General features: G+C 23.5%; 64 protein-coding genes and 5 tRNA genes. 33 read left to right on the top strand and 36 right to left on the bottom strand.

Annotated features, from left to right (window positions below):
- Positions 1 to 334 precede the first annotated feature (334 nt).
- Complete coding sequence (locus DDW03_RS00530) at positions 335 to 1,123, top strand: hypothetical protein (RefSeq protein ID WP_228615108.1); 789 nt, start codon at positions 335 to 337, stop codon at positions 1,121 to 1,123.
- A 192-nt stretch (positions 1,124 to 1,315) separates the two neighbouring features.
- Here DDW03_RS00530 and DDW03_RS00525 read toward each other — a convergent pair whose 3' ends face one another.
- From DDW03_RS00525 to DDW03_RS00510, 4 genes are all read right to left on the bottom strand, one after another.
- The gene (locus DDW03_RS00525) at positions 1,316 to 2,167 is read right to left on the bottom strand and encodes a hypothetical protein (RefSeq protein WP_228615107.1); all 852 of its coding nucleotides are present in this window, start codon (positions 2,165 to 2,167) and stop codon (positions 1,316 to 1,318) included.
- A gap of 46 nt (positions 2,168 to 2,213) precedes the next feature.
- Entirely contained in the window at positions 2,214 to 3,236 is a 1,023-nt protein-coding gene (locus tag DDW03_RS00520; RefSeq protein ID WP_228615106.1) for a hypothetical protein, read from the bottom strand.
- A gap of 70 nt (positions 3,237 to 3,306) precedes the next feature.
- A complete protein-coding gene (locus tag DDW03_RS00515; RefSeq protein WP_228615105.1) occupies positions 3,307 to 4,512 on the bottom strand; it encodes an ATP-binding protein in 1,206 nt (401 codons plus the stop codon).
- A gap of 42 nt (positions 4,513 to 4,554) precedes the next feature.
- A complete protein-coding gene (locus tag DDW03_RS00510; RefSeq protein WP_228615104.1) occupies positions 4,555 to 4,698 on the bottom strand; it encodes a hypothetical protein in 144 nt (47 codons plus the stop codon).
- A gap of 235 nt (positions 4,699 to 4,933) precedes the next feature.
- On the opposite strand from DDW03_RS00510, the gene DDW03_RS00505 reads away from it, so the two are divergent.
- The gene (locus tag DDW03_RS00505) at positions 4,934 to 5,566 is read left to right on the top strand and encodes a mechanosensitive ion channel domain-containing protein (RefSeq protein ID WP_228615103.1); all 633 of its coding nucleotides are present in this window, start codon (positions 4,934 to 4,936) and stop codon (positions 5,564 to 5,566) included.
- Between the two features lie 154 nt (positions 5,567 to 5,720).
- Positions 5,721 to 6,152 (top strand): EamA family transporter, encoded by a 432-nt coding sequence (locus DDW03_RS00500; protein WP_228615102.1) that lies wholly within the window; start codon positions 5,721 to 5,723, stop codon positions 6,150 to 6,152.
- 14 nt (positions 6,153 to 6,166) lie between these two features.
- Here DDW03_RS00500 and DDW03_RS00495 read toward each other — a convergent pair whose 3' ends face one another.
- From DDW03_RS00495 to DDW03_RS00480, 4 genes are all read right to left on the bottom strand, one after another.
- Positions 6,167 to 7,174 carry a hypothetical protein gene (locus DDW03_RS00495; protein ID WP_228615101.1) on the bottom strand — a complete coding sequence of 336 codons (1,008 nt, stop codon included), beginning with the start codon at positions 7,172 to 7,174 and terminating at the stop codon, positions 6,167 to 6,169.
- A 20-nt stretch (positions 7,175 to 7,194) separates the two neighbouring features.
- Complete coding sequence (locus DDW03_RS00490) at positions 7,195 to 8,190, bottom strand: hypothetical protein (protein WP_228615100.1); 996 nt, start codon at positions 8,188 to 8,190, stop codon at positions 7,195 to 7,197.
- Positions 8,191 to 8,346: 156 nt separating this feature from the next.
- The gene (locus DDW03_RS00485) at positions 8,347 to 8,988 is read right to left on the bottom strand and encodes a transcriptional regulator (protein ID WP_228615099.1); all 642 of its coding nucleotides are present in this window, start codon (positions 8,986 to 8,988) and stop codon (positions 8,347 to 8,349) included.
- A gap of 102 nt (positions 8,989 to 9,090) precedes the next feature.
- Complete coding sequence (locus tag DDW03_RS00480) at positions 9,091 to 9,459, bottom strand: hypothetical protein (RefSeq protein ID WP_228615098.1); 369 nt, start codon at positions 9,457 to 9,459, stop codon at positions 9,091 to 9,093.
- Positions 9,460 to 9,572: 113 nt separating this feature from the next.
- On the opposite strand from DDW03_RS00480, the gene DDW03_RS00475 reads away from it, so the two are divergent.
- The gene (locus DDW03_RS00475) at positions 9,573 to 10,040 is read left to right on the top strand and encodes a pyrimidine dimer DNA glycosylase/endonuclease V (protein WP_228615097.1); all 468 of its coding nucleotides are present in this window, start codon (positions 9,573 to 9,575) and stop codon (positions 10,038 to 10,040) included.
- 58 nt (positions 10,041 to 10,098) lie between these two features.
- Here the strand turns inward: DDW03_RS00475 and DDW03_RS00470 are convergent, their stop codons facing one another.
- Genes DDW03_RS00470 through DDW03_RS00460 form a run of 3 tightly spaced genes read right to left on the bottom strand, consistent with a single transcriptional unit; the run spans position 10,099 to position 13,738 of the window.
- Positions 10,099 to 11,742 (bottom strand): 2-oxoacid:acceptor oxidoreductase subunit alpha, encoded by a 1,644-nt coding sequence (locus DDW03_RS00470; RefSeq protein ID WP_228615096.1) that lies wholly within the window; start codon positions 11,740 to 11,742, stop codon positions 10,099 to 10,101.
- 60 nt (positions 11,743 to 11,802) lie between these two features.
- Entirely contained in the window at positions 11,803 to 13,101 is a 1,299-nt protein-coding gene (locus DDW03_RS00465) for a tRNA (N(6)-L-threonylcarbamoyladenosine(37)-C(2))-methylthiotransferase (RefSeq protein ID WP_228615095.1), read from the bottom strand.
- Between the two features lie 22 nt (positions 13,102 to 13,123).
- Positions 13,124 to 13,738 (bottom strand): hypothetical protein, encoded by a 615-nt coding sequence (locus tag DDW03_RS00460; RefSeq protein WP_228615094.1) that lies wholly within the window; start codon positions 13,736 to 13,738, stop codon positions 13,124 to 13,126.
- A gap of 33 nt (positions 13,739 to 13,771) precedes the next feature.
- Between DDW03_RS00460 and DDW03_RS00455 the strand changes: the two genes are divergently transcribed.
- From DDW03_RS00455 to DDW03_RS00445, 3 genes are all read left to right on the top strand, one after another.
- Complete coding sequence (locus tag DDW03_RS00455; protein WP_228615093.1) at positions 13,772 to 14,089, top strand: DUF2250 domain-containing protein; 318 nt, start codon at positions 13,772 to 13,774, stop codon at positions 14,087 to 14,089.
- 1 nt (position 14,090) lies between these two features.
- On the top strand, positions 14,091 to 14,708 hold the full coding sequence (locus DDW03_RS00450) for a 2,3-bisphosphoglycerate-dependent phosphoglycerate mutase (protein ID WP_228615092.1): 618 nt from the start codon (positions 14,091 to 14,093) through the stop codon (positions 14,706 to 14,708).
- Between the two features lie 3 nt (positions 14,709 to 14,711).
- Positions 14,712 to 14,785: transfer RNA gene (locus DDW03_RS00445), tRNA-Cys, on the top strand.
- On the opposite strand, the gene serS is transcribed toward DDW03_RS00445, so the two are convergent.
- Positions 14,784 to 16,370 carry a serine--tRNA ligase gene (gene serS / locus DDW03_RS00440; protein ID WP_228615091.1) on the bottom strand — a complete coding sequence of 529 codons (1,587 nt, stop codon included), beginning with the start codon at positions 16,368 to 16,370 and terminating at the stop codon, positions 14,784 to 14,786. The genes DDW03_RS00445 and serS overlap by 2 nt on opposite strands.
- A 120-nt stretch (positions 16,371 to 16,490) precedes the next feature.
- Here serS and DDW03_RS00435 point away from each other — a divergent pair, with 120 nt between their 5' ends.
- The 7 genes from DDW03_RS00435 to DDW03_RS00405 all read left to right on the top strand — a co-directional run bounded on the left by DDW03_RS00435 (position 16,491) and on the right by DDW03_RS00405 (position 22,249).
- Positions 16,491 to 16,751, top strand: a complete 261-nt coding sequence (locus DDW03_RS00435; RefSeq protein ID WP_228615090.1) for an eS26 family ribosomal protein — start codon at positions 16,491 to 16,493, stop codon at positions 16,749 to 16,751.
- Complete coding sequence (gene pheT / locus DDW03_RS00430) at positions 16,751 to 18,409, top strand: phenylalanine--tRNA ligase subunit beta (RefSeq protein WP_228615089.1); 1,659 nt, start codon at positions 16,751 to 16,753, stop codon at positions 18,407 to 18,409. Before DDW03_RS00435 ends, pheT begins: the two co-directional genes overlap by 1 nt.
- Positions 18,399 to 19,799 carry a phenylalanine--tRNA ligase subunit alpha gene (pheS, locus tag DDW03_RS00425; protein WP_228615088.1) on the top strand — a complete coding sequence of 467 codons (1,401 nt, stop codon included), beginning with the start codon at positions 18,399 to 18,401 and terminating at the stop codon, positions 19,797 to 19,799. The genes pheT and pheS overlap by 11 nt, the downstream gene beginning before the upstream one ends.
- 9 nt (positions 19,800 to 19,808) lie before the next feature.
- Complete coding sequence (locus DDW03_RS00420; protein ID WP_228615087.1) at positions 19,809 to 20,555, top strand: nucleotidyltransferase domain-containing protein; 747 nt, start codon at positions 19,809 to 19,811, stop codon at positions 20,553 to 20,555.
- 1 nt (position 20,556) lies between these two features.
- Positions 20,557 to 21,273: a KEOPS complex kinase/ATPase Bud32 gene (locus DDW03_RS00415; RefSeq protein ID WP_228615086.1), complete on the top strand. Its 717-nt coding sequence runs from the start codon at positions 20,557 to 20,559 to the stop codon at positions 21,271 to 21,273.
- Between the two features lie 61 nt (positions 21,274 to 21,334).
- The gene (locus DDW03_RS00410) at positions 21,335 to 21,517 is read left to right on the top strand and encodes a hypothetical protein (RefSeq protein WP_004578316.1); all 183 of its coding nucleotides are present in this window, start codon (positions 21,335 to 21,337) and stop codon (positions 21,515 to 21,517) included.
- Positions 21,518 to 21,526: 9 nt separating this feature from the next.
- Complete coding sequence (locus DDW03_RS00405; RefSeq protein WP_228615085.1) at positions 21,527 to 22,249, top strand: hypothetical protein; 723 nt, start codon at positions 21,527 to 21,529, stop codon at positions 22,247 to 22,249.
- Here DDW03_RS00405 and DDW03_RS00400 read toward each other — a convergent pair.
- Both DDW03_RS00400 and DDW03_RS00395 read right to left on the bottom strand, forming a co-directional pair.
- Positions 22,246 to 24,270, bottom strand: a complete 2,025-nt coding sequence (locus DDW03_RS00400; protein ID WP_228615084.1) for a hypothetical protein — start codon at positions 24,268 to 24,270, stop codon at positions 22,246 to 22,248. The two genes, DDW03_RS00405 and DDW03_RS00400, sit on opposite strands and share 4 nt — an antisense overlap.
- Complete coding sequence (locus tag DDW03_RS00395; protein WP_228615083.1) at positions 24,260 to 26,074, bottom strand: hypothetical protein; 1,815 nt, start codon at positions 26,072 to 26,074, stop codon at positions 24,260 to 24,262. The genes DDW03_RS00400 and DDW03_RS00395 overlap by 11 nt, the downstream gene beginning before the upstream one ends.
- Positions 26,075 to 26,127: 53 nt before the next feature.
- Here DDW03_RS00395 and DDW03_RS00390 point away from each other — a divergent pair, with 53 nt between their 5' ends.
- Positions 26,128 to 27,006 (top strand): hypothetical protein, encoded by an 879-nt coding sequence (locus DDW03_RS00390; RefSeq protein WP_228615082.1) that lies wholly within the window; start codon positions 26,128 to 26,130, stop codon positions 27,004 to 27,006.
- Here the strand turns inward: DDW03_RS00390 and DDW03_RS00385 are convergent.
- On the bottom strand, positions 27,003 to 27,461 hold the full coding sequence (locus DDW03_RS00385; protein WP_004578321.1) for an archease: 459 nt from the start codon (positions 27,459 to 27,461) through the stop codon (positions 27,003 to 27,005). The genes DDW03_RS00390 and DDW03_RS00385 overlap by 4 nt on opposite strands.
- 118 nt (positions 27,462 to 27,579) lie before the next feature.
- Between DDW03_RS00385 and DDW03_RS00380 the strand changes: the two genes are divergently transcribed.
- Genes DDW03_RS00380 through DDW03_RS00370 form a run of 3 tightly spaced genes read left to right on the top strand, consistent with a single transcriptional unit; the run spans position 27,580 to position 29,889 of the window.
- Positions 27,580 to 28,086 (top strand): YbhB/YbcL family Raf kinase inhibitor-like protein, encoded by a 507-nt coding sequence (locus DDW03_RS00380; RefSeq protein WP_228615081.1) that lies wholly within the window; start codon positions 27,580 to 27,582, stop codon positions 28,084 to 28,086.
- 31 nt (positions 28,087 to 28,117) lie between these two features.
- Entirely contained in the window at positions 28,118 to 28,510 is a 393-nt protein-coding gene (locus DDW03_RS00375; RefSeq protein WP_228615080.1) for a 30S ribosomal protein S15, read from the top strand.
- A complete protein-coding gene (locus tag DDW03_RS00370; protein ID WP_228615079.1) occupies positions 28,507 to 29,889 on the top strand; it encodes a DHH family phosphoesterase in 1,383 nt (460 codons plus the stop codon). Before DDW03_RS00375 ends, DDW03_RS00370 begins: the two co-directional genes overlap by 4 nt.
- Here DDW03_RS00370 and DDW03_RS00365 read toward each other — a convergent pair.
- Positions 29,882 to 30,442: an ASCH domain-containing protein gene (locus tag DDW03_RS00365; protein ID WP_228615078.1), complete on the bottom strand. Its 561-nt coding sequence runs from the start codon at positions 30,440 to 30,442 to the stop codon at positions 29,882 to 29,884. The genes DDW03_RS00370 and DDW03_RS00365 overlap by 8 nt on opposite strands.
- Positions 30,442 to 31,053 (bottom strand): hypothetical protein, encoded by a 612-nt coding sequence (locus DDW03_RS00360; RefSeq protein ID WP_228615077.1) that lies wholly within the window; start codon positions 31,051 to 31,053, stop codon positions 30,442 to 30,444. Before DDW03_RS00360 ends, DDW03_RS00365 begins: the two co-directional genes overlap by 1 nt.
- A 68-nt stretch (positions 31,054 to 31,121) precedes the next feature.
- Here DDW03_RS00360 and DDW03_RS00355 point away from each other — a divergent pair, with 68 nt between their 5' ends.
- Positions 31,122 to 31,772 carry a hypothetical protein gene (locus DDW03_RS00355; RefSeq protein WP_228615076.1) on the top strand — a complete coding sequence of 217 codons (651 nt, stop codon included), beginning with the start codon at positions 31,122 to 31,124 and terminating at the stop codon, positions 31,770 to 31,772.
- Here DDW03_RS00355 and DDW03_RS00350 read toward each other — a convergent pair.
- Positions 31,771 to 31,842, bottom strand: a tRNA-Thr gene (locus tag DDW03_RS00350). The two genes, DDW03_RS00355 and DDW03_RS00350, sit on opposite strands and share 2 nt — an antisense overlap.
- A gap of 35 nt (positions 31,843 to 31,877) precedes the next feature.
- Between DDW03_RS00350 and DDW03_RS00345 the strand changes: the two genes are divergently transcribed.
- Complete coding sequence (locus tag DDW03_RS00345) at positions 31,878 to 32,951, top strand: DHHA1 domain-containing protein (RefSeq protein ID WP_228615075.1); 1,074 nt, start codon at positions 31,878 to 31,880, stop codon at positions 32,949 to 32,951.
- A gap of 62 nt (positions 32,952 to 33,013) precedes the next feature.
- Here the strand turns inward: DDW03_RS00345 and rpsK are convergent, their stop codons facing one another.
- On the bottom strand, positions 33,014 to 33,409 hold the full coding sequence (rpsK, locus tag DDW03_RS00340) for a 30S ribosomal protein S11 (RefSeq protein WP_228615074.1): 396 nt from the start codon (positions 33,407 to 33,409) through the stop codon (positions 33,014 to 33,016).
- A gap of 53 nt (positions 33,410 to 33,462) precedes the next feature.
- Here rpsK and DDW03_RS00335 point away from each other — a divergent pair.
- A tRNA-Met gene (locus DDW03_RS00335) sits at positions 33,463 to 33,563 on the top strand.
- A 158-nt stretch (positions 33,564 to 33,721) separates the two neighbouring features.
- Here DDW03_RS00335 and DDW03_RS00330 read toward each other — a convergent pair.
- A complete protein-coding gene (locus DDW03_RS00330) occupies positions 33,722 to 34,393 on the bottom strand; it encodes a metallophosphoesterase family protein (RefSeq protein WP_228615073.1) in 672 nt (223 codons plus the stop codon).
- A gap of 48 nt (positions 34,394 to 34,441) precedes the next feature.
- Here DDW03_RS00330 and DDW03_RS00325 point away from each other — a divergent pair, with 48 nt between their 5' ends.
- The 6 genes from DDW03_RS00325 to DDW03_RS00300 are packed head-to-tail and all read left to right on the top strand — an operon-like array spanning position 34,442 to position 39,034.
- Positions 34,442 to 34,750 carry a hypothetical protein gene (locus DDW03_RS00325; protein ID WP_228615072.1) on the top strand — a complete coding sequence of 103 codons (309 nt, stop codon included), beginning with the start codon at positions 34,442 to 34,444 and terminating at the stop codon, positions 34,748 to 34,750.
- A gap of 23 nt (positions 34,751 to 34,773) precedes the next feature.
- On the top strand, positions 34,774 to 35,076 hold the full coding sequence (locus DDW03_RS00320; RefSeq protein ID WP_228615071.1) for a hypothetical protein: 303 nt from the start codon (positions 34,774 to 34,776) through the stop codon (positions 35,074 to 35,076).
- A complete protein-coding gene (locus tag DDW03_RS00315; protein ID WP_228615070.1) occupies positions 35,077 to 35,712 on the top strand; it encodes an HAD hydrolase-like protein in 636 nt (211 codons plus the stop codon).
- Positions 35,709 to 36,407 carry an ABC transporter ATP-binding protein gene (locus tag DDW03_RS00310; RefSeq protein WP_228615069.1) on the top strand — a complete coding sequence of 233 codons (699 nt, stop codon included), beginning with the start codon at positions 35,709 to 35,711 and terminating at the stop codon, positions 36,405 to 36,407. The genes DDW03_RS00315 and DDW03_RS00310 overlap by 4 nt, the downstream gene beginning before the upstream one ends.
- A 31-nt stretch (positions 36,408 to 36,438) precedes the next feature.
- Positions 36,439 to 37,869, top strand: coding sequence for a COG1361 family protein (locus DDW03_RS00305; RefSeq protein ID WP_228615068.1), 1,431 nt, complete (start codon positions 36,439 to 36,441; stop codon positions 37,867 to 37,869).
- On the top strand, positions 37,856 to 39,034 hold the full coding sequence (locus DDW03_RS00300; protein ID WP_228615067.1) for an ABC transporter permease: 1,179 nt from the start codon (positions 37,856 to 37,858) through the stop codon (positions 39,032 to 39,034). Before DDW03_RS00305 ends, DDW03_RS00300 begins: the two co-directional genes overlap by 14 nt.
- Here DDW03_RS00300 and DDW03_RS00295 read toward each other — a convergent pair whose 3' ends face one another.
- Positions 39,035 to 40,843 carry a helicase C-terminal domain-containing protein gene (locus DDW03_RS00295; protein WP_228615066.1) on the bottom strand — a complete coding sequence of 603 codons (1,809 nt, stop codon included), beginning with the start codon at positions 40,841 to 40,843 and terminating at the stop codon, positions 39,035 to 39,037. It abuts the gene before it with no gap.
- A gap of 69 nt (positions 40,844 to 40,912) precedes the next feature.
- Between DDW03_RS00295 and DDW03_RS00290 the strand changes: the two genes are divergently transcribed.
- Positions 40,913 to 40,986, top strand: a tRNA-Phe gene (locus DDW03_RS00290).
- 132 nt (positions 40,987 to 41,118) lie between these two features.
- Here DDW03_RS00290 and DDW03_RS00285 read toward each other — a convergent pair.
- Together DDW03_RS00285 and DDW03_RS00280 are read right to left on the bottom strand one after the other, a co-directional pair.
- Positions 41,119 to 42,810 (bottom strand): archaellin/type IV pilin N-terminal domain-containing protein, encoded by a 1,692-nt coding sequence (locus DDW03_RS00285; RefSeq protein ID WP_228615065.1) that lies wholly within the window; start codon positions 42,808 to 42,810, stop codon positions 41,119 to 41,121.
- Positions 42,811 to 43,017: 207 nt separating this feature from the next.
- Positions 43,018 to 43,118 (bottom strand) — tRNA-Leu (locus tag DDW03_RS00280).
- A 56-nt stretch (positions 43,119 to 43,174) separates the two neighbouring features.
- Here DDW03_RS00280 and DDW03_RS00275 point away from each other — a divergent pair.
- A complete protein-coding gene (locus tag DDW03_RS00275; protein ID WP_228615064.1) occupies positions 43,175 to 43,594 on the top strand; it encodes a 30S ribosomal protein S8e in 420 nt (139 codons plus the stop codon).
- Between the two features lie 55 nt (positions 43,595 to 43,649).
- Positions 43,650 to 43,868: an LSM domain-containing protein gene (locus tag DDW03_RS00270; protein WP_228615063.1), complete on the top strand. Its 219-nt coding sequence runs from the start codon at positions 43,650 to 43,652 to the stop codon at positions 43,866 to 43,868.
- A 104-nt stretch (positions 43,869 to 43,972) separates the two neighbouring features.
- Here DDW03_RS00270 and DDW03_RS00265 read toward each other — a convergent pair whose 3' ends face one another.
- Genes DDW03_RS00265 through DDW03_RS00240 form a run of 6 tightly spaced genes read right to left on the bottom strand, consistent with a single transcriptional unit; the run spans position 43,973 to position 47,350 of the window.
- Positions 43,973 to 44,224, bottom strand: a complete 252-nt coding sequence (locus DDW03_RS00265) for a PRC-barrel domain-containing protein (RefSeq protein ID WP_228615062.1) — start codon at positions 44,222 to 44,224, stop codon at positions 43,973 to 43,975.
- Between the two features lie 33 nt (positions 44,225 to 44,257).
- On the bottom strand, positions 44,258 to 45,235 hold the full coding sequence (gene radA / locus DDW03_RS00260; RefSeq protein WP_228615061.1) for a DNA repair and recombination protein RadA: 978 nt from the start codon (positions 45,233 to 45,235) through the stop codon (positions 44,258 to 44,260).
- Between the two features lie 30 nt (positions 45,236 to 45,265).
- Positions 45,266 to 45,865 carry a SufD family Fe-S cluster assembly protein gene (locus tag DDW03_RS00255; protein ID WP_228615060.1) on the bottom strand — a complete coding sequence of 200 codons (600 nt, stop codon included), beginning with the start codon at positions 45,863 to 45,865 and terminating at the stop codon, positions 45,266 to 45,268.
- Entirely contained in the window at positions 45,846 to 46,535 is a 690-nt protein-coding gene (locus tag DDW03_RS00250) for an ABC transporter ATP-binding protein (RefSeq protein WP_228615059.1), read from the bottom strand. The genes DDW03_RS00255 and DDW03_RS00250 overlap by 20 nt, the downstream gene beginning before the upstream one ends.
- A 39-nt stretch (positions 46,536 to 46,574) precedes the next feature.
- Positions 46,575 to 47,096, bottom strand: coding sequence for a 50S ribosomal protein L15e (locus tag DDW03_RS00245; protein ID WP_228615058.1), 522 nt, complete (start codon positions 47,094 to 47,096; stop codon positions 46,575 to 46,577).
- Positions 47,093 to 47,350 carry a hypothetical protein gene (locus DDW03_RS00240; RefSeq protein ID WP_228615057.1) on the bottom strand — a complete coding sequence of 86 codons (258 nt, stop codon included), beginning with the start codon at positions 47,348 to 47,350 and terminating at the stop codon, positions 47,093 to 47,095. The genes DDW03_RS00245 and DDW03_RS00240 overlap by 4 nt, the downstream gene beginning before the upstream one ends.
- Positions 47,351 to 47,390: 40 nt before the next feature.
- Between DDW03_RS00240 and DDW03_RS00235 the strand changes: the two genes are divergently transcribed.
- Positions 47,391 to 48,284, top strand: a complete 894-nt coding sequence (locus tag DDW03_RS00235) for an endonuclease V (protein ID WP_228615056.1) — start codon at positions 47,391 to 47,393, stop codon at positions 48,282 to 48,284.
- Here the strand turns inward: DDW03_RS00235 and DDW03_RS00230 are convergent.
- Both DDW03_RS00230 and eif5A read right to left on the bottom strand, forming a co-directional pair.
- A complete protein-coding gene (locus tag DDW03_RS00230) occupies positions 48,268 to 48,621 on the bottom strand; it encodes a hypothetical protein (RefSeq protein ID WP_228615055.1) in 354 nt (117 codons plus the stop codon). The genes DDW03_RS00235 and DDW03_RS00230 overlap by 17 nt on opposite strands.
- Positions 48,621 to 49,022 carry a translation initiation factor IF-5A gene (eif5A, locus tag DDW03_RS00225; protein ID WP_228615054.1) on the bottom strand — a complete coding sequence of 134 codons (402 nt, stop codon included), beginning with the start codon at positions 49,020 to 49,022 and terminating at the stop codon, positions 48,621 to 48,623. The genes DDW03_RS00230 and eif5A overlap by 1 nt, the downstream gene beginning before the upstream one ends.
- A gap of 88 nt (positions 49,023 to 49,110) precedes the next feature.
- On the opposite strand from eif5A, the gene DDW03_RS00220 reads away from it, so the two are divergent.
- Entirely contained in the window at positions 49,111 to 50,346 is a 1,236-nt protein-coding gene (locus tag DDW03_RS00220) for a M16 family metallopeptidase (protein ID WP_228615053.1), read from the top strand.
- Positions 50,327 to 50,983 (top strand): endonuclease III domain-containing protein, encoded by a 657-nt coding sequence (locus DDW03_RS00215; RefSeq protein WP_228615052.1) that lies wholly within the window; start codon positions 50,327 to 50,329, stop codon positions 50,981 to 50,983. Before DDW03_RS00220 ends, DDW03_RS00215 begins: the two co-directional genes overlap by 20 nt.
- On the opposite strand, the gene DDW03_RS00210 is transcribed toward DDW03_RS00215, so the two are convergent.
- The 5 genes from DDW03_RS00210 to DDW03_RS00190 form a co-directional block, all read right to left on the bottom strand.
- A complete protein-coding gene (locus DDW03_RS00210) occupies positions 50,954 to 51,565 on the bottom strand; it encodes a hypothetical protein (RefSeq protein WP_228615051.1) in 612 nt (203 codons plus the stop codon). The two genes, DDW03_RS00215 and DDW03_RS00210, sit on opposite strands and share 30 nt — an antisense overlap.
- A 66-nt stretch (positions 51,566 to 51,631) precedes the next feature.
- Positions 51,632 to 51,874 (bottom strand): histone family protein, encoded by a 243-nt coding sequence (locus tag DDW03_RS00205; protein WP_228615050.1) that lies wholly within the window; start codon positions 51,872 to 51,874, stop codon positions 51,632 to 51,634.
- 196 nt (positions 51,875 to 52,070) lie between these two features.
- Entirely contained in the window at positions 52,071 to 52,817 is a 747-nt protein-coding gene (locus tag DDW03_RS00200; RefSeq protein WP_228615049.1) for a beta clamp domain-containing protein, read from the bottom strand.
- Between the two features lie 46 nt (positions 52,818 to 52,863).
- The gene (locus DDW03_RS00195) at positions 52,864 to 53,076 is read right to left on the bottom strand and encodes a hypothetical protein (protein ID WP_228615048.1); all 213 of its coding nucleotides are present in this window, start codon (positions 53,074 to 53,076) and stop codon (positions 52,864 to 52,866) included.
- Between the two features lie 4 nt (positions 53,077 to 53,080).
- Positions 53,081 to 55,193 (bottom strand): DEAD/DEAH box helicase (locus DDW03_RS00190; protein WP_228615047.1); only part of this gene is annotated, 2,113 nt, incomplete at its 5' end.

The following is a 55,193-nucleotide window of genomic DNA, read 5'->3' as shown; positions in this document are numbered from 1 at the left end:
AAAATTTACTTATCCTATTAGTATGTAGATACTATAAACATAATATTTAAAAATCTTTCAAAAAATATATTCTATATGGGACTAGAAGACTTATTCCGAAGATTAGAAAACGTATTCCGACCCCATCAAAAGGGGGGTAAAGGAATATACTAAAATAGCAGAATACTATCAAGATCTTGCTAGAATATATGGACTTACACCTTTTCAACACGATGATTCCCTTGCGGTTATAGCAGATAAAGAACTAGCACAGGCTGCAGAGAGCAAATGTCCATATCCAATAAGTGGAATAAAAATACATACCCCATTTTCAAAAGAAATAAAGAATCTTTTAATGGACGCTGATTTTCAAAGTATGTTAATAAGTGGAAAAGTGGGTGGAATAAAAATTTTTCTCTTTGATTATCCTAACACAAGACATAAATGGCTAACTATTTATATGCCCGTTAGTTCCCTACCATATTATAAAGAACTTATAAATATTTTTGAAAAAAATGGAATGCCAATAAACCCACAAGTAGATACTTACTTAGATGGAAAATATGAAATAAGTAGAATATACATATATACATATCCAGAACCATATGAAGAAAATCAACAAAGAAAAGGAGTATTCGTCAGATACTCGCCATATTTCACTGCACAGGCATGCATTCCTGATATAGGGAAAATAGTAAATGATATGTTAATGAATATAAAGACAAAAGATCCCAATCAAAATAAAATTTACATTAAAAATATAAGTGATTTTATAGAAAGGACGTATTGGAGCAAAATTCGTGATGATAGATGGAGAGATGCTGAAGATACAGGACATACCCGAATTTTTGCAGTATCTAGAAGTTGGTTATCAGAAAACGAGAGAATTTTAGATTATTTATTACATGACCCATCATCAATTTATACATTTATTACATTAAAAGAAATTGATGATGGGAGGACTATAGTACCTGATCCAAATATAATTTTATCTTATGATTGGAATACTAAACAACTAGAAGCCTATGATTTACTCAATGCTAAGATAGTTAAATATAATTTATCTAATGAAGATACTAGAATTAGTGATCATCCTAAAGAGAGATTGGAGCAGTTTTTAAAAAATGGCACAGCATATCCATAACATTAAAGTAATATTGGACTAAAAAAGCCTATCATTAAAATAATATTTTTTAATTAAAAATATTTATTATAAAAACAGAAATTTTAACTAATACGCTTTGTATTATATTTATTTATTTTAATTGGTTATAAACCATATAGATATTAAATTTCTCTAATTTTTATATTTCTATCATTCATTTATTGAATTTTTTCATGAATTTATATTGTCCATTATATTAGGTAACTTTTCTAATAAGCAACTTAACATATTGGCTTTTATATTGAGCATACTTTTAATATTTATATAATCTTTTAGTAATGTATTAACCATTTTAGTTATTTTTATACCATCCTCTTCAGAGAAATGTTTAAATTTTTCTATCATATCTTTAATATTTAATTTAGGAGATTCTTTGTTTTTATTTAATATATATTCATAAGCATATATAAGATCATTTGCAAAACAGTATCCTAAAGAATAAGGTAAATAGGATGGTGGATTTTTTCTTGTATAAATTTTTTTACATTTTTTTGTATTTCTTTCCATAATTTTATACACTTCAGGATATTTATATAATTCATTTTTATAGAAATATACTAAAAACTCAACAAAAGAAGTTTTCCAGTCACCGCTACCAACTATATGGTGTCCAATTTCATGAATTAATATTGATTCTGCATCAGCTTTTGCTATAGCTTTTTCTATATCATTATCATTTTTATATACTGGCCATAATACTTCGTTACGTGATATTGTAAATAGATTACCAATAGAACTTTCATTCATACTTTTCGAAACTTTATCTGCAAAATTTTTTATATGATTTTTTATAATATAAATTTCCTTTGCTCCTGGATCATACGTTCCGCCAGTATTTTCATTTATTTTATCTTTTCCATATTTCTGTATTAACAATTCTGGAGACTCTAGTATTGTTAATTTTAGTCCTTCAACTTTTATACCATTCTTGTTGAAATATTCTATAGCTTCTTCAAAACTATTTTTTATAATATCAGCCAATTTGTCTTCTGACATTACTATATAATAGTATCTGAAGTTCATAAATTTTTATTATTTCAAAATTTAGTACATTCAAAAATATATTTCATTATCCTTTAGGCTCATAAAGTATAATTTCTCTTATAGCGTGTAATACAGATAAATTTTTAACTTCTTCTACAGCATCTTTTATATTTAGATTTTTATTTCTATCTATAATAATATTCGCATAACATTCTCCCAACTCATAAGGAGCTCCTCCTCTAAGTTCATTAGCAGCTTCTAGCAGACTTTGTGGAAGATTTCCAACAACCATACGATAGCCCAAGACTGCAAATATCGCCACGTATTTTTTACATTCTATTATATTTTCTTTTACGATTTTATGCGTTTCTGGATATCTTAATAAATCATTCATATCAATGTACATTATATATTGTAAAGCAGAAGCTAAAAATTCTGCATCATCCCATCTTTTTCTATTATCAAAAAGATGTCCTTCTTCATGAAATGTAACATTAATAGTATAAAATTCTGTTAAATCTTTTTCTATATTTTTTTCCTCTGTATATAAGGGAGTAGATATGACCGCGGATAGTGGTGATTTTACTCTAATAATAGATGGTCCATTTATATTTATAGAATCGGATCTATTTGATTCTAATGTTTCATCTATATGTCTTTTTAATCGATCTTCTACAATGAAAATTTCTTCTGTTTGTGATACGCTCAATCCATCAGCACGTTCGTTCTTTATAATAGGAAGTACAATATATTTAAGTATCTTATTATTTAATTCATTTATATCATCTGTATTATATTTTTGCTTTAATAAATATATCTCACCTATATAAAATTCTCTAAGATTTTTCTCATTTATTATATATACATCATCTTTAGATAATCGTTCCAATAAACTTTTACCAATTTCGTTGAGCTCTTGCTTTAATTCATATATATCATATTTTTTTATCATATCGTATAATTCCTGTAATAAATTTGAAGATTTTAATACTCTTAATCTTATATCTTTATTAATTTCTATACCAGCTCTTTTAAGATATTCTTTAGACTTTTTATAAGATTCTATTATAATTTTATCCAAATCCAAACCATAATTATCTACTACCATTAATATATAGTAACAGAAGAAATTTATAAATTTTTATTACTTAAAACTTCTTTTTATATAATTTAAAATATTATATAACAGCTAAAAATAATGGTAAATTATTTTCATCTAGAATTATTACATCTTTTGGATAATTTTTATGAGCTCTTTTAGATTTAATTTCCATTTTTAAATTACCTGCAATAACATCTATTTCGTAACTATTTCTATAATAAAATACCTCTCCAAATCTTCTTTTTAAATGTGATTGTATAATCCATTCATATGATACGCTATCCAAATATTTTGTATTAGTCCATAAACTTAAAGATTTTGCTAAATATGGATCTAATATAAAAAATTTTCTTTCTTTTCTCCAAATTATTTGTTTTTCTTTAAATAGAGCATAATCTAATATAAATAATCTTCTAAAGATTTCTATATAATCTTCAACAGTCTTATAAGAGACCCCAACTTCCTTTCCTATTGATGAAAAAGATAAAGGAGAGGGGGCTTTAGATAAAATAGTAGATATAATTGCTTTAGATAATTCAATATTTCTTCCAGACCTTAAAATTTCATTTTCTATAGAGCTTATAATTTGAAAACCTGCATCTTTAAAACCATTTATTGATAAGGGATACCCGCCAGTTTCTAGATAATTTTCAAATTCTTTAAATATTTTTGGTTCTAAACCTGATAAATTATTCATTCCTTCTAAAATATTTTCATATTTATCTATTTTTATTCCTTTTATATTTAAATATTCTCTAAAACTTAATGGATAAACATATACATCTTTTCCATTTCCTCTTCTACCAGGGAATAATTCTACTTCTCCTTTTAATTTTATAGAGGAAGAACCTGTAATAGTTATGACATCATCTTTAAATTTTCCTATGTCTATATATAATTTAATTGTTCTCCACCAATCATTTACATGTGTAATTTCATCTAAGAAAATATATGATGTTTTTATATTTCTTTTTTCTTTTATTTTTAAATAATAATCAATTACTTTTTTTAATTCTTCAAAATTTGTTAAATTTGAACAATCATAATAAAATATAGACCAAGGATCTCTATTTTCTAATAATTTATTTATTAGTAATTTTATTCCTGTTGTTTTACCAACCTGTCTAGGTCCTATGATAAAATTTAGTGAAAAGGGTTCTAAAGAAATATCTTTTAACCATTCAGGTATCCATCTTATTTTCATATTTTCCCATCTTTCTATTACTATATCTTTTTGATTAATATACCATGGGTTAAAGTAATATAATAATTCATCATTCATATTAGAATTTATACTTCTAATATATTTATAAATCATTAGAAGTTATACTTCTAATAGTATTCGAGTACTTTCATTTTTACATTTATAAGTTACAAGAACTGAAATTAAATGATTAATAATCTTATTTGCTTTATGATAATATGTAGAATTTTTTGGAGATACTAAATTCAAATAAATCTTTTTCATTATTAAAGTTAAATTTTAATACATAATTATCATATCTTAAGATAAATTTTTCTGTTCCATTAAAATGAAATTCTTTCATTATTTTCATAAAATATAATCAATAAAAATTTCAAAGATACCAATATAAAAATTAAAAAATATTTAATCTATGAAAATAATTTGAGATTTTTTAATGAAAAATTTAATTGAGTATTACAATAAAAAGCTTTTTAAATATTATATTAAAGTTATAAGAATGGCAAACGAAGATTCTTTGGGAAAAGCTCTAACCAAAGTTATTATATATTCAGTAATATTTGTAGTAGCTATGGGGATTGTACAGTGGTTCTTTACAGGAGGATTACAAATGCTATATAGTATGACAGGTATTAGCGCAATTTTAGGATTGGAGAATTATTCGATATATGCTATTATCCTTGTACTGATTATATTTGGATGGTTTGTAATAGTTTCAGTAGCATCAATGTTTTATGCAATATTTAAACCAAAGTATGGAGAATCTACAGCTTCTGCAATAAGAAGTTTAATAAAAATTTTAGGAATTGGTGGTCTATTTGCAGGTATTGCTGGTGCAGTTGGTGGTGGTGTTGCAGGAGTAGCATTAGGTGGTTTTATTGGTATGGTAATAGGTTTTGCAACACAGCAAGTCTTAGGTCAGGCTATTGCTGGAATATTCTTATTATTAAGTAGACCATTTCAAATAGGAGATGTCATAGATGTAGCTGGAGAAACAGATATAAAAGTAATAGAAATAAATGCAATGTTTACAAAAGCATTGAGAGCTGATGGAAATATAGTATTAATTCCAAATAATATGATAATTTCACAAAAGATAGTAATAAAAAAGAAAAATAATGAGCAGAAATAATCTATATATATTTTATAAATTTTTCTGAATTATTGTCTAAATATTTTTTCTAAATTATATCCTAAAATTATTCTATAATTTTCTATTTCTTCAAATAACTCAAATCAATATTCATTTTAGAACTTTTTTAAATTTCTAAAGATTTGAATAGAATATGGTTTCAATACCAACTTGGTTTATATATTCTTTAGTAGGAGCAATATTTGCAGCTTTTTCTACTATATTTGCTAAAATTGGGTTACAAGGACTAAATTCTATTACAGTAACAACCTTAAGATCAATTATTATGACAATTATTATATTTATTATATTTATATTGGAAGTTAGAAATATAAATAACCTATTTAATTTGTCTAACAAAGATTATATATTTGTAATATTAAGTGCTCTATTTGGTTCTATTTCCTGGATTGCCTTCTTTTATGCATTAAAAATTGGAAAAGCTAGTAATGTTAGCATAATAGATAGATCCAGCTTTTTATTTGTTGTTCTACTTGGTATTATAATATTAAATGAAGAATTAACGATTAAAAAAGTTATTGCTAGTATATTAATGTTTATTGCTTTAGTATTATTGGTTATATGAGATTTTATTAATTTTTAATTATAATTAGAATTGCTAATCATATAATTTATTAAATTATTAACATATGGATTATTCCATAGTCCAAAAGGATCACCATTATACCCATTCCAATTATATATTCCAATTATATCTATACCCATTTCATGTAATTGATTAATTATATCTTCATAATATCTTATTGTAGCCTGATATCCTTGTTCAGAAGGACCATTCCAATATCCAAGACCTCCAGAACTTATATAACCTTCTAAATCTCCATTTCTAAATCCTAATTCACCTATAAAAAATTTAATATTATTTTCATCTGCAAATTGCTTATATTGCATAATAATATTTATCATATATTCACTCATCGAAATATTTCCATTATTATAATTATAAGTTCCATATACTTCTAAACCAATCATATCCAATTTTATTCCATAATTATTTAACAAATAATTATATAATTCTACTATTCTTGTTGAATTTCCAATATCTACATAATAAAATAATTTTGCTTTTGGTAAATAATTTTTCATTAGAGAATAATAATATGCTAACTGTTCTATTGGAGCTTTATCAATTTCGCTAAATCCAATAATAATATTTTCTCCACCATTAGTAATATTTGATAAGTATTCTAAAAATTCTTTAATATTTTGATCATATTGTGATAAGTTTGTAATATTATCTCTATCAGTTGTAACAAATAAGTTTATATAAATTGGTTTTTTATTTATATTATTTTCATATAAATATAATATTCGATCTAAGGAATGATTATAATAATTATCAAAAGTTACTATAACACCTTCCGTAATAGGAGAATTACTTTGAAAATAAGGATTCAATAATTTATAAGTTCCATTGCCAGGTCCCCATGGAACATTCCAAAATATATATTGTGGATTATTCGGATTATTTGAAAAGTTTTGATATAAAATATTATTTATTCCATATTTAAAAGTTAATGTTAAAACAGCAATTCCAGCCAATCCTAATGCTAATTTCAAAAAATCTCTCCCATTTATATATACCATTATTATTTAATATAAAAAATTTACAAATTTGAAAAGAGGGGCTTATCTTGGTCTGGTATTAACACTATATATGTACCATAATAATCATTTACTCCATATACTGGATATTGATTACCACCACTATTATAGACACCTACCTGTTGTACATTTGCAATAGTATCTACATTCAAAATTCCTTGACTTGTTGGATTCGGATTATTTGGAGTTCCGAGAATATAATCAGCCAAGTTAATGTAATTTTCTACACTATTTACTTGCTGTCCGCTTTGATATACTGTTACTACCCTACCAATACCATTAATCCATCCCCAAAGACTGTTTGAATATGGACCTTGATACAAAGTTGGCATTACAACTGTAGCGTTTCCATTCAAGAGATTCAATAATGCATTATATACATCTTGCCATCCTCTATCCGAGATTAATATATTAGAACGTATTCGTGGATCTAGTAAATACCATATACCATTTTTATAATATATTTGTGGATTTAATAAATACCATATACCATTATTTTGTTGAACAACTTGACTTAAATTTTCTTTTCCCAATACTAGATAAAGTCGATAATTAGTTCCATACTTTTCATTATGAGATTTTATTGCCGATAAGAGATTTCCTACATTAATATTTCTATTTGATACAGATTGACTAGGAAGTGCAATTTGTAATTTTTGTTCTGTAGAAGGATTATATACTGTTAGATATGCAACATTGTCTATTAGAGGAATTTCGATTTGTAATTTTTGTTCTGTAAAAGGATTATGTAATGTTATATATGGAGCATAGTATACTTTTGCATCTGTTACTTCTAAAGGTATAAATTGTATATCGTTATTTCTAAATAATATCTCCTCTAAATCTCTTGGTGATTTTCCTACATATTCGGATAGAACTTCACCAACTATTTGACCAGCTAGCTTACCTGTCAGTTTGAAAGCCGACGATAAAGTCAAAAGCAATATAGCCTTTATAGCCTTCCTTCTAGTATGATCTACGGAATCTGGGAAATCCATATAATAATATTATTAAAAATATTTTATAAATTTTTCTATTCCAACAGTCACTTGATAATAATAAATATATTTATATACTAATAGCATTTAAAAATTCTACAAAATTTTATGCAGAAATAAAAGGTATTAATGAATAAATATTCAATAAAAAACTTATTAAATATTTTCTAATATTCTTTTAATTTCCAATAATTTATTTTGTAGTAATTTATATTTATTAATTATTTCCTCCTTTTCTCTACTAATTTTATCTAAATCAGATTTTATTCTACCAATTTCTATTTGTAAACTTTTTATTGTTTCCTCCTTATTATTTATTATATTTTTTAGTTCATCCCTTTCCATTTTTAATTTTTCAATTTCTTCTTTAAGATTTTTTAATTGATTTTTTAGTTCATCTAATTCTTTATTAGAACTACTAAATGACAAAATTAGATTTAATTGCCCTGACTTTATCTTTTCATAAGTTTCTATTATAAGAGAACCTGCCTTAGTTTTTCCACTAATATGATTTCTTATGGTTTCTTCAGATCTACCCAATTCATCTGCAATTAGACTTATTGGCATTCCTGCTTTATATCTCGCATAAGCTGCTGCCGCGATTGTCAAACTATCAATCCATGTAGATCTTTCATTGGGATCTTTTATTAATTCTAATATTTCTGGTCTGTATAAAGTACCTATAATTAAAAATGTTTCTAATTTTTTTATATCGTTCTTTCCTAAAGGATTTAATGGTACACTTTTAAAATCTATATCTATTTTTTCAGATTGTTGTGTAGAAACATTATCTACCATAACAATATAGTTGTAAATTAATTTTTATAAATCAAATAAAAAGGATAAAATATTAATTATGAAAAAATAAATATAAACTATGAAATAAAATGTATTAAAAAATTATTCGTTATCAACTTTCCAGATAGCAAGTGCCAATAATATTTCTACTATATCTATTATTAATGCTATCTCAGCAAATACATTTGTAAATAAAGCATTTATATTACCTCCTCTAATATATTCAACATATCCTACAAATAATAATATTAGCATTATTATCCAAAATATAATGTTTGGCAAATAATATTTCTTCCAATTTAATAAGAATACTAATCCAGATATTATAGATAATGCTACAAACATTCCCACAAATGCTCCAAGTATTGGAGATACATTTACTGCCACTGCTCCTGCTCCTAATATATGTACTCCAGCCCAAAAAGTTGCTAATAACATCCCAATCCAACCAATTATTTCTTTTGATTCCATCTTATAACTTTGTTATAAAGTTTTATAAAATATACGAAAATGAGTAGTCAATTCAATTTATAATATTATTTAATCCAATATCTAAAAACCTTTATTATCTAATTTAAAATAAAATGAGACTTTGGTCTTTACATCCAAAATATTTGGACAAACCTGGTCTTTTAGGTTTATGGAGAGAAGGTTTATTAGCTCAAAAAGTATTGTTAGGAAAAACAAAAGGATATAAAAATCATCCACAATTAATAAGATTTAAGAGAACAGAAGATCCAATATTATATATAGGAACTTATTTATATTATGTTTATTTAGAAGGAAAAAGAAGAGGATATGATTTTAATAAAGATAAAATAATAAAGTATGATTTAAAGTTAAAAATGCCAGTTACAATTGGTCAAATAAATTTCGAATTTCAACATTTGCTTGAAAAGCTTAAAGTAAGAGATAAAGAAAAATATGAAGAAATAAAAAATGAAAAAATAATAGAACCAAACCCAATATTTTATATTATTGATGGAGATATTGAAGAATGGGAAAAAGATAAAAAAGTTTTAAATAAAAGGAAAAATAAGTTTTATCTTTAAAAATTATCTGATAAATACAATAAATCAAAATATAATAAATGTTAAAAATATTTTATATTTATAGATTCTTTATATAACTTAATATTTCTTTGACCGAAAATGGTTCTCCAGAATGTTTTAATAATTTATTTTCAATTTCAATTCCCAATTCTTGTCTTATTAATTTTGATAATTGCCCAGTTAAATTATGCTCAACTGACACTATTTCTTTTGATTCTTCTAACAAATATTTGATTTCTTTTGGAAATGGAGATAGATAAGATATATGCAAATATTTCCAACCTTTCAAATATTTTAATGATTCTAATATTGGCATCTTATTCGAACCCCAAGAAACAATTAACTTATTTCCTTCTCCATATATTTGATATGGTTCAAATTCTTTTACTTCTTTTTCAATTGATTCTAATTTTCTCATTCTCTTTTCACTCATTTTTTGTCCAATTTCATGATTTTCTGTTTCTATACCAAATTCATCATGTTCATATGATGAAGCTTTTACAATTGCATCAAAACCAGGTATCGCCCTTAATTGATAACCTTGATCATTTATTTTATAATTTTGATAATTCTTTGGAGGTTCTAAATCTATATATCTTGATATTTCTATATTTGGTACATATATATAATCAAAATTCATTTTAGATTCCCCTAAAAATAGATCTGACAATAATATTACTGGATTATTAAATTTATATGCAATATGAAATGCTTCAATTGTCCTTTCAAAAGCTTCTGCAGGATCTCCAGGTGCAATAACAATTCTAGGAAATTCTCCATGACCAATATTTAATGCTTCTAATAGATCTGATTGATCTGTATGCGTTGCCATACCTGTTGAAGGTCCATATCTCTGAGCCCAGTAAATTACTAAGGGAATTTCTGACATACCTGATAAACTAATTGCCTCTGCCATTAAATCTATACCACCTCCTGAGGATCCAACCATTACTTTTGCACCCGCATAAGATGCGCCTAGAGCAATATTAATTGCACCAATTTCACTATCAGGTTGGTATGTTACAATATTATATTTATCCCTTAAGGATGCTAAAATATGTAAAACTGGAGATGCTGGAGTCATTGGATATGCAATATATATATCTAAACCAGCAGCAATTGCTCCCAATGCAACTCCTTCAGAACCAGATAAATAAAATTGCTTCTTATATATTCTTTTTTCTATATTTTCTTTACTATTAATATTTAAATCATTATAAATTATATCAATTAATTTTAATTCTTCAGGATCATTTATTCTTTTTTCAAGTACATCCTTAACTATTTCTTTATCTATATTTAAATATTTAAAAAATGCCAATAATATAATTGTATTTTCATATTTTTTATTAACATTATATTTTTTATAGTAATAGTCTAAATCTATATCAATTTTTTTATTATATACAACATTTTTTGGTCCAATTACTAATCCACTTTCTTTTAATTTTTTACTATGTAAATTTATGGTATTTTGATCAAATGCAATTATATAATCAAAATCTTCAAAATATGGTGAATATATTTTTTCTTTAGATATACTAACAATATTATAATTATGTCCTCCCCTAATTAAACTCATATACCATCTATAATTAAATACATTATACCCCAATTTAATGAATACCCTTGATATTATATCTGCAGCAAAATCAATTCCCTGACCGGCCTGACCACCTATTAAAATATTTAGGTCTACCATTATTTTTTAGTAAACTATAGCATATTTAAGATAATATTTTACCAAATTAGTAGTAAATTATCAATATAATGTTTTTTCTAATAGATTTTCTTCCTTTATTTCTAACAATTCCCCCCTCAAATCAATTGGTGTAATATTATTAATTTTTACTTTTATTGTCTTTCCCAAAATATTTTTATCAGATTTTACTATAATCTGTTTATATGCATAGTTTCTAGCAATCCACGTATTTTCATATTTTCCCTTTGATTCTACAACTGCATATCCCTCCCAATTTAACCACTCTTTATTTCTTTCATATGCATATTTATTAAATATAATTTTTAGTTTTCTAGATCTTTCCTTTACAATATGACCAGGTAATTGTTTATATAATTTATATGATAATGTTTTTGGTCTTGGCCAATATTTTGATATATTTATTATATCAAATTTTATATTTTCAACCAATTCTAATGTTTTTCTAAAATCTTCTTCAGTTTCTGTTGGATATCCAACAATTATATCTGTTGCAATTGTTCCTTCATAATATCTTTTCCTTATTTTTTCAACTAATTCATAGAAATCTTCAATACTATATCCCCTACCCATTGTTTTCAATACATTGTTTGATCCCGATTGAACAGGTATGTGAAAGAATTTAAATATATTTTCATTATTATAAGATTCCAATAATTTATCAATAAATTTATTTAAAATTCCAGGATTTGCCATTCCAATCCTTACATAATATTCTCCCTTAATATCTTTTAATCCAAATAATAAATCTGCTAGATCAATATTTAAATCATAACCATATGTTGCCAGATCTGTTCCAGTAAAATATATAATTTTTAATCCCTTTAATTTTGCATCTCTTACTTCTTTATAAATATATTCTGGAGGATATGATTTTGCATTACCTCTTGCCAATTTTGTAGCGCAATATAAACAATTCCATAAACATCCTTCCTGTAATATTATTGTTTTTATTGGATGTTGATCTACAGAAGGTAATAACAATTTATTTATATTTTTTCTATCAATTAGTACATCTATTTTTCCATTTAAATAATCTTCTAAAACTTTATCTACTTCATCTATATGATCTAAACCAATTAATGGATATCCTTTAAATAATTCTGGTTGATGTTGTACTAAACAGCCAGCTAAAATTAATTTTTTGTCTTTATATTTATTTATTAATTTTATTGCTTTTGATTCTGTCGGTCCTTTGACAGTACATGTATTTATTATTAATATTTCACTTTCATCAGGGTTTTCTGTATATTCATATCCTTTTTTAATTAGTATATTTTTCATTATATCCCCTTCAGCTTTATTTAATGTACATCCCAAAGTAATTACACTAAATTTCATAATCAATTTTTTTCAAAAATTTTTATATATATTCATCTAGCCTTTTATTTTTATATTTATTTAAATATTCTCTATATTTTTCTTCATTATATTTTACTTCAATAATATCTAATCTTTTAATTGGTTTTAATTCATCATAATATTTAACCACAATATAATAAAATACATATTTTGATGATACATTTAAGAAATGTGGTATAACTAAATATAGACCATTATCTGGTATTTCTTTATTTTTAACTACTAACCAAAACAAATCTTCTAATATTCTTATATTTATTCTTAAATTATTTAATTTCTTGATTTCATCATTATCTATATCTGAAAAATCTACAAAACTTCTTATTTTTTCTCTACCAATTTTTTCCAATTCTTCTGCCTTTTCTTCAATATATACTGCATATTTTAAATATTTTTCATTTTCTTCTGGTTTAGCTATTAATAAATATATATTATTTAAAAATAGTCTAATTATTTCAAAAATATCATCATTTATTTTTGGAAATTCATTTAATGTCTTCTCTATATATTCATAAAATATAAACATTTCTACTCTTTCTCCCTTTTTTATATAATCCTTTTCGTTTATACAATATGTATAAAAATGTTTCTTTTCAGGATCATTTTTTGGATTCATAAAACATATACATTTTTCAGAATTATTAAATATATGTCAGAAGAAATAAAATTATTGGCAAAAATGTTGAAGGACGATCCAGATTATTTTAAAGTTCTAAATCACTTAAAGATTGCGAATTTAGATTATGCAAAAAATATATCAAAATATACAAAAATCGATATTAATAAGGTAAATAAGATATTAGAAGAATTAAAAGAGATTGGATTAATTGAAGAAGTACATAGTAAAACTGTTAAAAGAACGAAAGCAAGGTTAAAGAAACAATTTCAAGTTAGAATGCATCATACATATTATAAATTAACATTATTGGGAAAACAAGTATATAAGTATTTAAGAGATAATAACTAATATGCCAGTATTATGTTTAATAAGACATGGCGAATCTTTATGGAATAAAGAAAATAGATTTACTGGATGGGTGGATGTACCATTAACAGATGAAGGAAGAGAACAGGCAAAAAAGGCTGGAGAAATATTAAAAAGTTTAAATATAAAATTTGATATTGCATATACAAGTTTATTATCAAGAGCAATTGAAGCCTTAGAAATTATTATAAGAACATTAGGATATAATATACCAGTAATAAAAGATGTTAGCTTAAATGAGAGACATTATGGTGATTTACAGGGATTAAATAAGGATAAAGTTGCAGAAATATATGGAAAAGAACAAGTAAAATTATGGCGGAGAAGTTTAAAAGTAAGACCTCCAAATGGGGAAAGTTTAGAAGATACACAAAAAAGAACTATACCATTTTTTGAAAGAGCAATAAAGGGAGACCTAGAATTAAATAAAAATGTTTTGGTTGTTGCACATGGTAATAGTTTAAGGTCGATTGTTTCATATATTGAAAATTTAAATGAAGAACAAATATTAAATTTAGAAATTGAACCTGCAGTACCAATTTTATATGATTATGATATAAATAGTAAGAAATTTTATAATAAAAGAATATTAAAAATTTAATATGCCGCGGTGCCCGAGGGGCCTAAGGGGGAGGGCTGCAGACCCTCTTATCAGGGGTTCGAATCCCCTCCGCGGCTATTTTGTTATAAAATCTTTTCCAACATATTGCCTTAATATTCCAGGTATTAATATTCTATTATTTTTATAGTCATAGTTATTTTCTATTATACATGTTAATGTTCTTTGTACTGCAGATAATGTACAATTTAATGTATGTACATAATCTAAACTATTATCTTTTTTTCTATATCTAATATTTGATCTCCTCGACTGCCAATCTGTTACATTTGATCCAGATATTAATTCCCTATATTTATTTTGTCCTGGGAACCATCCTTCAATATCATATTGTTTATAATTTCTCTTGCCCATATCCATTGATGCAATTATAACTGTTCTATATGATATATTTAATTTCTCTAGAAATTCTTCTGCATTTCTTATTAATTCTCTATGATATTTTTCAGAATCTTCCGGTTTACAAAATATATATTGTTCAATTTTATGGAATTGATGCAATCTAAATAATCCCTTTGTATCTTTACCGTGTGCACCTGCTTCTTTCCTAAAACATGGACTCCATCCAACAATTTTAATTGGTAATTGCTCTTCTTCAATAATTCTATTATAATATAATGCAGTTATTGGATGTTCAGCAGTTCCTATCAAATATAAATCTTCTCCATCAATTTTATACATCATATCTGCAAAATCATCCAATGTTATTATTCCTTCCAATATATCCTTTTTTAACATATATGGTGGTATTGTAAATCTATAACCTTTATTTATCATATATTTTACACCTTCCATACTCAATGATAAATCTAATAAAGATAATATATTAAATTCAAAGTAAAATCTAGAACCAGAAACTTCTCCCGCAATATCTGTATCTGCTAAATTAAATTCTTTTAATATATCATATTGATGTTTTAATTCATGATTTACCTTTTTGTATACTACTATTTTATCATTATTTAATTTATCAAAGTCTAATACATCATTGAAATTTATTTCTTTAAAATCTTCTTCATCATTTAACATTTTATTTAATTCTTCAAGTAGTTCCCTATTTTTTATATATTTTTCATATTCTCTATTATTTAATATTTCATTTAATTCAACAATTTTCCATCCAAACTTTTCAGTCTGTTCTTTAAATAAATTTATATCATATACCCTGGGAATTCCCCAAAATCTTACTGGTGTGTTTTTACTTTCATCTCCAACGGGAACTTCTTTTGATAATAAATTTGGAAAATTCCATAATAGATCTATTAAATTATTCTCAACATTATTAAATTCCTCTTCTTTTTTCTTTATTTCTTCATCTAAATCTTTGATATCTTCTTTTAATTTATTTAATAATTCTTCTGAAACATTTCCTTCATGTATATCATATCCAATTTCTATTGCTGTCTTAATTAAAGTATTTCTATCTATTTTTCCATTTAGATATTGAATAACGGATCCATAAAACTTTGATAATAGATTTTTCTTATATCTTAATTTATCTAACTCTCTTTGTAATTCTCTTCTCTTATTATCTAATTCAATTGCTCTATCTACAATACTTTCATCTAAACCCCTCTTTCTAAATGTTTCTTTATATAATTCTACATTGTTCCTTAAAAAATCTATATCAACTGGAAACCCCATCTGACCGATATGCCATTATAAATTAATAAATTTTTATCCTTTTAAATATTTAAGATTAAAAATTTTATGCTAATAATATACGTTTATGGCTAATATGATAATATCAAATAATATAAAACAATGAAGAATAAGAAGTACGAATATGTACCTTGTTATTATTGTGGCAGAATGGTGAGATTGGATAAGGCAATTAAACTAACAATTTCACCAAAACTTAAGCCTGATGTTTCTGGAGAACAGAGTCCGACGTTAATTTTATCGAGTCCGATAAAAATATATATTTGTCCTGCATGTGCAAGGTATAGGGGAATTTCTAAGAAAGATATAAAGAATAAAAATAAAGAACAAGAAATTTTAAAGAAATTGGGAATTGAAGTGTAATGGTTGTTTTAGATGTATCTTTAAATGAATTATATAAACTATTAAATAAAAATTTATCTGAAGATGAATTAAATGAATATTTATTAAATATAAAATGTGAATTAGATGAAATTGAAGGAAATAATGCAAAAATTGAAGTAAAGGATTTTAATAGAATTGATCTATATAGTATAACTGGAATTGCAAGAGAATTAAAAGGAATATTAAATATTGAAACAGGTATTCCAAAATTTGAAATAAAAGATTCTAATTATGATTTAATTGTTGATAAAGAAATATTGAATGTAAGACCCTATATTGTTGGTGCAGTTGTTAAAAATGTAGAATTAAATGAAGATAGATTAAAAGATTTAATACAATTACAAGAAAAAATATCGCAATCTTTTGGAAGAAATAGACAAAAAGTTGCAATTGGTACACATAATTTTGATCTAATTAAATTTCCTGTTTATTATAAATTAACGGATCCTGAAACAAAATTTATTCCTTTGGGATTCAATAAAGAATTATCATTGAAAGAAATTTTAGAAAATACAGAAGCTGGTAAAAAATATTCATATATCTTAAATAAATATAATAAATATCCAATATTAATTGATTCGAATAATAATATTATTTCATTCCCACCAATAATAAATTCAAATAAAATTGGAAGATTAAATATTAATACAAAGAATATTTTCATAGATGTTTCTGGTACAGATTTAGAAAAAATATTATTAGCATTAAATGTAATTGTATTAACATTAAAAGATTTTGGAGGAGAAATATATTCAATTAATGTAATATATCCAGATAAAAAAATTAAAACACCAGAATTAAAAATTATTAAAAAGGAAATGGATTTAAATAAAATTAAAAAATATTTGGGAATAGAAATAGATAATAATAAAATTGTTGAATATTTAAATAGAAAAAGAATGAATGCAAAAATTGAAAATAATAAATTAATTATTGAATATTTAAATTATAGAAATGATATATTATCTGAATATGATATAATTGAAGAAATATTGATTTCTTATGGATATAATAATTTAAAACCTAGAGAAATTAAAATATATACAAAGGGAGGGTTAAGTAAGGAAAGGAAGATTATGAATAATATAAGAAAGATTATGGTTAATATGGGGTGTATAGAAATATATACTCCAATACTATCTAATAAGGATATAAATAATTTATTAAATGAGGATAGAGAAATTATTGAATTAATAAATCCAGTATCTTCATCTTATAATTCAATTAGAGTATATTTATTATCATCATTCTTACAATTATTATCTGAAAATAATGAATTAAAATTTCCTGCAAAAATATTTGAACTAAATAGAATTTCATATATTAAAAATAATAAAATTATTGAAGATTTAGATTTATTATATATTTATTCTGATTATGAAGTTTCCGTAAATGATTCATTAAAAGTATTAAAAAGATTATTTAAAGAATTAATAATTGATTTCGATATAAGAAATTCAAATCATAAATTTTTAATAGACGGAAGACAAGGAGATATATTTGTAAATAATGAAAATATTGGATGGATTGGAGAAATAGATCCAAATATATTAGAAAAATTGGGTATAAAATATCCATTAACTGGTTTTGAAATAAGCATAAAAGAATTGATGAAATATATTAAATATGATATCTGAAATTGAATATAAAGTATTATCTGTATTAAATGATAATTGGAAAAGTTTAGATGAGATTTCAAATGAATTAAATGTTGATAAATATAAAGTATTAAGAACTTTGGGATTTTTAAAAGAAAAAGGGTTAATAGAATTAAGAGAAGAAAAAATAAAGAGATATGAATTAACTGAAATTGGAAAAAAATATTTAAAGGAAGGATTACCTGAAAGAAGACTATTAAATTTATTAAAGGAAAAGAAAGAAATAAATTTAGAAGAATTAAATAAATATTTTGATAAAGATGAATTATCCTTTTCTTTGGGATTCTTAAGAAAAAATGGGGCAATAAAAATTGAAAATGGGAAAGTAATATATATTAAAGATATAGAAACATATGAAAAATATTTGGAAAATATTGATGAAAATACAATAAAATTATTTAAAGGAAGAAAGGGAATTATTGAAGAAAAAGAAGAAACAATTTATTATGCAAAAATAAATGATAAAGGAAAAGAAATATTGAAAAATTATAAACCAGAAGAATATATTGAAAAATATACCAAGGAAGTTATTGATAAAAAAATATATAAAAATAAGAAATTCAGACCCTATGATATAAGAATAAATATTGAGGAAGAAAATATTGGAAGATATAATCCATATTTAGAATTTTTAGATAAAATAAGAGAAGAACTAATATCAATGGGGTTTAAAGAAATGGATAAATATAGTATGATAATATCACATTTTTGGGATCTGGATTCTTTATTTATACCACAGGATCACCCTGCAGGAGATATTTCAATAATGGATGCATTTTATATTAAAAATATACAATATATAGAAGATTTTCCGAGAGAATTATTTGAAAATGTTAAAAATACACAATTAAAATATTTTAGAGTATTCGATGAAAATATTTCAAAAAGAACTATGTTAATATCACATGATACTGCAATATCTGCAAGAACATTATTAAATGCAGAAAAACCTGGTAAATATTTTTTAATAGAAAAAGTATTTAGATATGATACAATTGATGCTAAACATTTTATTGAATTTAATCAACTTGAAGGAATTGTTTTAGATGATAATTTAACATTTTTAGATTTATTGGGAATATTAAAAGAATTAGTATTAAATGTAGTAAAAGCAAAAAATATAAAATTCTATCCAGCATATTTTCCATTTACAGAACCTTCAGTTGAAGTATATGCTGAACATCCAAAATTGGGATGGATTGAAGTTGGAGGTGCAGGTGTATTTAGGGAAGAATTATTAAGACAATTTAATATAGACTATCCTGTATTAGCATGGGGTCTTGGTGTTGATAGACTTGCAACAATATATTTGAATATTAATGATATAAGGGAATTACATACTAGAAATATTAAAAAATTGCAAGAATAAATATTCTTTATGGATAATAATTTTAATGATATAATATTGAACTTTTCAAAAGATTTAATTGAAAAAGTTGATGGATTGGTAAAATCAATTGTTTTATTTGGATCTTATGCAGAAAATAAAGAAAGTGAAAAATCTGATATTGATTTATTAATAATAGTAGATGATATATATGCAAATGATCTAAATATAACAGTTCCTTTCTATTTTGATAATCTAAATAAACTATTAGCAGATGAAAAATATAAAAAAATCCATGTAACAACATTAACATTATCAAAATTTTGGGAAATGATACTAAATGGAGATCCATTAGTTTTAGATATATTAAGAAAGGGTGAACCAATAATAGATCCTGCAGGAATTTTTGGTTCCCTTAAAAAAATGCTAGAAAATGGGTTAATAAAAACATCACCAGAATATTTAGAAATAATGAAAAAAAGAGCTGAAGAAGGAATAAATTATGCTAATTTAATGTTAATAAAGGCATTTGAAAGTTTATATAATTCAGTTGTAACAATTTCTCAATATTATTTAATTAAAAATAATATAAATATATATGGTCCAGAAGATATATTAAAAAAATTTGAGGAATTAAAGAGAAAAAGAAAAATTTCTTCTGAAGTTTATAATTATTATAAGGAAGTTTATGAATATATGAAGAAAATAGAGCATAGAGAAGTTAAGAATATTGATCTAGATTTATTAAAAGAATTTTTAGAAGAATTTGAAAAATATAAAGAAAAATTAAATGTTTAAAATGGAATATAAATTGATTGGACATGGAGCGGAAGCAAAAATATATTTAATTGAAAGTGATAAAAAAGATAATAATAAATATATATTTGAATTTAATAAAGATTTTTTAAATAAATTGGGAATTGATTCTGAAGAATTTAAAATTGAAAATGATAAAAATAAAATAGTATTAAAATATAGATATAAGAAAAAATATAGAAATGAATTAATTGATAAAGAATTTAGAAAATATAGAACTAGAATTGAGGCAAAAATATTGGAAAAATTATATAATTATATTAATGTACCAAAATTATTATATAAAAATGAAGAAAATGGGATTATTGTAATGGAATATATTGAAGGATATAATTTAGCAAAATATTTAGAAAAACTAAATTATGAAGAAATATTATATAATATAGGAAAATATATTGGATTAATTCATAAAAATAAAATTGTTCATGGGGATTTAACTACTGGAAATATGATATATAATAACGGAAAAATATATTTTATTGATTTTGGATTAAGCTTCTTTTCCAATAGAATTGAAGATTATGCTGTAGATTTACATTTATTTAAAGAATTATTTGAATCTAATCATTGGAGGATTTCTGATAAATTTTCTTTAATATTAGAAGGATATAAAGAAAGTTTTCTAGAAAAGTATGAAGAAGTTTTTCATAGGTTAAAAGTTGTAGAATCTAGAGGTAGATATAAATCAATATTATTTTAGATTATTGATTAGCAATATTATTTAAGAATAGCTTAAATATAACAAAATTTCATAATACCATATGGCAACATACATATGCCCAAGATGTCATTCAACAAATATAGTACCATTATTTGCAAAAGATAATAGTTGGGTATGCTTAGATTGTGGATACCAGGGTCCTGCACAATTGATAAATAAAGATCTAGAATATTTTTGGAATGAGTATCAGAAACTTGAAAATATAAATAAGGTTAAGGGATAAATATTTTTTATGTATGATTTCTGTTTACCAGATAATAATGAAGAAGAATTAGCAAATGAATATTATAAAAATAAGATAAAAAATGTTGTTTTTTGCTATGAAATCTTTGATAAAAATGATTTAAAATATTTTAAATTAAATAATATTTTATATTATAAAAAATTAAACATATTTTATTGTGCATTAATAAATAATGAAGATTTCAAAAAATCTTTAGAAATTGCAAATGAATTATTTTATTCTGATAAATATTATAATGACTTAGTATTTATTGTTGGAAGAAATTTAAATTATAATGATAAGATTTTAAATAAATATTTTTTAAATGGAATATTTGATCCAATTAAATATGATAAAAAATATACTTTTGGAGGATTAAATTATGTAAATATTAAAAGAATAAAAGAAAACAATTTATCAATTCTTTTTTCAATGAAAAATTTAATTAATGATATAGAAAAATTTTATACAACTAAAAAATTTCTAGAATTTGCTCAAAAGAAATATTTAAATATTCTTATAGGATCCTTTGCTGAAAATAAAAATGAAGTTCCAAATAGATATCATATATATTCTTTTTATAAAGTCTTAGGAATTTATTATAGTTTAAATTATTTAAATAAAATATTTAGGGAACAAATAATTAGGATAAGATTAGCAAAGAGAAAAGATTATTTTACAAAAGGATTTTATATAATTTCTTATCCATATCAAGATTGTAGAGAATATTAAGGTGGCCAGGAATTTTCAGATCCTGTATAAATTGAAGGCATTACACCATTTGGAGGATATTCTCTTGCTACTACCCATTCAATATATTGATATGAAGCAACTCCACCATCTCCTGCACCAATTTCTAATGTTGGATATTGATAAGGATTATAATTTAAATTAGCATATGTATAATTTCCATAATTTGAATTATATGATAAAGGATACATATTTAATAATGTTAATGGAGCCCATATTTGACTAGAACTATAGTTATAATATCCTGCTTGTACGTAAGATGAACTAACAATTAAATATGAATAAAATGTTCCTCCAGATGTTGGGAAATATGTCTGATTTAATATACTATACCCACCCGTATTTGCAGATTTTAAATATGTTCCTGGATAACCAGAATAATATTCATATTGTACAAACGTAGATGAACTAGATGTAGGTGCAGTACCACCACCAGCACCTATTTGTTGATTTGTATTTCCAAATAATGCTATTACATTTGCATCTGCGCCTTGAGTGTAATACCAAGCTTCTTCAACAATTAAAGGTATTTCTGGAATATTTCCATTATTTGGAGGTAAAATATATGTACCCTCTCCACCAGTATCATTTAACATTTCAATACCGTAAGGAGTTGCTGTTGGAGAAAAAGATCCACCATATATATATTTATTCCACCCATCAAATGTATTATTAAAATATCCATATGCTATAAATGTATAATTACCATTATCATATCCAGAAATTACTTGAGGAGACGCACCAACATATGGATAATATTGAGAATAATAATTTGTACTGTAATTTCCAATTGCCATATAAATTACAATATTACTATTTGCAGGAATTCCGTTTGGTATATTAATCCACCATACATCACAATATGTATTACCGTTAATTAATTGACCTTCATACCATGAATAAAGTAATTGCCCATTATTTGGATTAAAGAACATTACATTTTGTCCATTTGGATTTATTTGATTAAATAATGTTGGATTATTTACATATGCAAAATTAGGACCAATATTTACACTTCCATTACATATTGCTATATCTTGTTGGAAAGGTTCTGGAGTTGGAATAGATTGAGTATTATATAATGTTATTGGAACATAATATTGTATTGATAAATTATTAATTGGTGTACATATTTCATTACCCAAAGATTCTAAACAGAAATATAAATCATCATTATTATACTGATAATATCCAACAATTTGCTGACCTGGATAAATTAAACTACTATTAGAAGATGTATTAAAATTATTTCCAAATGATGGTATATTATAATTATCATAATATATCTTATTTAAATCAATTGGACATATATCATTATTAATTATATTTACTGATATTATGCTATTATTCAATTGAGCATTTGATATATTTAAAAAGCTCACAGAAATTCCATTCAAAATTTTTTGAACACTTAAAGATTTTATTTCTCCAGCAATACATCTATAATTATTTAAATATTGAAAAATCACATTTCCTTCCAAATTATATAAATTATTTAAATAATTGTCATTTATAGTAAAAATATTCTGTGGATAAAATATAATATAATATGGTAAATCACCAGTTCCTTCAAATTGATTATTAAAATATGGATTATATACTTCATATCCATTAAATATACAATATCCAGTATTAGAATAACTTATAGAATAATTATTTATTATTTCAAATGCTACAAAATTATTTGATGCATATGAAGGTAAGAAATTATAAACATTATCTACTACAATTACATGTGTTGAATTAAAATAATTTGGAACCTGTATAATATTATATGAACAATTATAATAAACAGTAAATGGAATTAATGTAGATCCATACAAATTTAATATATTTTCAAATATATCATTCCCATATAATAATTTATATATTTCTCCATATTGAGGATATGTATCTGAATAAAATTGAAATTCTTTATCTAATAAATCTAAGTTAGAAACAAAATAAAATAGAATTAATAATAATACAACAATTGTATATAAATATAACTGACTACGAGCCATATACAGAGAATTTAGAATATCCTAAGCCATATGGATAAACTATACTACTACTATATTTATATCCACTTGGTACTGGATTTACATTGAAATAACTCCAATAATTATATAATATTATTGGTATTAATTGATCTGAATAATAAACATTTACAGGATAACACTGGCTAATATTTATATTTGAAGATATTATATTATTCTGATAATCTGGAGGAATTGAATAATCTATTATTAATTGAGAATATGGTTCTACAAAATTTATAGATTGCGGATTATTATATGCTTGCATATTATAATTTGGTCCATTTCCATATAATATTCCTGTATTTGGATTATAATTTTTACCATAATAAATTATTACTGGATTATAATAATTAAAATCTTCTGAATAATATATATTTTCTAGTTGATTTATTGTTAATGGTTGATTATAAAATGCAATTACATATATATTTCCTAAAAATGTACATTGAGGAGGATACAACGTTGTAGGAGTTCCTAAATATATTGTTTCATTTGGTGGATAGTATAAATTTAAAGGTTGCAAAGATGAATAACCAGGATAAGGTATTATTTGACCATAATATATTCCACTTTGATTTATAAATCCCCCATAAAATTGCCCATTACTATTATTATATTCCCAGAAAACAAAAATCCATTGATTCATTGGTAAAGTATAATTTGGCAAATATCCTATATTATTACTTTCATCTATTCCTAGATAATATTGACTATTATTTGGTATAATTATTTGACTAAATATGGAACCTACATAATTTGCCACAGATGTATTAACTATTGCACTTATATAATTTTCTCCAGAAGCACAGGAAGAAGAATAATAATTATTTATATAAATCCAAGCAACAACAGTTATTGATGTATTACCAGATAATTGAGAAGGATAATATGAAGAGTTTGTTAAATTAAAATATTGATTATTATTTGTAAAAGATATAACATTAGATTGATCTAAACATTGAGGAGAAACATACAGTGTTTCCCAACTAAATGGAAATATAACATATTGTACCAATTGGGCAGGTAAATTGTTCACTAATTGATAATTGTTTGTTAAATTTAAATAATTAAAATTATTATTTTCAGCTCTAAATAATATAATTATTGGTTGTGTATAACCGTCAGGTAAATTTAATGATATATTTATCATTGGAATATACCCATTAGATGTATTAATATATGATACATTCAAATATTGGATTTGTATTGGATATAAATCAATATTATATGCATAAAATGAATAAGGATCTACAGTGTAATTAACAAAACTTGTTACATTTGTTAAATTTAAATATATAGATAAATTGTTACTAGAATAACTAGATATTATTATTCCATACCAATCATCACTTGATGCAATATTTCCACACAATGTTCCTTGAGAATTATATATTAAGAAAAAATTATTAACTTGTCCACTCACATTTAATGAATATAATAAATTGTTTCCTAGATATGGAAATGGAAATAAAAATTCATAGCATGTTGAATTATAAGTATTGTAAAAGTTTAAACTATAATCTACTGCTTGCTTTAAATCATAATAATTAAAATAACCCGATAGCATACTATTATATATTGAAGCTAATACATCAAATTGATTTGTTTCTAAATAACTTAGAAATTTATCATTATAAGTATTTGCTAAGGCGGTATACAATGTATATTTTTTATTAAATATATTTATATAATATGAAGGACTTTGAGGAAATTGAATGTTTATTAAGAACAATAATATTAAAGATACAGTTAATATTATTTCTACTAAATAATTAAAGGATCTCATATACCTATTATGAAAAAAATAATTTTATATACTTTTTTAAGAATATGTAAAAAATGAGCATGTTAATGAAAATCTTATCATTTATAGAAAATAATTATAAGAAGTTTCTAATAATTTCTATATTAATATTTGCAGTATTTGTTGGAATAATATTATTTAATTACTTTAAGTACGGATATATAATTAACAAATCTATTACAATTTCTGGAGGTTATATAACATTAATAAATAATAATTATCATATAACAAACACTCAAATACAAAATGTATTAAATCAAATGAATATAACGGACTACGTATTATATAATACACCAAATATTATTTATATTGAATCAGGAAAACAAATTAATGAAACATTATTAATTAATTTATTAAATCAAGATTATAATATTGAACTATCTCCTACAGATATATCAATACAACAATATAGTTCTTTAGTAGGCAATCTTATATTTAATCAATTTTTATTCTTTGTAATTTTAACAATAATACTTACATCATTTGTAATATTTATAGCATTTAGAGCTTCTAAGATTACTTTAAATATAATATCTACAATATTATTTGATGTTATTGGTTTGTTGGCAATATTATCTATAACAAAATATCCTATAGGAGCAAATGGATTTATTGGGATGTTAATGATTTTAGGATTTGCAATTGATAATAATGTGGTATTATCAACAAATATAGTAAAGGAAAAAGATAAACCTTTTATTGAAAGAGTAAGAATGTCTTTTAGGGTTGGAATGCTAATGGAGATTATTGCATTATATACATTACTTTTATTATATTTTATAGTACCAGAACCATCAGTTGATGAATTTGCATTTGTATTATCTATTGCAATAATATTAGATCTATTATATTATTTAATTGGAAATATACCATTATATAAATATTTTGAAGCTAAAAAAGAACAGGAAAGTTAGACATCAACAACAATTTCTGCACTCCAATAGGTTTTCATTATTTTTGTAATATTTATATCATGTAAAGTAACTGCTTTAACTTCTTTTTTAAATCCATGTTTTTCTTTATCATATTTTTCTCCATAAACTTCAAATCTACATACCCACTTATATTTTTTGCTTTCAACCCTAACTTTCTTTAAATTTTTTACTCTTATATCTCTTACAGCAAACTTATCCTTATAAAAAACCTCTTCTAAACATATTCTAGCAACATTGTATATAATCTCCAATATATTTTTCCCTTCAATTACAAATTGTTTAGATTCTTTTTTCTCAACTTTCTCATTATCATATATAATATTAAACATTCCCAATATTAATGCCTCAATTGCTCTCTTTGGTGTATTTCCATAACCAACAATCTTTATATCTGCAGTATGATCTTCATATTCATATTCCCTCAAAACAGTCATATTAAAAATATTTTTAAATAATTTTATAAATCAGTAGACCGACAACTCATCATTTTTCAGATTTTAGATTTTCATCATAAAAGATAAATATATTAAAATTTTTAAATAAATATATTTTATGGAAATATTGGATATAAAAATACCTGACAATGCAATAAAAGTAAATATATATTCAAGTTCTTTTAGAGATTTGGAAAAAATACCGGAAGATTATACATGTGAGGGAAAAAATATATCATTTCCAATATTAATTGAAGAAATACCAAACAATACAAAAAGTATGTTATTATTTGTAGAAGATCCAGATGCACCTGGTGGTATATTTAGGCATTGGATTGCATATATAAATAAGCCAATAAAAAGTATACCTCCAGGAATTAAAAAGGAGAGAATTGTTAAAATAGATGATGTACAAATTATTCAAGGTAAAAATGATTTTGGAAAAATTGGATATGATGGTCCATGTCCTCCAAAAGGTCATGGTAAACACAGATATTATACAATAATATTATTTCTAAATAAAGAATTATATATAGATGGATGGTTCTTTGATGATTTTATTAGATATGTAAAGGAAGAAAATATTGTTGGCTATGGTTATTTTATAGGCACATATGAAAGATAATTTTTTTAATATTTTTATCATTTAAACTAGTATGGAAAATAATCAAATATCAAAAGAACAAATTAATGATATAATAAAAGAATTATGGAATAAAGGATATACACCATCACAAATTGGAAGAGAATTAAAGGAAAAATATGGTGTAAAGGTTAAAGAAATATTAAATAAAAAGTTAGTAAAATATGCAACAAAAGAATTAAATTTAAAACAAGAAATACCTGAAGATCTATTATATTTATTTAAAAAAATAAATGGAATATTGAAACATTTAGAATTACATAGAAAGGATATTGTAACAAAGAAAAAATTGGAGGAACTTGAAAGCAGAGTAAAAAGTTTAATAAAATACTATAAGAAAAATAAAAAATTACCACAAACATTCGAATATAGTAGAGATATAGCAAAGATGTATGGATATTCATGAACAATAGATTTTTATCCTATATAGAAGAGATATCTAATAGAATAAATAAGGCAGTAGAAAATAAGCAAAATTTTTTAATTATATCTTCATTAAATCCCGATGGTTTATCTTCATCAATATTTTTATTAAAATACTTATATGAAAAAAATTCTGAAGTTCATCTAACATTTTTAGATTATATAAGTAAAAAAGAGGTTAATAATTTATTTTTAGGTGAAAGTGGGTATGAATATGATAACATAATATTTTTAGATACTGGATCTATATTTTCAGATGATGTAATAAAGTTAAATAAAGATTTAAATAAAAAGATATATATAATAGATCATCATTTTTTAACAATAAAAGATATTGAATTAAATAATGTTGTAAATCTCAATCCAAATATTTTTAATTTGGATGGTTATAAAGAAATATCTACATCAGATATATTATATTATTTATATCAAAGTTTGAATCCATATGATAAAAATATTTTATATTTATCATTAGTTGGAAATTTATATGATTTTAATAAACCAAATAATGAAATATTAAATGAATTAATTGATAGAGAAATATTATCAAAATATACTGGAATAAATCTTCCAGGTATATTTACAAAACCTTTATATAAAGTATTAAGCTCTCCATTTAATTTTTATATCCCGAACATCACTGGAAGTGATGAAAAAGCTCTAGAATTAGTAAAAGAATTAAATATAAAGGATAGAGGAACTGCTGGTATATTTTATAAAGATTTATCTGAAGAAGATATTAAAAAAATAGTTAGTAATATAATAAAATTAAAGTTAAAGTATAATTTACAAAGAACAGACGATTTAATAGGTGAAATATATAAGATTAATAAGGGCGAAGAGATTGGAGATTTATTAGAATTATTATATAATATTGAAGGATTAATTGAAAATAATAAAATGGAAGGAATATTATATTTCATTAAAAAATATAATATTGATATTTTGAGAGAATCTGAAAATAATTTAAGATTACAATTTTCAAAATTATTATATGATATAATAAATAATAATGTACAAATAAAAGATGAAAATGGATTGAAAATAATAACAATTGAGAAAAATTATGGAAAAGGATATTTTTTACCCTTATTATTAAATCTTTTAATTAGAGAAAATATAATAAATGGAAAGGTCATTATTTTATTATATAAAGTAAATAATTTTTATAGAGGGATAATTAAGACAAATAAAGATGAAAATAAAAAATTAATAAATAATATATTGAAAAAGTTATTTGATAACAACATAATTTATTATTCTAGTTTTGATAATTTTGGAGGTTTTTTATTGGATATAAATAATTATGATGAATTTATTAAAAGATTAAAAATAAATTTAAGACAGGAAAATATTATATAATTTTCTTTTCCCTTAATCTATAAAATCCCTTCTTTAATATTTTCCTAATTATATATCTTTTATTTAATCCACCCAACTTAATTGCAGCCTTTCTTAAACTTCCACTTTCAATTAATATATTTAATAGTTTTCTTTCCTTTTCATTCAATTTCTCATCATATTTTAATATTAATTTTGCTAATTCAATTAAATCAATCTTTTGCCCACCCCATGCAAATTCCTCAGAAGATATATTATTTATTATTTCTACAGGTTCAAATTCTATGATTGCAACTTCTCTATTTAAATCTAACCTTTTATATATTCTTTTTAAATCATTTATTAATTCTTCTTTATTATTATAACCATCTCTCTTTGCTTCTTCATCTGTTATTTGATATAGTTTCTTTGTATATATATTTTTTACCCTAAATTTTCCAATTACTTTCCCTCCAGCATGTAAAATAAAAATATCTCCAATTTTTAAATTTCCCTTTGATAATCTTATAGTTAAATTTTTATTTCCCTTTATTATATCATCTACATATTTTCCCAAAAATTGCAAATGCTTCATTAGCTTTCAATTGGTGATGGTTGTACGGATAGATTTTCTACTTTATATACAGAAGCTTTACCATATTTAAATGCACCATATACCATAAATACTGCAATTAATATTGCGGCAATTATTATTAAAATAAATATGCCCTGTGAATTTCTTTCTTCATTACCAAATTGATCTTTTAATATATTGAATGCTGTAGAAAATCCTTCTATATATGTATATATATCCCAAATAACAGCAATACTATTATATATTGCAATAAATATATCGAAGAAACTCTTTGTTTTTGATGCAACAATTATACTATTTATAGTTATAACAATTCCAAACAATATTATTAAAAATCCAAACACTAAAAATGAGAATGAAAGGATTCCTAATAATGTATATATATCAATATATCCTAAGTAATATGCTACAATTGATAATAATGATGCATTACCATATGCTGCACCTGCAAAGGATAATATTAATGTAGAGTATGCAACCATCCTTGGCCAATCACTTTCTATATTATTTAATTTCATATATTCCAAAGCTTTTCCAGCATTGTATGCATTCCATATAGATATTAATATATCAAATATTACAATCAATACATATAATATATCTAGCCCCATAATCTTTATTCTAGAATTTATACTTAAAAATTAATATTTTAATATTTCAAGATTTTTTATTTATTATAATGATAGATATAATATCATTGTTTCAAGCATTCTTAACAATATTTATATCTACACTTACAAATGTTGAAATTATATGGGTTACATATCCAGTTTATATAACATGGTTTGCAATGGAATTCTTAGTAGAAAGAAAAGAACTTAGATATTCACATTCATTAGCAAATAGCATTATATTTTCATGGGTTTCTATAGATTGGTTAAGGCATCTATACTTAAATAATGAGCTTAATGATTATAATAAATTAATTATAACATTATTTTTCTTACTTTTATCCTTATTTATATTAATATCATCTATAAAAAGAAAAAAGATTGCAAAAATACTTGGGAAAACTGGATTCTTTTCTTATTTTCAGATTATGTTTACGCCATTTATATATGGGGTAATAGAATTTAATTATATAGATTTTCTCTCCGTAATAATTTTCTTCCCATTAATATATACAGCAGTATATGTAATAGATAAATTGTTACCAGAATTCATTGAAGAAGAAGAGAAAAAATTTGAAGAAGAAAATGAAGAAGAAAATATTAATAATTTCGCTGAAAGTAATTTACAATATAATCAACAAAACTATAGTAATTATTATAATTACTACGGATATAATTATGGAAACTACTATGGAAATTATTACAGGTATAGAAGATAGCCCCGACCGGGATTTGAACCCGGGACCTGTGGATTACGAGTCCACCGCTCTACCGCTGAGCTATCGGGGCCTATGCTTTTAAATATTATTATATTTTAATATTAAATGGATTTTTCAGATATAGCGAAAGAGATAAAAGATTCAAATGAAGAAATATTGATTGTAGCGGATTCAGATTTGGATGGAAAAATGGCATTGAGTTTAATGAAAATAATATTAGAAAAATTGAATAAGAAATATATGGAATATTTTAGAATTACTGGAGAAAATAATTTAGATCTAATAAGAATATTGGATGGAATAATATTTAATAAGAAAACAATAAATACAATAATATTTTTAGACACACCAATGGATGACAAATATTTAATTAGTTTTTCTAAGAGACATGAAAAAATAAAAATAATATATTTAGATCATCATAAAAGAAGGGTTCCAGAAGATTTACCAAACAATTTAATATATTTTGATGTAAGAGCATTATTTAATTTAGAAATATGTACAACTAGTATATCATATAGAATTGGAAAAATATTATTCGGTGATGAATTTTCAAAATATTCATTATTGGCATCTATTGGATCTATAGGGGATTTTATGTTAGAAAATGACAAAGAACTATTAAAAGATCTATTAAAAAATTACAAAGGATTTTATAATGGTAAATATTTTTACATTCCCTATATAATATATTTTTATTTATTTTTAATAGCACATCCATATGAAATATCAAAAAATATTGATAAAGCATTAAATATTGAAGAGTTTATAAAAGAATTTGACTTGAAAAAATTAAAGAATAGAGCAATAAAATATTATGAAGGATTAAAAAGTGCTAAAAAAATATATGAATCTGAAAAATTATTGGTATTTAAAGCAAAGAAATCTTCAGTTATATCTACAATTTTGTCATCATTTTATCCTGAAAAAATAATAGTAGTACTATCATTAAGAGAAAAATTATTTGGAAGATTATTTAAGGGAAAATATAAAAAATATAGTATATCATTAAGAAATCAATCTGGAAAATATGATTTAGGAATATTAATGAGAGAATTTGCAAAAATATATGGAATAAGTGGAGGAGGACATCCAAAAGCGGCTGGTGGATTAATATATGAAAAGGATATAGAAAATTTGATAAAATTTTTAGAGGAAAAAGCGAATGGAAAGAATTAGATTTTATTTATATGCAATAAAAAGGTTGATTAAGAAAATATTAAAGAGAATTTTATAAAAATTTATAATCTCCTTCCTCTCTTTCCTCCTTTCCTTCTACAATGATCATGTGGTATTGGAGTTATATCTTCTACAACTCCGATCTTTAATCCTGAAGTAATTAATGTTTTAATTGCAAACTGTGCAGATGGTGTAGGAACCCAGGGACCATTATGTCCACCAGGCGCCCTTACCCTAACATGAACAGCATTTATTCCCTTCTCCAAAGCCTTTTGAGCAGCCTGTTTTGCAGCTAAAATTGCAGCAGTTGGTGTACCTTTTAATCTTTGAGCTAAAACAACCCTACCACCAGAACTAAATGCAATTGTTTCTCTACCAGTTATGTCTGTAATATGAATAATAGTATTATTTTTACTTGAATATATATATGCAATACCCCATCTTTCCTTTTCAGCCATTAAATTTAAAATTATAAATAATCTTATAAAATTAAAAATAAGGAATTTATTAAGCCGCCGTAGCTCAGGGGTTGGAGCGCCTGGCTCATAACCAATAAAATCGATGAGTTTGTGAGAAACCAGGAGGTCCGGGGTTCAAATCCCCGCGGCGGCATTTATAATAGAACTTTTCTTTTTTAACTAATATGAAGTTTATCTGGATTGGTTTAAATTTCCAAAATACTAAAATATTTCTTATTTTGTTATAATTACAAATATTTTTGCAAAAGTAATATCAACTATTAAAATTAAAAATATCAAAAAATATTATAATCATATTTCAAAGATTAAAGGTTTTTTATGTAATGGAAATGCAACATTATATATTTCAGTATTATTTATCTTTGTTTTATAATTTTTTGAATGATGAGCATGTCCATGAAATCCATAAATAATTTTATCAGAATATTTTTTAATTAAATTCTCAATATATTTTGAATACAATGCCCATTCTGGCGCAGGATCTCCTAAAACAGTATCTCTTAATAAACCATAATGAGAAAAAACAATTATTTTTTTATCTAAGCTATTAAATATATTTTCCAATTTCTTAGAATAATATTCCTTTATATTTTCAATATTTACCATTTTCCATGTTCTCTCAGGAAAACCTTCAAATCCCAATAAATAATATTCGCCTAAATTGTAATATTCATAATCTAGCCAATTAATAAAATTATATTCTCTTCTATAAAAATCTTTATCTTTCTCTCCATTTAATAAAATTGATGCTTCATTATTTCCAAAAGTTGAAAATATTTTTATATTTCCAAATTTATTAGTTAACAAATAATATAGTTTCTTTAAATAAATATGCTCTTTATTATCAATTATATCCCCGCATAATATAACAAAATCTATCTTTTCATTAATGTTATTTAAACTCTCATAAAACTCTTTATAAAAAATTGGTAGATGAAGATCCGAGGTTACCAAAAATTTCATTGATAATCTATAAAGAAAACTTTTATATATTTAATATAACTATTCATAATGGAAATATCTATAGAATTATTAAGGCCCGTAAATCCAACAGGTAGAAGTTTTATTACAAATGTATATGGGGCAATAGCAGCAAATAATAGGGAGATAATAGATAAATATAAAAAAGATGTAACAAAATTAATACAAAGGCTAGGATTTAAAATAGAAGAATCTATTGGAACTGGAAAATTAATAACAGGAACAATTGTAATTGTATTAGATGACAATACTAAAGAACCAAAGCAAATGTATACGAAAGATATTAAAATATGGAATATTGAGAAGGAATATAATGAAAGAATAGAAGTAAGTTTATAAATTCCAATGATTTTTTATTTTTTATGGATCCTGAAAGGGATGCAATAGATCATGATAAAAAATTAAATGAAGAAGAAATAAAAATTATTAAAGATATTAAAAGGAATATTGATAAATTAAAAGATGGTATTAGTGAATTGGAAACATTATTAGAAGAATTGGAAAAATTTGATAGTGAAGAATTAAAAAGACCTTTATTAAAAGAAGATGAATACAAAATATTTATTAAAGTATTGGATATACAAAAGATTTTACATGATAGTATTGTACTAATTACACAAGATCTATTGAGATATAAAATATTATTAGATCAGGAAGTATTTTAAATGATAATTTCTCTAGATTATGATGGAACACTCGTAGATAGTTATACAGTTATACCTCTAATTTATGAAAAAATACGAGAAGAATTAAATTTATATGAAGGATTTACTGAAGCAATGCTTGCAGTAGAAGATCTTGGAGATTATTTTGGAATATTTGAAAGGGGAAAATGGATAAGATTTTTAATAAAAGATAATCCAGATGAAATAATTGAATATTATTGGAAAATGAGGTCAGAAAATCAGATAATATTACCTGGAACTATAGAATTCTTAGAAAAATATAAAAATAGAGATTTATATTTAGTAACATCTACTGATGATACAAAAGATATTAAAATAAAAAGAATTAAGAAAACGAATTTGGATAAATATTTTAAAGACATATTAGTTTATGGAACTGAGGAATTTAAAACAATTATTGATGTATTTGAATATTTAATAGATATAGATAGAGATATAATATATATAGATGATAAAAATACGAATTTATATCAAATAAAAAATAAATTAAATATAAAATTATTTAAAAGAATATATTATCCACCATATCCATTAAAATTGGCATGGTATTATCCAGAAATTGATTTACCAAAAATAATAAATATTTTTGAAATTGAAAAATATATTAGATTATGATAGTTAAATTAGAAAATGTTGAAAAAATATATTATGTTGGAGGATATCCTATAAAGGCATTGGATAATGTAAGTTTAGAAATTAAAGAGGGAGAATTTTTATCAATAGTTGGACCATCTGGATCAGGAAAATCTACATTATTGGCAATAATGGGATGCTTAGATAGACCTACAAAAGGAAGAGTATATTTATTTGATAAAGATATATCGAAATTAAATGATAATCAATTATCTGAACTAAGAAGAAAGTATATAGGATTTATATTCCAACAATATTATTTATTTAATTATCTAAATGCATTAGAAAATGTACAAATTGGTTTAAGAATTTCTGGAAATAATAATTTAGAAAAAGCAAAGGAATTATTAAATAAGGTTGGATTGGGAGATAGATTGTATAATTATCCAAATCAATTATCTGGAGGACAACAGCAAAGAGTTGTTATTGCTAGAGCATTGGCAAAAGATCCAAAATTAATTTTAGCAGATGAGCCCACTGCAAACATTGATGAAAAATCTGCAAAAGAATTATTAGATATATTAAAAAAATTAAATGAAGATGAAAATAGGACAATTGTAATAGTAACACATGATTTAAGAGTAGCAGAAAAAACTAACAGGATAGTAGTAATAAGAAATGGAAAAATATTAAAAGATAATGCTACAATAGATGAAACAATAGAATTATTAAAATAATTTTTATAAATGTTTTAAATATAATAATCTCATGAAAAAATATATCTATATATTTTTGCTAGCCCTTTTATTGTTTAATATATATTCTTTACAAATAAATATTACAAAAATATCCCCAACAATAGTAAACAGCAATAATAATATAAATTTAGGTGTTTGTATAGTAAATAATGACCAATCTCAGGCAAATTTGATTACTCTAAATATATATTATCCAAACTGTATATATTCCAATCAATCTTCAATTTATATTCCATATTTAAATCCTGGAGATTCTTATTGCACTTCATTAAATTTATATGAAAATTGTAATCCTGGAAGTTATGATATAATAATAAATGGTAGTTATACAAACAGTAATGGAGTTAGTGAAATTTCACAGATATATCCAATATTTGTAGAAAATTTACCATATATAACAATTAGTAATTATTATTATTCAAATAATTATTATGGAAGTATTGCAAATTTAACATTAAATATAACAAACTATGGAGAAGAAATATATAATGTATTGATTCAATCAAATTCATCTTTATGTTCATTAGAACCTTCTTCAATATATTTATCTAATTTATCGGGTTCTACATTAGTTAATTTCCAATTATTAATTCCATCAAATTATGCAAATAATTATTGTACAATTCCATTATTTATAACTTATCAAGATCCTTTAGGAAATATTAACAATTATACAACAATTATTAATGTACCTATTTTACCATCAAATAATAGATTGGAAGTTTTATATAATGTTGGATATCTAAATATTGGAGAAAATATAATTAATTTAACATTATATAATCCAACAAATTCAAATATATCAGACATTTCATTAACATTTACAGGTACAAATATTTCAATTGCAAATAATAACATTTATATTAATAATATATTACCAGGACAAGAAATAAATATTCCAATAACAGTAATTGTAAATAATAATTTATATGGAACCATAAATATTCCATTTAATGTTCAATATTATTCAAATTCAATATTATATAATTTAAACGGATACATTGTTGAAAATATAAATGCATATCCAAATATAACTTTATCTGGATCATATAGTTCTGGAACATTAACATTTAATATATTCAATTATGGAAATGCACCAGCATATAATATGTATATAAATATTTATAGTTCTGGTGAATGTATTATTTCACCAAATCAGGGATATATTGGAGAATTGGATCCTGGAAATTCAAATTCTGTTGTATTTACATTAAATAACAATTGTTATCCAAACACAACAGTATATATACAAATATATTATAATGATATCTTTGGAAATAAATATACAATGCTTTATAATACCTCTCTAGAATATCTTGGATATAATATTTATTATAAAAAATCGTCTGGAAATATTGTAATTGATATAATAATATTGGCTCTAATCTTTATGGGTATAATATATTATATAATAAAAAGAAAGAAAAATGAAAATAAATGATTATTTATTTTTAATATTAAAATATTTGAAAACAAAAAAGTTAAGGACTTTTTTAACATCTTTAGGAATTACAATTGGTATAGCTACCATATTTACATTAATTGCATTATCTCAAGGATTACAATATTATGTTCAAAGTGAATTAAATAAATTTGGAAATAAGGCGATATTTATTTTTCCTGGTGCAAGAGCTGGATTTGTTAGTTCTATTTCTGGATATTTTACAAATAGTTTTATTGAAAATATTAAAACATTACCTGGAGTAGAGAGGGTTATTAAAGCATATTCGACTTCTACAATAATTAAATATAATAATTATCAAATACCTGCAGATGTATTAGTTATTAATACAAATGACATAAATTATTTAACATATGTAGATTATAATATTCTTGAAGGAACTTTTATAACAAATAATAATAATTGCCAAGTAGATTTGGGATATCAAATTGCAAATTCTCCTTCATTAAATAATCAAAAAATAAGTGTTGGAGATTATATAAATATATTTGGACAAAGATGTCAGGTAGTTGGGATATTACAACAAACTAGTGGAAACCCAGATTATACTATTTTATTTCCAGAAGGTGAATATGAAAAAATATTTGGAAATATAAATTATAATTATTTAATTGTAATTGTTTATAATTATAATATAGCATATAATTCAATAAATAATTATATAAATTCATTAAAGGGTCAAACATATACAATAGTAACTGCACAATCTATTGAACAAATTGCAGATCAAATAATTGGTGGAATATCTATGTTTTCATTAATAATTGCATCAATATCTATATTAATTTCAGCAATAAATATTGTAAATACAATGTATACATCAATTTTAGAAAGATATAGAGAAATTGGATTATTAAAAGCATTAGGAATGAAAAATATAGAAGTATTAGTTTTATTTTTATTAGAATCTGGATTTATTGGGTTATTGGGAGGTATTTTGGGAATAATGCTCGGATTCTTTACATCATATATAGCTTCTTCAGTATTAAAGTTCTATGGATTTATTGGATTACAACCATATATTAATGTACAATTAATAATCTTTTCTTTAGTATTCCCATTCTTTATAGGTATTTTATCTGGAACATTACCAGCAATAAAAGCTTCTAGAATTGATCCGATGGTTGCATTGAGATACGAATAATTATTGCAAATATTTTTTAATTTCCACCTTTTTATATCTATCATCTATAAAAAATATTTTAACATGATCATTTGGAAATCTTATTGCCCTTCCAATTACTTGTTTAATATTTATATCCTTTAATACTTCTGCCAATTCATTATAATCCAAATTATTATCCTTAATTATTTTATATATTAATATTGATGCATTTGGTGGTGGAGGATATGGTTTTCCAACAATTACAATTACCTTTAATAATGATTGATTATCCTTTACTAACTGAATTCCTTCTATAAATCTTGATCTTGCATATGTAAATATTATATCTTTAGTTGTTTTTAATATTCTATTTAATGGTTTCTCACCATCATCTAAAAATATTCTGTCCTTTATATCTAATTTTTCATATATATTTACCATAAAAGAATATGAAGGGAACATATATAATTGATACTTTTCTAAATTATTTGCAATAAATTTTATATCTCCTATTAAATTTTCTATATTATTTTTATCATTTCTTTTTGAATATCTTGAAGAAAAATTATATAATACTTCATAATCCTTTTTTCCATATTTTATATCAACTTTAATATATTCTACATCCTTTATTTTATATAATTTTTGGAAACTTTCTTTTGTAAAATTACTTCCAGACATTAATATTACTGATTTATAATTATCAAATACTTTAATTATTTTTTCAAATTTTGTTATATATCCTTCTAATTTAAATAAATTTAATATCCAAAAAATATCTTCATAATTTATATAATAATATAACTTTAATATTTTATTTATATTCCATCTTTTCTTTGGTAATTTAATATTATTTTTTGAAACATACCTTTTATATGTCTCCCAATAAAATGATAAATTATCCAATAATTTTTCATTAGAATCAAATATTTCCTTTAATTTTTCTCTATCTATATATATTTCTTTTGAAGATTTTTCCATTCTTTCTTTTATTAAATATATATCCCTTGTATTAAATTTCTTTGCAATTACATTTTCTATAAATGATAATAATTCATCTGAAAATTTCATTAAATTATATCTTATTAATTCAAAATCATATTCAGGTATATTTAAAGCATTTTTTATAATTTCTAATTCTTTTATTAAATCTTGAAATAATAAATTTTCCTCATTCCTTTTTCCAATACCTTTTTCTATATATTTTCTAAATGATATTGACATAGGATTTATAATTGATGTTAATAAATTATGAGACTCATCCATTATTAAAAAATCAGGTTCTCCTTCTAAAGATAATACTTCATTTAAATATTGATTAAAAACATATGGATATGTTGAAATATAAATATTTGAATCAATTTTCTTAAAAGAATGATATATACATCTTACATCCTTCTTTTTTAAATATTTCTTATATTCTATTTTTGTCAATTTAATAAAATTATAATTATATTTCTTTAATCTTTTATATAATTCTTCTGGATCATATAAAGATTTTTTATATATACAATCAGCACATATTATTTCTTCTCCAGATAAATTTGATTTAAAAAATATTGGGCATGTTTTCTTTTTATTTGGATATACCCTTAATATTGTATTTATTTTAAATGAGTCTTCTAAATATCTTTTTATTTCTTCAGTTGTTCTTACAGCAATATGAGTTATAAAATCCTCTTTTGCTAAATAATCAGAAATCACCAATGCAATAATCGTTTTACCTGAACCCGTAGGAGAATCCAATAAAATGAATTTTCTATTTTCATTAATATAGTTTAATATTTTTTCTATAACATCAATTTGAAATGGTCTATTGTTTAATATTGGATAATATTTTTCTATCATTATAAATTAAAGAATGTTTTATAATTTGAAAAATTTAAAAAATAAATAATGAAAATATTGATAATCGAAGGGGCGGTAGCTCAGACCGGGAGAGCGTCCGGCTGAAGACCGGAAGGTCGTGGGTTCAAATCCCACCCGCCCCAGGTTTTGATATTATAAACAGTAATTATGGAAATAATTGTTTTGATGGAAATAATTAAATTTACTAGAAAAGATTTCTAATATATTTTAAATAATAGGATTATTATCTAAATTATCTGATATTGAAAAATTAACTAAATAACTGCATAAGCAATAATATAAATTGAAGGCATTACACCATTTGGAGGATATGCTCTTGCTATTACCCATTCTACATATTGAGTTGACGTATCATAAACACCATCTCCTGCACTTATTTCTAATGTACCATATTGGAAAGGATTATAATTTAAATTAGAATACGTATATCCATTATTATTTATACTGTATGTATCTAATAATGTTAATGGAGCCCATACTTGACCACCATTATATTTATAATACCCAGTTTGTGCATATGTGGAATTAACAATTAAATATGAATAAATTGTGCCACCTGTGTTTGGGAAAGATGTATAATTTAAATATTGATTTGTTACTGCAGACTTTAACATATCTGCTTGAGAATTGGGAGGATTAGTTCCATAATCATACTGAAATTGCGCAAATGTAGATAAATTAGATGCTGGTGTATCTACACCTGCAGTACTTCCAATACTGGCTGCATAAATTTGATTACTTGTATTTCCAAATAATGCTATTGCATTTGCATGTCCAATACCAGAATAATACCAAGCTTCTTCAACAATTAAAGGTATTTCTGGAATATTTCCATTATTTGGAGGTAAAATATATGTGCCTTCGGAAGAACCACTATTTAGCATTTCAATACCATTTGGGGTTGCTGTAGGAGAATAAGATCCTGTAAAGATATATCCACTCCATCCATCAAATGTATTATTAAAATATCCATATGCTACAAATACATCTTGACCATTATCATATCCTGAAATTACTTGAGGAGAAGCACCTACATATGGATAATATTGAGAATAATAATTAGAAGAACTATTTCCTATATATAGATATACTACTACACTACTATTTGCAGGAATTCCATTTGGTAAATTTATCCACCATACATCACATGTAACTCCATTATAATTTAGTTGACCTTCATACCATGAGTAAATATCTGGACTACTACTATATAATGTTGAAAAATAAACATTTTGTCCATTTGGATTTATTTGATTAAATAATGTTGGATCATTTATATAAGCAAAAGATGAACCTACATTTAAGGTTCCGTTGCAAATAGCAATATCTTGTTGAAAAGGAGAGGGTGTAGAAATATTTTGAGTATTATATATTGTTATTGGGATATCATATATTACTAATGGAGTATATCCTGAGCTAGTGTTAGTATTAGTAGATGAACTTGATGTTAAATTACTAGTAGAATTATTAGGAGCATATAATAAATTAAATTTATTATTACCTGATATACCATAATTATAACTTATTCCATTATATACAAAATTCATACTTTCTATATAATTTGTAACATTATAATAACATAAATTATTTATTATATAACATAAACTATTACTTCCTATAGGTATTATATTTCCATTATTACAAATAATATTGCTTCCGTTTATAGGTGTATTATTACCATTATTATCTGTAAATATTATTTCAGAATTATTTATATAAATAGGTACATTTCCATTATTGTAGATATCAAAATATAATGTATTATTTGAACAAAATACATTATTTATTGTAAAAGATACCATTTGAGATTGCTGTTGAATTTGTTGAGATGAAGAAGATGTTAATGAATAAAACATTCCAGATAGCCATGCATACATTAATCCTGCTATTGCTACTACCATTACAATTAATAGTATTGTTGCTATTATTGGGGAAATAGATTTCATACTATATTATCCGTTTTTTTTTAATATATAAATTTTTATGAATAATTAAGTCTTTGAATATAATAATAAATTAGATAACAAAAAGATATAATAGATAATCTTATGGCTTTATATTATGTTTATTTAGCGTATTATTCATATATTATTCAAATTAATCTATGAATAATTACTAATTATTAATTAGAATTATAAAAAATATAATTTCAATGCGGCGGAGGGGATTTGAACCCCTGACGGGACTAACCCATCGGGTTTCTTACCAACTAAGGTCTTAAGCCCGACCCCTTTGACCGCTCGGGCACCGCCGCGTATTTTATTTTTTATTACACTTTATTTTTTAAATCTTTTTTATCATAAAAATAAAATGGTAAATATATACAAAAAAGGAGGATTATCTGTTTACCAAGGTAGAGATTTAAGAAAAGAAAATGGTAAAATAAAATCTCCTAATAGTAAAAAAAGAAAAGCAAATTATGGAAGATATCCAATTCTAACAAAGATATCAAAAGGTAATGAAGAAATAAGATATATATTTAGAACGAAAGGTGGAAATTATAAAGTAAAATTAAAGGGTGCTTTATATGTAAATGTACTTAATCCAGAAACAAAAGAAATTAAAAGAGTAAAAATATTGGGTGTTATTAAAAATCCAAATGATAAAAACTTAGATAGAGAAAAAATAATAACTAAAAATGCTATATTAAATACTGAAATAGGAAAAGTTTTAGTAACATCAAGACCAGGTCAAGATGGAATTATAAATGGAATATTAATAAAAGAATAATTTTTAAATCAATTTATAAAATAAATTTATAAAATCTTTTTTGTATATTTTGTTTATGGACATAGTAAGACCATTAGATATAATAACACAGTCAAAAGGAAAAGAAATAATAGTAGAAATGAAGAATGGTAAACAATATAGAGGTAAATTGGTAGCTTCTGATGTTCATCCAAACATGGTATTAGAAGATGTAACAGAATTGGATACTAATAAAAAATTACCTTGGATATTCTTAAGGGGTGATAATATATCTGTTATAAAACCTGCAGAATAATTAGAATAATTTCCATATTTTTTTATTTTTAATCATAAAACATAGATAAAATTATAATTTCAAATATTGTTTTGTTTTTAATTAATAAAGTAAATATAAAAAATCTATACTAAATCTTCTTCAGAAATTACTACATAATCGCCAATTGCCTTTACTGCCATAAATGGTACTAAAAATCCATCCTTTGTTTTTTCCAATCCCAATCTTTCAGCATTTTCAGTAGGATTCTTTAATATGATATTCAATACTTCACCTGTTTTTTCTTCAAATTGTAGATCTGCAATTTCCCCCAACTTTCTACCTTTATCTGTAACAACTGGTTTGTTTAATAAGGATGATGCTTCATATCTTTCCATATATATAAAATAGAAAATATCTAAATATAAAGCTTATACATCCCTAACACCCTCCTCACTTATTCTAAATACCGCCTCTCTTTCAGGTAAATGAGGTGCATCAATTAACCTAGCAATCCTTGTTCTATCCTTACCCTTTCTTAAGAATATTCTATATGTAATTGCATGGGCTAAAATATGTCCTCCAACTGCCTGTTGATCTAAAGCGAAAAATCCTTCAGGTTTTGCCATAACTTGGTTTGTTACATATACTGCTAAATTATAAACTGTAGCTAATTTCAATAAATCTCTTAAGTGTTGATTTAATTTTTGTTGTCTTTCTGCTAAATTACTTCTTCCAATATATTCTGCTCTAAAATGCGCAGTAATTGAATCTATAACTATTAATCTTATATTCTTTCCTTCATGAATTAAGCTTGGTATTTTCTTTACAATACTTATTTGATGATCTGAATTATATGCCCTTATAAATATTATATTCTTTAATACACTATCGGGATCTAATTCTACACCCTTTGCCATTTGCACAATTCTCTCTGGTCTAAATGTTCCTTCAGTATCAATATAAACTGCCTGAGCTGGTTTGTCAGGTTCACTTAATCCACCTCTTTCCTTTGGTAATTGAACATTAACTGATAACTGATGACCCAACTGTGTTTTTCCAGAACCAAATTCACCAAAAGCCTCTATCAATGCCTGTGTTTCAACACCCCCGCCAAGTAAATCATCAAGAGCTTTTGAACCTGTAGTTATCCTTTCAACAGCTTTTCTTGAATTATAAAAATCATATGCAGATACAAACCCTTGTCCAACATAATCTTGAGCTATTTCCAATAATTTTTTAGCAGTTTCTTCTCCAAGTCCAGCTTTTTCTACTAATTCATGAACAGAAGATACTGCAAGATCTTCTAATGAAAATATACCAGCTTCTCTCAATTTCTGTGCAGTTTTTGGACCTACACCAGGTAAATCTTCCAAATCTCTAATTTGTTTCTTTTCTTCCTCTTCCATTAAAAGAATATATAATTAAAGTTTATAATTTTATATAAAGTTAAATTCTCTCATTAAAATGTTTTTTATTTCTTCTTTATTTAGTGATAAATATCTTAGATAATTTTCTTCTTTTTCAGTTAATTTTAATATTTTAGATCCATGAAATCCTTTTGATTTATTATTTTCTATATCCAATATTGGTAATAGAATTGATATACCATTTTCTTCAAATAGATATTGTGATAATTTCCCCTCAGAGTTTTCAGAATTTTTATCAATAAATATTTTAGATATTAGAACAACATTATTTTTATTATATATCTTTTCTATTGAATCTGAGGAAGAATTGCTATTTACTTTATATAAATTATATATTCTTAAATTTCCGGAATTATTGATTAAAATGTTTATCTTTACTTTTCCAATTATATTAAATTCATTATATATCATTGAAGTATCATTATTATTGATTCTTATTTTTACTTCAGAATTATCTATATTAAAAACATTATAATAAATATTTTTATCCAAATTAATTTCGATATATTGATTTTTATTTATATTAAATTCTTTTTCAATTATTTTATAATTATCAAATATTTTTTCATAATACTTTTTAAATAAATCTTTAAAAAACTTTGAATCCATATTCTTCAATCTTATTTAATATATTTTTATCTCCAACATATTTTACCTTTCCATCAATTAATACTATTACTTTATCAATATCCAATTCTTTTACAAATTTAAAATTATGAGAAATTAATATTACTATTTTATTTTCTTTTTTAAATTGATACAAATAATATTTTAATTTATTTAAAAATTCTATATCTACTCCAGAATCTATTTCATCTAATATAATAACCTTTCTATTTAATAATATTGATAATAATAATGAAAACCTTTTCTTTTCTCCTCCAGATAAATTATAATTAACTCCTCTATCTAAAAAATCTTCTGGTAATCCCAAATCTTTTCCTAAACTTAATATCTTTTTTTCATCAAAATTATCCAAAATATACATTAATAATGTCCTTGTTCTAATATTTTCTATTTCAACAGGATCTTGAAAAGAATAATATGTATATTTCGCTATATTTTCAGTCCTTTCATTTGTTATATCTACATTATCTAAAAATATTTTTCCTTCTTTTTTTAAACTCTCATCATTTAATATTGCTTTTGCTAGTGTTGTTTTTCCAGAACCATTTGGACCAAATATTAGATATAATTTCCCATATTCAAATTCCAAATTTATATTTTCCAATATTTTTTTATTATCAGAATAAACATTTAGTCCTTCTATTTTTAGCATTTAAAAAATATATTACAAACCCTTATAAATATAACTATGTTATATCTCTCTAAAAGACCTAAATCCTGGAGTTAAACCCCTTAAAGCTCTTTTTCTATTTTTACTATTAAGCAACCAAGAATATTCTTCTCTATTATATATATTTGGATTGTTTGGATCTGCCAATATAACTTCATACCATTTATATTTACCATCTTCTCCAACATAATATGAATTTATTACTTCTAAATTTGGATATTTCCTTTGTACTCTCTGTTCAGCAATTGCTCTTAAACTTATATTTAATGATCTATAATAATAATAATTTTTTGTCTTAACATGTCTTGGCATATCTTTTCTTTTTCTCCATCCTTTCTTTACCCTTATTCTAACAAGTATAATTCCATTTATTGGTTTCCATCCCAATTTTCTAGCTTTATCCAACCTTGTTGGTCTTTCTATTCTAATAATTTCAGGTTCCCTTCTCCATTTAATTAATCTTTCTTTAATTAGTTTCTTTAAATTCTCATCTTTAAATCTATTTTTCCATGTTTCAAAAATATATTTATATGCGGACTTCATTGTTTATTTTGATTATCTTGTTTTTGCTCTTGCTTATTCTCTTCACTAAACTCTTTTTGCACCTCTTTTAATTCTTTATTTAATTTTATATCTTCATATCCGATCCATAATATTAATACACCCAATATTAATATTATTAATCCTATCAATCCCTTTATTACTAATATAGTTTCTCCCAACCAATGATATATTAAAAATCCACCTATTATTATTAATATTAATCCTAACAAACTTTCTTTCATCCAATCTTCCATTTTGTATATTTGTTATAAATAATTTTTTAAATTATATATTATGCATGAAATTATAGAAGAATTGAGCAAATTAATTAATAGTATTCCATATGGTAAAGTAACAACGTTTAAAATACTATCAGAATATTTGGGGGATACATATTCAATAAAATTTATTATAAATTATTATAAAAAAATAAATGGACCCTGGTGGAGGGTTGTAAATTCTGATGGGATAATAAATAATAAAATACAAGAAGAATTATTAAAAAAAGAAGGGGTTGAAATTGTAAATAATAAAATAATAAATTTAGAAAAATATTTATTTAATAATTTTAATGTAAAAGAAAAAATATTAAAAAAATATAGGAAAATTCAGGAAGAATTGGCTAAAAAAATTGTTTTAGAAGATAAAATAAATGATATAAATTTAATAGGTGGTGTTGATTTAAGTTATAAAGATGATATAGGTTATGTAGTATATGTAATATTAGATAAAAATTTAGAATTAATAAATGAGTATATATTTAAAGAGAAAGTTGAATTTCCATATATACCATCATTTTTAGCTTTTAGAGATGGAGAACCGATTATAAAAACATTTAATAAAATAAAAGAAAAAATAGATATATTATTTGTAAATGGGCATGGGATTTCTCATCCATTCAAATTGGGTTTAGCATCATATGTTGGGGTAAAATTAAATATACCTACTATTGGAATAACCAAAAAATTGTTATCTGGAAATGTTATTGATAATAAGATTATAATAAATAATGAAATAAGGGCATATAAAATAGAAAAATTTGGAGAAATAATATATTCTTCACCAGGAAATTTAATATCATTAGAAAAAACAAAAGAATTATCTGAAAAATATTGGATAAGTGGAAAATATCCAGAACCAATAAGATTAGCAGATATAATTAGTAAAAAAATTAAACATATGGAATAATTCTATTAATTATTTCTCTAAATTTTTCTATCTTATAATAAAGTGTAGGAACGATCATTGAATAAGAATATCCTAAAATATTATATAATAAATAATCTTCTTTTATATAGTTATTATGGTTTATTAATTCATATAACCCTATAGAAATAAAAAAGTTCGCTGTATTTATTAAATATGATCTGTAAAGCTCTTTTTTTGTTTCTGGAAATGAATAATCCAAAAATTTCTTTATATATTTTTTCAATCTCTCAGGAGTAATTTCTTCAATAAATTTTGATAATTTTAATTTTTTACTTTTATCATCAAAAAGCTTTTCTATTATATCGGATAAAAACATTATTCCTTAAATGCCTGTACAATTAATTTCTCTCCAACATCCCAAACTAAGACCTTTTGTCCTTCTTGTATCTTACCCTTTAAATTTTCATCCAATACCTTTGCATCAAATGTTTCATATGTATCTAAATCCATTACTGTATATTTATCATCTGATATTTTTGCAATAACTTGTCCCTTTATTTTATTTATTACAGGAACCTCTATTGGATCCTGTGTTGGCTTTACTAACTCTGTAGTCTTTCCAGATACTATAGATCTTATTAAAATTCTTGCCTTTGCAGAACCATGTTTACCTGTCTTTGCAGTTTCCATTTCTAATACTTCCCATACTTCATTATTATACCATATATATGATCCTTTCTTTAAATCAATAACCTTCTTAACTTGTATCTCTGGCATAAAATTATTATTAATTTGAATTACTTATATATATTACTATTGAATATTTTATTCAAAATACATAAACATAATAAAATAAATTATAGTAATGGTGGATTATGAAATCTTAGATAATGGAATAAAATTATATAAAGTACCATTTAGAAATGAGAATATTGCAATAGGAATATTAGTAAATATTGGGTCAATATTTGAAGATAAAGAATTTAGGGGAATTTCTCATTTACTAGAACATATGATGTTTCAGTCTAATAAAAAATATAATAAAAACCAAATACATCTATTATTTGAAGAAAGCGGATCAATTCATAATGCAATGACCTATTATAATTATACTTTATATTTTGCTGCAGTAATGAAAGAAGGATTTGAAAATATTGTAGATTTATTTTATTGGATGTTTGAAAATGATAAATATGATAATAATGAATTTGAAAATGAGAAAAATGTTGTAAAAACAGAAATAATGATGAGAGAAGAAGATCCAAGAATATTTTTGGAAGATAATTTATCAAAATCTGTTTATGGAGATTCTGATTATGGAGATCCTATAGGAGGTTATATTGAAACAATTAATAATATAACAAAAGATACATTAGAAGAATTTAAATACAAATATTATTCTCCTAAAAATATTTCAATATTTTTAGAAGGAAATATAAGTGATAAAGATGTTGAAATTGTCAAAAAATATTTTTCTAGATTGGAAGGAAATGATATAAAATTAAAAAACCCAATTAAAGGAGAGGGAAAAGATATAATAATAAAAATGAAAAATATACAACAGATATATTATAGTATTAATTTAAATAGTAATATTAAAAATACGATGTTAATTGATGCATTAACAGAATTTTATAATTTGGGTGCATCTTCAAAAATATTTGAAATATTTAGAAATAAATATAGTATAGGATATTCTCCCTCACTTTCTTTATCAAATTTCTATGATGATGAAATTATATATTCATTGATTATACCTGGATTTCAAATTGATAAAGAAAAAATATTGGATAATGCTATTGAAGAATTTTTGGATAATTTAAAAAATGTAGATAATAAATATAAGAAAGCAAGATCAAATATATATAAATTCAATTATAATCTTAAAAAGGAAAATATAGTAAAAAGAATAGAAACAGATCCATATTTGATAAAAATATTAAATATGGATTATGATCAATATTTCAATAATGTATATAATATATTATCAAACATAGATAAAGATTTCATTGAAGAAAATAATAAATATATATATGATTTATTTGAAAAAGGTAAAAAAGTTATAATTTACCCTGAAGATTATGATAAAAGAAATAATTAAAGGAATTGAAGAAACATTAAGTGAAAATAATATAAACGAAAAACTTGCATCCCCATATATTTGGGAAAAATATAAAGACCCTTTTAAGGTATTAATAACAGTACTATTATCTATAAGAGTAAGGGAAGAAAAAACATTGGAAGTTTCTGAAAGATTATTTAATAAATATAATAAACTTGAGGATATTAGAAATGCATCTTTAGAAGAAATAAAGGATACAATAAGGGATATTGGATTATATAATAATAAAGCAAAATGGATTAAAGAAATTGCTGAAAAATGGGATTATAATAAATATTGTGATGAAGAATATATTAGATCATTACCTGGTGTTGGAAGAAAGATTGCAAATGTATATTTAATAATTGTATGTAATAAAAACTATATTGCAGTAGATACACATGTTCATAGAATATCAAACAGAATTGGGATCGTAAAAACAAAAAATCCTGAAGAGACTGAAATAGAATTATATAAGGTTATACCTGAAGAATATTATAATAAAATTAATTTTCTATTTGTTTTATTCGGTAGAAATATATGTAAACCAATTAATCCAAAATGCAATATATGTAAAATAAATAAATATTGTAAATATTATAAAAAACTATTTAGGAGGAACCGATCTCTTTATTAATTCTACATGCTCATCTGTAATTTTTTCTTCTGCATATTTTTCTAATTTTACTCCATTATCTATCTTTACTTTATGGAATAAGAATAACTTGTTTTGTAAATCTCCCGTAAATGTTCTTATTTCCTTTAAAGATTTTAGATATTCTCTTATTTCATCATTCAATATTTCGGATAATTGTTTTGTTGCAACCCAAATTCTCATATGGATTAACAATGAATTTTTATATCCAGCATTTTTTAATGCCAATATTGTTTTCTTTGTTATTTCAGATACATATGATACCTTTTGTTCGCCACCATATGCAATAAATACAGCATCAAAATTATTTTTTACAATATCTTTTGCTATATCATTCAATTTATTCTCATCATATACATATACTCTTGCTATTTTATCTCTATACCCTTCTTTTAATATTAAAGAAGATACTAAAGAAGATGATAGAGCAGAACATATTCTATCTGGATATGTTATTATTGCTATATTCTTATATCCATCAAATATTCTCTTTGCTGCAACATATCCTGTTAATCCTCTTAGATATATCTCTTCTTCTAGAGAAGCTAAGCTCATTATCTCCATAAAATACTATAACAAAGTTATATTTAAAAATATAGAAGAAAGAAAAATAAAATTATTATATAGCCTTTACATCTTCTTGAATATTTGTTTTGTTGCTAATTGTATATCTTCTCTCTTTACAGTTGTTCTTTTTCCATGATTTGCCAATGAAACTGCTTCTTTTGCAATTTCTAATGCTATATCTTCTAATTCTTGTTTTAGGTATCTGATTGCTTTATCTGATACTCTTGTTACTCCTGCCTGTTCACCCTTTTGCTTTAAGATTCTTTCAACTACAGCCATTGGAATTCCCCTCTCTCCTCTTGCCATAAAATATATATTATTAAACTTCCTTATAAATTTTTCATATTTTGACTGATGAAAACCAAATCTTATCATAAAAATACTTTGAGATCTTAATCACACACATTTTTATTTTACTATATTACGTATCCCATGGGTATATATCAAAAAGATAGAATTTACCCAACAAATTTAAAATTGGGGTAAATATTTAAAAAATAGGCTATTCTCTTGGTGCTAATACAAATCCAAATTTAAATTTATCAGTTGACTTATAATCAATCCATATTGGTTTTCCAGAGTCCAATTTAAATGTTAATGTATCGGATATCTTTGCTACTTTAGATAATTTATACAAATAATCTATAGAATATCTTGCCATTGCTTTTGATGGAACTTCCATAGATAATACACTCTCATCTTGTGGAGTTAAATCAATTCTCATATCTTTCAATTCACCTTCAGCAATAAATGATACCTTTGGACCATCCGGATCTGCAACAATTTTTATTTCATCTGCAATTACTTTTGCAGATTCTATTATATCATAAAATGCCTTTGAATCCATCTCAACCTTTACAGATAATTCTAAGCTTGGTAAGTCCATAAATGATCCTTCAGATTCTATTAATGGTAAGGTAAATACTTTTTTTGCTTTTCCATATACAGTTAAAACAAATTTATTTTTTTCTTTATCTATTTCCCACGATATTTGGTTCTTTAATGCAACTTTTGTCATTATTTTCTTTAAATCTTCTAAATTTATTGTAAATTTTTCTTCATCTTGTACATCATATTCTGTAAACATGTTTGGATACATATCCAATAAAATTACTGCAACATTTGCTGGATCCAATGATGATAAAAATATACCATCCTTATTTGCTTTAAATGTTCCTTCCGATAAAAAACTTACTATCGCAGGTAATATATTTTTTATCTCTTTAGCTTGTGGGAAGGTTACCTTCATTCATTATAATTCCAAAAAAATTTTAAATATATATTTAGAGTGTACTCTAATAAGCCTTACCTTGAGTATATCCAAATATAAACCCTATGAGAAAAATTATCCCAACCTGAATATAGTAATGTTGGAATAATGTTACAAAATCACTAAAACCCCCCGTAAAATTATGATACTCAAAATATGAATATGCAACCAACAATATTGCTGCTATTATCAATGCAACCATGAACGCACTACCATGTGTCATCATTTGACTTTTCATAAAATCAATTAGATATTTTAGTATTTAAAAATATTTTATATATGAATCTCCCAGAATATTTATCTAAATATTCATTATAATTACCGCATTTTGGGGAATATATACATCTTGGGCATCCGTCCAAACATTTACATTTATTTAAAGATATTATAGATTTTTTAATTAATTTTTCTATATTATTATATAATATTTCTGCTAAACCGACACCTGATTCATATCCTTCATATATAAATATTGTTGGTTTATTTGTTTGTGGATGAATTGGATAAGAATATCCACCAAGTTCCTGCGAATCTACAAATGTTACAACTGGGGATATTTTTATTATATTATGTTCTATTGCATGTAGTCCAGATCTAAATGAAGATTCATAATCAACAATTTTCTTAACTAAAAATACTAATATATTATCCTTTATTCCATAATTTTTTTCTAAAAATTCTCCAATTATTTCTTTTATTTTTTTACTTGCTAACCCTCTATATTTTTCATAAAAGAAATCTTTACTTATAGTAGAAGAAAAGTTCAATATCTCGTCAACATTTATATTATATTTTTTCTTTTCAATATATTTTTTTAATTTATCTAAAAAGAAATTATAATAAATACTTTCCAATTCTTTTTGATATCTTTCAGGTATTATAATCCATATTGCCTTTGTATTAAATTCATAATTTATACTTTTCTCATAATAATTTATATTTTGTATATAATTTTCCCCCATTTTATATTTTTCAATATATCCTACAAATTCTTTTTTTACTTTTATTTCTCCCAAATATATTTCCCAATCATTTATTACCTTTTTATCTATTGTATTAATTATTTTTACATCTTCATAATATATTGGACTTGTTTCTATATTTGAAAATTCTGGTCTAAAGAATACGAATGTAACATTATCTATATTATAATAATCTGTTATTCTAATTGCCCTTCCGGAAGAATAATATACCATTCCAGGTAATAGATAATCATAAAATGAGTGTTCATCCATTTCTTCCAAAATTTTTCCTTTACCTTTTAACATATTTATTATCCTTATTAATCCTTCCTTTTTCTTTATTCTTTTTATCATATCTTCTTCTTCCTTTGTTAAATCTACAACATAATATACTTTATCCGAAATATTTCTTAATCCAGAATATATTACTTGATTATTTAATTTATAATATTCCTTACCAAATAATGGATCCTTTATTTTTGATACAACATTTTCCTTTTCCAATTCTTCCAAATACTTTTTCTCTAAATCATTTAATATACCTTTATCAATTCTCCCAAATTCATATATTAAATATTTTAAATGTTTCTTAACAACTTTTTCATTATCTAAATTTAATGGAATATTATCTAACTTATTCTTCTCAATTCTATCTAAAAATTCTTTTATATTTGTTGAATAATAAAAGTCTAATGCATCCTTTTTAAATATCATTATATCTATTGAATCAGAAATTCTTCCAGATCTTCCAAATCTTTGAATTATTGAAGAAATTCCATCCCTGGGTATTCCATAATTTACTACAGATCTTATTTCTCCAATATCTATTCCAAGTTCTAATGCGGGTGTAGTTAATAATATTAAATATTCTCCAGATTTAAATTTTTGCTCAATTTCTTTCCTCTTTTCCCTTAAATAACTTGCCTTATATGTATAAATTTTATTATATTTATCTAAATCTTGAGATTCTAACTTTAATAATTCAACACCTTTCTTTGATTCAATAAATATTAAAGATTTTATATTATTTTCTAATAAAATCCTTATTGACCTTTTTAATAATAATCTAGAACTTGAACTTTTTGGATCTAAACAAATTATATATTTTTTATATTTATTACTATAATCTTTATCAATTAATTCAAAATCTAGATCAAACATATTTTTTGCGAATTCTATAGGATTCTTTAATGTTGCAGATAATGTTAATATTTTAAAATTATTATTTTTATAGAAATATTTTAATAATCTGATTAATCTTCTAAATGTATATGCAGCATTTGTTCCGAATACGCCTCTATATGAATGTAATTCATCTACAACAATTAAATCTAAATTTCTAAAGAAATAAAATAATTTATCGTGATTTTTTAATATATATAAATGTAAATTA

This window comes from Candidatus Nanobsidianus stetteri (genome assembly GCF_003086415.1).
GTDB lineage: Archaea > Nanobdellota > Nanobdellia > Nanobdellales > Nanobdellaceae > Nanobdella > Nanobdella stetteri_A.
The sequence above is the reverse complement of the archived record's forward strand: the minus strand, read 5'-3'. Positions and strand labels throughout refer to the sequence as shown.

Coding starts and splice junctions, on each gene's coding strand:
- DDW03_RS00530 (WP_228615108.1), top strand. CDS start 335: ATGGACGCTGATTTTCAAAGTATGTTAATAAGTGGAAAAGTGGGTGGA.
- DDW03_RS00525 (WP_228615107.1), bottom strand. CDS start 2,167: ATGAACTTCAGATACTATTATATAGTAATGTCAGAAGACAAATTGGCT.
- DDW03_RS00520 (WP_228615106.1), bottom strand. CDS start 3,236: ATGGTAGTAGATAATTATGGTTTGGATTTGGATAAAATTATAATAGAA.
- DDW03_RS00515 (WP_228615105.1), bottom strand. CDS start 4,512: ATGAATGATGAATTATTATATTACTTTAACCCATGGTATATTAATCAA.
- DDW03_RS00510 (WP_228615104.1), bottom strand. CDS start 4,698: ATGAAAAAGATTTATTTGAATTTAGTATCTCCAAAAAATTCTACATAT.
- DDW03_RS00505 (WP_228615103.1), top strand. CDS start 4,934: ATGGCAAACGAAGATTCTTTGGGAAAAGCTCTAACCAAAGTTATTATA.
- DDW03_RS00500 (WP_228615102.1), top strand. CDS start 5,721: ATGGTTTCAATACCAACTTGGTTTATATATTCTTTAGTAGGAGCAATA.
- DDW03_RS00495 (WP_228615101.1), bottom strand. CDS start 7,174: ATGGTATATATAAATGGGAGAGATTTTTTGAAATTAGCATTAGGATTG.
- DDW03_RS00490 (WP_228615100.1), bottom strand. CDS start 8,190: ATGGATTTCCCAGATTCCGTAGATCATACTAGAAGGAAGGCTATAAAG.
- DDW03_RS00485 (WP_228615099.1), bottom strand. CDS start 8,988: ATGGTAGATAATGTTTCTACACAACAATCTGAAAAAATAGATATAGAT.
- DDW03_RS00480 (WP_228615098.1), bottom strand. CDS start 9,459: ATGGAATCAAAAGAAATAATTGGTTGGATTGGGATGTTATTAGCAACT.
- DDW03_RS00475 (WP_228615097.1), top strand. CDS start 9,573: ATGAGACTTTGGTCTTTACATCCAAAATATTTGGACAAACCTGGTCTT.
- DDW03_RS00470 (WP_228615096.1), bottom strand. CDS start 11,742: ATGGTAGACCTAAATATTTTAATAGGTGGTCAGGCCGGTCAGGGAATT.
- DDW03_RS00465 (WP_228615095.1), bottom strand. CDS start 13,101: ATGAAATTTAGTGTAATTACTTTGGGATGTACATTAAATAAAGCTGAA.
- DDW03_RS00460 (WP_228615094.1), bottom strand. CDS start 13,738: ATGAATCCAAAAAATGATCCTGAAAAGAAACATTTTTATACATATTGT.
- DDW03_RS00455 (WP_228615093.1), top strand. CDS start 13,772: ATGTCAGAAGAAATAAAATTATTGGCAAAAATGTTGAAGGACGATCCA.
- DDW03_RS00450 (WP_228615092.1), top strand. CDS start 14,091: ATGCCAGTATTATGTTTAATAAGACATGGCGAATCTTTATGGAATAAA.
- serS (WP_228615091.1), bottom strand. CDS start 16,370: ATGGGGTTTCCAGTTGATATAGATTTTTTAAGGAACAATGTAGAATTA.
- DDW03_RS00435 (WP_228615090.1), top strand. CDS start 16,491: ATGAAGAATAAGAAGTACGAATATGTACCTTGTTATTATTGTGGCAGA.
- pheT (WP_228615089.1), top strand. CDS start 16,751: ATGGTTGTTTTAGATGTATCTTTAAATGAATTATATAAACTATTAAAT.
- pheS (WP_228615088.1), top strand. CDS start 18,399: ATGATATCTGAAATTGAATATAAAGTATTATCTGTATTAAATGATAAT.
- DDW03_RS00420 (WP_228615087.1), top strand. CDS start 19,809: ATGGATAATAATTTTAATGATATAATATTGAACTTTTCAAAAGATTTA.
- DDW03_RS00415 (WP_228615086.1), top strand. CDS start 20,557: ATGGAATATAAATTGATTGGACATGGAGCGGAAGCAAAAATATATTTA.
- DDW03_RS00410 (WP_004578316.1), top strand. CDS start 21,335: ATGGCAACATACATATGCCCAAGATGTCATTCAACAAATATAGTACCA.
- DDW03_RS00405 (WP_228615085.1), top strand. CDS start 21,527: ATGTATGATTTCTGTTTACCAGATAATAATGAAGAAGAATTAGCAAAT.
- DDW03_RS00400 (WP_228615084.1), bottom strand. CDS start 24,270: ATGGCTCGTAGTCAGTTATATTTATATACAATTGTTGTATTATTATTA.
- DDW03_RS00395 (WP_228615083.1), bottom strand. CDS start 26,074: ATGAGATCCTTTAATTATTTAGTAGAAATAATATTAACTGTATCTTTA.
- DDW03_RS00390 (WP_228615082.1), top strand. CDS start 26,128: ATGAGCATGTTAATGAAAATCTTATCATTTATAGAAAATAATTATAAG.
- DDW03_RS00385 (WP_004578321.1), bottom strand. CDS start 27,461: ATGACTGTTTTGAGGGAATATGAATATGAAGATCATACTGCAGATATA.
- DDW03_RS00380 (WP_228615081.1), top strand. CDS start 27,580: ATGGAAATATTGGATATAAAAATACCTGACAATGCAATAAAAGTAAAT.
- DDW03_RS00375 (WP_228615080.1), top strand. CDS start 28,118: ATGGAAAATAATCAAATATCAAAAGAACAAATTAATGATATAATAAAA.
- DDW03_RS00370 (WP_228615079.1), top strand. CDS start 28,507: ATGAACAATAGATTTTTATCCTATATAGAAGAGATATCTAATAGAATA.
- DDW03_RS00365 (WP_228615078.1), bottom strand. CDS start 30,442: ATGAAGCATTTGCAATTTTTGGGAAAATATGTAGATGATATAATAAAG.
- DDW03_RS00360 (WP_228615077.1), bottom strand. CDS start 31,053: ATGGGGCTAGATATATTATATGTATTGATTGTAATATTTGATATATTA.
- DDW03_RS00355 (WP_228615076.1), top strand. CDS start 31,122: ATGATAGATATAATATCATTGTTTCAAGCATTCTTAACAATATTTATA.
- DDW03_RS00345 (WP_228615075.1), top strand. CDS start 31,878: ATGGATTTTTCAGATATAGCGAAAGAGATAAAAGATTCAAATGAAGAA.
- rpsK (WP_228615074.1), bottom strand. CDS start 33,409: ATGGCTGAAAAGGAAAGATGGGGTATTGCATATATATATTCAAGTAAA.
- DDW03_RS00330 (WP_228615073.1), bottom strand. CDS start 34,393: ATGAAATTTTTGGTAACCTCGGATCTTCATCTACCAATTTTTTATAAA.
- DDW03_RS00325 (WP_228615072.1), top strand. CDS start 34,442: ATGGAAATATCTATAGAATTATTAAGGCCCGTAAATCCAACAGGTAGA.
- DDW03_RS00320 (WP_228615071.1), top strand. CDS start 34,774: ATGGATCCTGAAAGGGATGCAATAGATCATGATAAAAAATTAAATGAA.
- DDW03_RS00315 (WP_228615070.1), top strand. CDS start 35,077: ATGATAATTTCTCTAGATTATGATGGAACACTCGTAGATAGTTATACA.
- DDW03_RS00310 (WP_228615069.1), top strand. CDS start 35,709: ATGATAGTTAAATTAGAAAATGTTGAAAAAATATATTATGTTGGAGGA.
- DDW03_RS00305 (WP_228615068.1), top strand. CDS start 36,439: ATGAAAAAATATATCTATATATTTTTGCTAGCCCTTTTATTGTTTAAT.
- DDW03_RS00300 (WP_228615067.1), top strand. CDS start 37,856: ATGAAAATAAATGATTATTTATTTTTAATATTAAAATATTTGAAAACA.
- DDW03_RS00295 (WP_228615066.1), bottom strand. CDS start 40,843: ATGATAGAAAAATATTATCCAATATTAAACAATAGACCATTTCAAATT.
- DDW03_RS00285 (WP_228615065.1), bottom strand. CDS start 42,810: ATGAAATCTATTTCCCCAATAATAGCAACAATACTATTAATTGTAATG.
- DDW03_RS00275 (WP_228615064.1), top strand. CDS start 43,175: ATGGTAAATATATACAAAAAAGGAGGATTATCTGTTTACCAAGGTAGA.
- DDW03_RS00270 (WP_228615063.1), top strand. CDS start 43,650: ATGGACATAGTAAGACCATTAGATATAATAACACAGTCAAAAGGAAAA.
- DDW03_RS00265 (WP_228615062.1), bottom strand. CDS start 44,224: ATGGAAAGATATGAAGCATCATCCTTATTAAACAAACCAGTTGTTACA.
- radA (WP_228615061.1), bottom strand. CDS start 45,235: ATGGAAGAGGAAGAAAAGAAACAAATTAGAGATTTGGAAGATTTACCT.
- DDW03_RS00255 (WP_228615060.1), bottom strand. CDS start 45,865: ATGGATTCAAAGTTTTTTAAAGATTTATTTAAAAAGTATTATGAAAAA.
- DDW03_RS00250 (WP_228615059.1), bottom strand. CDS start 46,535: ATGCTAAAAATAGAAGGACTAAATGTTTATTCTGATAATAAAAAAATA.
- DDW03_RS00245 (WP_228615058.1), bottom strand. CDS start 47,096: ATGAAGTCCGCATATAAATATATTTTTGAAACATGGAAAAATAGATTT.
- DDW03_RS00240 (WP_228615057.1), bottom strand. CDS start 47,350: ATGGAAGATTGGATGAAAGAAAGTTTGTTAGGATTAATATTAATAATA.
- DDW03_RS00235 (WP_228615056.1), top strand. CDS start 47,391: ATGCATGAAATTATAGAAGAATTGAGCAAATTAATTAATAGTATTCCA.
- DDW03_RS00230 (WP_228615055.1), bottom strand. CDS start 48,621: ATGTTTTTATCCGATATAATAGAAAAGCTTTTTGATGATAAAAGTAAA.
- eif5A (WP_228615054.1), bottom strand. CDS start 49,022: ATGCCAGAGATACAAGTTAAGAAGGTTATTGATTTAAAGAAAGGATCA.
- DDW03_RS00220 (WP_228615053.1), top strand. CDS start 49,111: ATGGTGGATTATGAAATCTTAGATAATGGAATAAAATTATATAAAGTA.
- DDW03_RS00215 (WP_228615052.1), top strand. CDS start 50,327: ATGATAAAAGAAATAATTAAAGGAATTGAAGAAACATTAAGTGAAAAT.
- DDW03_RS00210 (WP_228615051.1), bottom strand. CDS start 51,565: ATGGAGATAATGAGCTTAGCTTCTCTAGAAGAAGAGATATATCTAAGA.
- DDW03_RS00205 (WP_228615050.1), bottom strand. CDS start 51,874: ATGGCAAGAGGAGAGAGGGGAATTCCAATGGCTGTAGTTGAAAGAATC.
- DDW03_RS00200 (WP_228615049.1), bottom strand. CDS start 52,817: ATGAAGGTAACCTTCCCACAAGCTAAAGAGATAAAAAATATATTACCT.
- DDW03_RS00195 (WP_228615048.1), bottom strand. CDS start 53,076: ATGAAAAGTCAAATGATGACACATGGTAGTGCGTTCATGGTTGCATTG.